Below are 46,928 nucleotides of genomic sequence, written 5' to 3' on the forward strand. Positions count from 1 at the left end.
TGCCGGAAGCCTATCGCAAACGACTGAGAACCAGTAACAGCATAGAACGACTCAACGAAGAGCTACGTCGTAGGGAACGCGTTATACGGATATTCCCCAATGATGACAGTCTTATCCGACTGATGGGAGCAGTTCTGATGGAGCACCATGAAAAATGGTTGACCGGCAAAAAGTATTTCATAATGGATCGCTACTTTGATGAGAGAGAAACAGCAAGAAAAGAAGCGTTAGCAGAACGAGCAGCATACCTGCATGTTGTCACCTGATTCATGCAGATACCGGAAGACAATTTACACCAACTTTTTGGACTTGACTGTAAGTTTAATGTTTTTAATATTGGTTCTGATCATGACGAATTATCTATAAAAGAGTTAGCAGAAAAATATCTGTTTATTGGTAAAAACAAATTTAATTACTCTGGCTCTATTAATTATGCAATTCATTCTGACAAAGAGTATTTGATTGATAACCCTAACAGACGTTGCCCTGATATCAGTAAAGCAAGAAGAATATTAAATTATAATCCTGCTGTGCGTTTAGAAGAAGGATTAACCAGATATCTTGAATACTTAAATTCTGCCGATAGAGAGGAATATGAGTGGTAATAAAAAGATTGTTGGCGTATTCGATGATAAAGGAGTTTCTATGGAACATAATGTTTTCGTTTTTGGATTAGGTTTTGTGGGCTTAACAACGGCACTGTCTTTAGCTGATAGGGGTCATAAAGTATATGGATATGATGCTGATGAAAGTAAAAGAAATTTGATAAGTACATTGCAAATTCCATTTCATGAACCAGGGTTAAAAGAAGCATTAGAAAGGAATTTGGGTAGATCTTTCTTTTGTCCAAACGATACAACTGACTTAGTAAAGGCAGACTCCATTTTTATTTGTGTAGGTACTCCGAGTGATGATGAAGGCAATGCGGATTTAAGTGCAATTTTTTCTGTTATTGATGAAATAAGTGCACAAGATTTCGACAATAATTTTCGTGTTGTTGTTATTAAATCAACTGTGCCACCTTCATCCACAGCAGTTCAGATTAGTGAGTATATGCATGAAAAAGGTATACTTGGCAAAGATAATTTTGGTCTAGCTAATAATCCAGAATTCTTACGTGAAGGACACTGTTGGTATGATGCAAATAATGTTGATAGAATTGTTTGTGGTGTATGTGACAGTAGATCAGAAAATTTATTAAGATCACTTTATTCTGTATTTAATACAGAACTTCATTTTGTTTCCCTGAATACTGCAGAATTTATTAAATATCTATCCAATACTTTGCTGGCAACTATGATAAGTTATGCAAATGAAATGTCAATTGTTGCGGATCATATAGGTGATGTTGAAATAAAAAAAGCTTTTGAAATAATTCATACGGACGGCAGATGGAGAACTAATCAAATGAAATCTTATGTTTACCCGGGATGTGGTTTTGGAGGTTATTGTCTTCCCAAGGATATAAAAGCTTTATCAATGACTGCAAAAAATAAGGGTTATAACCCACAAATACTTAACAGTGTAATAGAAGTAAATGAGAACATTATAGACTATCATGTAAAAAAGATTATTGCAGAATTATCGAAAAACAAAAAAATAGGTATAATTGGACTAGCATTTAAACCTGGTTCGGACGATGTAAGAAGTAGTAAATCTGCAGTATTGATAAACAAAATAATTGATGCTGGTTATACTGAAGTATTTGCTCATGATCCTATTAGCATTGAAAATTTTAGAGCAACATATAATAATTTGTCTGGTGTGCAATACATACACTCTCTGGAAGATATATGCAAAATCGTTGATGTTCTTGTTATTGCAACTGCATGGCCAGAATATTTAGGTGTAAAAAAAATAGTGTCTGAAAATGTTAGAGTTATTGATTTAAGATATGCAATAGATTGATTTAGGTGAAAATATGAAGATTAGTGTGATAATGCTCAGTCATAACCGTGAAGAGTTTGTTGCAGAAGCAATAAGATCAGTTCTTAAGCAAACTTATAAAGATTTTGAATTCATCATTATTGATAATGGATCAAAAGATGATACGATAAGAATAGTTAAGACCTTTTCTGAACAAGATTCACGAATAAAAGCAAGATATTTAGAAAAAAATATGGGCATTAGTTATGGCAGAAATATAGGTTTAGACATGGCATCAGGAGAGTATGTTGCATTTATAGATGACGATGATATTGCTTATCCAGAGATGCTTTTCTTTTTAAATTCTCTTGTAGAACAAAATAATTCAGATATTGCATTTTGTGGATCAGAGCAGCTTGTTAACGGTCATATAAAGGATTATTATGTTTTCAAAGAAAACTTTCTTTTTTCACCAGAAGACGCTGTTATTGAATTATTAAAGCGAGAAAAACTTAATACCGCAATGCCTACAAAAATAATAAGAAGAGCTTTGTTTGAACAATTCAGATTTGAAAATGATGCAAAATATGATGATATAAGAGTAGGATATAAATATTTTGCAAATGCAAATTCTATTTCTGCACTTGGCATACCTCAATATTGTTTTAGAAAACATAATCGTAATAATTCTGCCTTTACAATGGATGATAAGCTCATTACTCCTTCGCTATTGAGAGAATATTTTGACGCATTCAGGCAAAGATCAATATATTTAGAACAGACAATGCCTTCAATCAGTGATTTTGTTTATTATTGCGAATTATCATTTATGCTATCTATGTACAATAAAATAGTAAAAAATGACTTGAATGAGTGCCATAATGAAAAAAGATATATTGAACAAGTAATTTATAATTCAAAAAGTGATTTGATCACATCACGATATATAAAAGATTTTGAAATTAAATGGATTAATGATTATTTTGAGATAAGGTGATAAAAGAAGGTCGATAAAATGAATATACTTGTTTTAGGCGGGACAGGAGCTATAGGCTCTCATTTAGTAAAAATACTCAATGAAACTTCCAATAATGTTGTTGTTACTTCGCGAAAAGATAGATCCGGTAACGATACAATTCAGTATGTTAAAGGGGATGCAAAAAATTTATCTTTTTTAACTTCTTTACTTGAAAAAAAGTGGGACATTATTGTTGATTTTATGAATTATAAGACAATTGAATTTGCAGAACGTATTGATTTAATCCTTAACTCTGCAAAACAATACTTTTTTTTGAGTTCTGCCAGAGTTTATGATAACTTCAAGCCAATTAATGAAAAATCCTCCAGACTTTTAAATTCAAGTCATGATAGTATATTTTTATCTTCAGATGAATATGCTCTGGCAAAGGCTCGGCAAGAGAATATTTTATTTTCTTCGCCAAATAAAAATTGGGTTATTATCAGACCATATATAACTTATAGTGAAAAAAGGTTACAATTAGGCAATCTAGAGAAGGAAGAATGGTTATACAGAGCATTAAAGCGTAGAACAATAGTTTTTTCTTCAGATATGATGAAAAAAATGACCACAATGACATATGGACAGGATGTGGCCAGAAGTATATATAAATTGTTTGGCAATACCAAAATTCAAGGCAATACCATTCAAATATCTAATGTTATGACTTGCAACTGGCAAGAAATTCTTGATATATATCTTGATGTCTTTGAAGAATGTATGGGTTTTAGACCAAATGTATTATTACAGAATACGCCAGATTATTTAAAATGGAATCGTAACAAATATCAAATTATATATGACAGAATGTTTGATAGAACTTTTGATAATGCTAAATTGAAACAGTATATAGATGTTGATACTTTTAAAAATTGGAAATGTGGACTAAAGGAATGTCTGAGTAATTTTTTATTAAATCCAGAATTTTATAGAATTGATTGGAAAAAAGAAGCAATTAAAGATGCGTATGCCAATGAAAAAACGAAATTAAAAGAAATATCTGGATATAAAAATAAATTTGAATATTTAAAGTATAGATATTTTAGATCTGCTGACAGATAATTTGCTAAAAGGCAAATGTAGAAGGAAAAGAAAATGAAAGAATATAATTATACCAATGAAAAAAATATTTTGATGCTTATTGCTTTATTGAAAAAAAGCAATATCAAAAAAGTTATTGTGTCGCCTGGTGCTACGAATGTTACTTTTGTAAGAAGTATTCAAAGTGATCCTCATTTTGAATTATATTCTTGTGTAGATGAGCGCTCAGCAGCATATATGGCCTGTGGTTTAGCCTATGAGGCTGGAGAACCAGTTGTTTTGAGTTGTACCGGTGCAACAGCCTCGAGAAATTATTTGCCAGGTTTAACAGAGGCTTTTTACCGTAAATTACCTGTCATTGCTATAACTTCTACCCAAGACATAGAAAAAGTGGGACATCTTGTTCCTCAAGTTATTGATCGCAGTATAATGCCTAAGGATGTAGTAAAAATTAGCGTAAATCTGCCTTTTATAAAAGATTCAATTGATTTTTGGAATTGTGAAATTAATATAAATAGAACACTTTTTGAATTAAAAAGGAATGGTGGAGGCCCCGTTCACATAAATTTGGCTACCAGATATTCTTGTGAATATGATACAAAAAATTTACCTGATGTTCGTTTGATTCAGAGAATAACCTTGTTTGACAGATATCCTGAAATGCCTAAAGGTAAAATTGCTGTACTAGTAGGCTCACACAAGAGGATGTCTGCAGAAGAGACTCAAGTTATTGATGATTTTTGTATGTTTAACAATGCTGTTGTACTCTGTGATCATACGAGCAGTTATAAAGGAAATTATAGGGTTTTACACTCTATAAGCTCCTCCCAACGAAAAAAGAAAAATTTGAATTTGCGCCCGGATCTTATTATTCACATAGGAGAGGTAACTGGTGATTATTCATTGAATAGTATTGTTGGTGCAGCTGTTTGGAGAGTAAATATTGATGGTGAAATAAAAGATACTTTTGGCAAATTACAATATGTTTTTGAAATGCCGGAAAAAAATTTTTTTGAACACTACTCAAAAGGAAAAAATGATAAAAAAGAGCAATACTATCTTGAATGGTGTGAATATATTTCTTTGTTAAACAGTGTTATTCCAGATATTCCTTTTTCAAATTTATGGATTGCAAAAAAATTACATTCAAAAATTGAATATAAGGCAACAATTCATTTTGCCATTCTAAACAGTTTACGTTCGTGGAATTTTTTTGAGTTGAATAAAAAAGTTGAAAGTATCTCTAATGTTGGTGGATTTGGCATAGATGGCTGTATTTCTACTTTGATTGGAGCATCTTTATCGGATGAAAATAAAATTTATTATGTAATAACAGGAGATTTAGCATTCTTTTATGACATGAATTCTATAGGCAACCGCCATATAACTAGTAATGTTAGGATATTACTAGTTAATAATGGAATTGGCACTGAGTTTAAAAACTATAATCACTTAGCGTCTCGTTTCGATGAGATAACAGATCCATTTATAGCAGCCAAGGGACATTTCGGTAATAAATCTGAAAATTTAGTAAAAAATTATTGCGAAAATTTAGGATATACTTATATGTGTGCGAAAAGCAAATCTGATTTTGAAGAAGTGTATAGTCAGTTTATTTGTGAAGCGTTGACGGATAAACCAATTATTTTTGAAGTTTTTACTGATAGTGAAGAGGAAAGTAAGGCCTTGGAGTTGATTACAAATATAGTCTTTTAGCATTTTCAGATAAAAGCCTTTATGATTAAAGGGTTCAGTGCAATAGAATAATAGGATGTAGGAAAGAAAAAATGAAAAAAATTTTGATTTATGGACACGGAGGCTCATACAATCATGGTGCTGAAGCGATTGTGAAATGTACGATCGATTTTTTTCGTGAACAGTTTCCAGACAGTGAATTTTTGTTATCATCTCATTTTAAAAATCAGGACATTGAATTTGAAGTTGCAGCCGATCTTATTTTGGCCAGAAATGAACATTTTGTTTTTTTAGATAAAAAATCAAATTTGCCAGGTTATTACAACAATGATATATATGCTGATACACTAAATTCAATTGAGGAAAATATGATTTGTTTGTCTTCTGGAGGCGATAATTATTGCTATAACAATTGGCATAGATGGGAAACGATTCACAAAACTGCTTTGAAGAAAAAAGCAATAAGTATTTTATGGAGTTGTTCAATAGATTCTCATTTGATTACCAAAGAAATGATTGAAGTTTTAAAAGAACATCACCTAATAACTGCGAGAGAGTCTATAACTTATAATGCATTAAAAAGTTTAGGTTTAAATAATGTTGTTCAGTGTTCAGATATTGCTTTTAATTTGAAACCTAGCAAAGTAAGTATTCCTGAAGGTTTTTTGATTGATCAAACTTTTGCTATAAATATCAGTCCATTATTGGTTCGTAGGGAATTGATTCAAGGCTGTGTATTGAAAGAAATAGACAAAGTAATAGATTGGTTGCTAAATAATACAAAATTTAGTATAGCTCTTATACCACATGTTGTTATGCCAATGGATAACGACTATTCAGTATTAGAAAAAATCAAGCATAAATATAAGGATAAGAGAGTTTGTCTAATATCAGATAAATATAGTGCTTCAGAGTATAAATATTTGATATCTAAATGCAAAGCGGGAATTTTTGCAAGAACACATGCGGCAATTGCAGCGTATTCAAGTGGGGTGCCTGCTTTGGCCTTGGGTTATTCTGCAAAGGCCAAAGGAATTGCCAGAGACTTATTGACAGAAAAATATGTGATGCCTGTAGAAAAAATTCAAAACAATGGTGGTATGCTAGAATTCACTAAAATGTTATTAGAAAACAATGATAAAATCAGAGATAACCTAGCAAATATGTTGCCTGAATATATTGCCAAATCAAGGATAAATATCTTTGATTATATAAGCATTTGAAGAGGAGAAAGTATATGCAATCACATTTTGAAGTAATACAACAAATTTTACCACTTCTCGAGACAATGGAAAAAGCACTTGATCATGCTTGCGAGAAAATTGATGAATCTCAACATGAAGCTGCGATTTGTATGATTGAAGACATAATTGAAGGTGCCGGAAGCATAAATAGCGCTTTGTTGCCTATAATTAATGATCTTGAAGAAAAGGGAAATGATTTATCAGACGTAAAAGAGATTACAAATGATTTAGTTTCGGCTTTGCAAATGGCAGTAAAATATTATGGAGAGCAGAATTTAAATGATCTAGGTTTGCAAATTAAAAATGTAATTAAAATTTCGTTTGACAGCTGGAAGATTATACTAGAGGTTAACCTTAGGAGTTTGATTATTTCTTAACAAATATTCTTATTCGCAAAGGAGAATTATGCAAGGGAAAAATGTAAATATTAATGATTTATATGATTTCAACAAATTAAAAAAATTTATCGAAGATTGCTCTTTAGAAGAACTGATACTTTTTTCTTATGAGTATAATAAAATTAAATTAAAGTTGCCAGAGGCATCTGCAGAAAACATCAAAAAATATGCATATAAAACAGGGGCAGGACTTTTTTGCAATGATTTAACTGGTCCGGCTTTTGTTTTAAATACCATATATGATCTTAAAACAAATATCAAAGAATACGATTTGCTTTACAATATGCTTCAGGATAATATTTCTAAAAAAACATTAATTTCATATATGTTGTTCAGAATATTTGTAGATAAAAAATACATTAAAGATTGTTATATTGGATCTACTCAATATTTTGACTTAGTACTTTTTCCTACAGAAAAAGATGAAGTTTTTGTAGACGGAGGATGTTTCGACGGTAAAGATAGCGAAAATTTTATTAAATTGTATGGTCATGATTATAAAACTATTTATACTTACGAACCTTCAGTGGAAAATTACAATAACGTTGTTGAAAGACTTGCAAATCAATCACGTGTAATTAATAGAAATTTCGGTATTTCAGACAAAACTGAATCAAAATTTTTTACTAGCTATATGCCGGAGTCAGCTAATAGAGTGCACGATAACTGGGGAGACATAGAAATAAAAGTTACAACAATAGATGATGATATCAAAGAAAAAATAACTTTTCTTAAATTAGACATTGAGGGCTATGAAAAACAGGGGATTGAAGGAGCAAAAGAGCATATAAAAAATGACAATCCCAAAATGGCTTTATGTCTTTATCATACAGTTGAGGATATATGGAAAATTCCTCGAATGATATCAGAAATTAGTTCTGACTATTATTATAATATTAGACAACATGATAAGGATCAACCTTGGGAACTGGTTCTGTACTGTACACCTAAACGTTTGGCAAATAAGGATAGTAATCTTACTGAAATCAAATGGGCTGATATTGATAAGCTGATAAAAAGCATAGATAAAACTTTTTCTATGATAAAGCAACAAATAGCAATGCCAAAAACCAACTATAGTGTTTTATCGAGCTTTACAAAAAGCATAATGTCGGGGCTGAGTGCTGCAAATAATAATTTTAAATTAGTGGATGAAGACGATGCGCATAAAGCTGCAGTTAGATATCGAGATGTTGAAGATAAATTACTACAATTAAAAATATTATTTGCACAAAATAAACACGATAGTGCTGATATATTGCTTGAAGAAATAATGTCATTGTATTCAGAATGGAAGCAGGCAACAAAAAAATCATGCAATAGGTAGTACTAATTATTTATTGCAGGATAATCACTAAGTTCATTATTGTAAATAAAATGTCTGGTTTGTAACATAACCGGACATTTTTGTTTAACAAATTAAAGATATTTTCAGAAGCGACGATAATATAATCAGGTGATAAACTGATATCATTTTGATACAGTGATATAATGAAAAAAGAAGTATAATCAAATTGAATATAAAACAAGGAGTGAACAAAATGTCAGTTAACAATATGAGCTCTATGCTCAGAATAAGTGGTATTTCTTCCGGTCTGGATACAGCATCGATGGTACAAAGCCTGATGAAGATAGAACAACTTCGTGTTGATCAGGTTATGCGACAAAAAATTAAAATGGAATGGGCAAAAGAAGCCAGAACTGATGTTAATAAAAAACTGACTGATTTAAGAAATTCTTATGCCAGCGTTCTTTCCCCGACTAATCTTAATTCGCCAAGTGCGTTTAAGGCAAATAAGGTGGAGATGATCACAAATTCCAATGCTGTCAGCATTACGGTAAATAGTGATGCCAATGTGGGATCGTACACAATTAACAGTATAAGTCAGCTTGCTTCGGCTGCTACTGCTGAAAGTGACGGTAGAGTTAGTGCGTCAGCTCTTAACAGAAATACAGCATTGAAAGATCTGGCATTGGATACTGCTTTAGAGTTTGATGAAAATGATGAAATTTCTTTCAAGATTAATGATGAGACTTTTACTTTCAAGAATACAGATTCGCTGGGCAAAATGATGACTACCATTAATAACAGTGAAGCTGGGGTGACCATGACCTACAGTGCAATCAGTGGTGGTTTTAAGCTCGAATCCAAAACCATTGGTGCCGGATCTGAAATGACATTGGAAAATATAAGCGGAAATGCTTTTGGTAATAGTGCTGGAGAGGTCAATGCATTTGGTATTACCGCAGAGTCAATTCAGGCAGGCAAAAATGCAATTCTTAGTATTAATGGCTATGATGTTGAACAAACAAGTAATCGTTTTACTCTAGATGGGATAACTTTTAATCTCATAGCCGAAACTGACACTCCGGTAATGTTTAAGATCAGCCAAGATATTGACAGTGTTGTCGACAAAATAAAATCTTTCGTTGAAGACTATAATAAAGTAATAGACGAGCTTTCAGGGAAGCTTAGTGAAAAAATAAATTATAATTATGAGCCTCTGACTGATGAACAGAAAGAGGCAATGACTGAGAAGGAAATTGAAAAATGGGAAGATCTGGCTAAAAGTGGCTTGATGAGAAATGATAGACAGTTAAATAATATGCTTTCTACAATGCGCAGTGCTATTTATGAGTCGGTAGAAGGCGTTGGCAAAAGTTTATTTGACGTTGGAATAAAAACAGGCAGTTGGATGGAAGGCGGTAAGCTGGTAATTGACGAGAACAAACTTAGAACAGCTCTATCCAATAATCCTGATGAAGTAGCTGCTATTTTTACCCAGACATCAACATCATCTAATCCTGCTACTAAGCGTGCTGAGACGGGCTTTATGCCCAAAATAGCTGCTGCTATTAGTGAATACACTTCAAGTTATAACTCTATTAAGGCAACTGAGGATATAGGTAAGGTTGCTTCACGTATTGCTCAATTACAAGAAGCCATGTATGCCAAGGAGGAAACCTATTGGGCAAGATTTACTTCGATGGAAACGGCCTTGGGTACATTAAACTCACAAAGTAGCTGGCTGACACAACAGCTGGCTCTATGGTGATAACTGGATTTATAAATATTTAATTATGCTTTAATAGTTTTCACCATACGATTAATTTGCTTTTTACAATTAAGGAGTGTCTAATTATATGTATACAAATCAGGCTTATAATCAGTATCGAAACCAAAGTGTTCTGACTGCAGGTCCAGGCGAATTGGTTCTGATGTTATATGACGGATGTCTTAAGCAAATTAGGATGGCAAGACTTGCCATTTCAGAAGATATGAACGAAGCAAGACATACGGCTTTGGTAAAGGCTCAGAGTATCATTACGGAATTAATGGCCACATTAGATTTCGATTATGAGATTTCCAGTTCACTATATTCTTTGTACGACTATTTCCAGAGTGAGTTGGTCGCCGCTAATATTGAAAAGAAGCCTGAACATTTGGACAATGTAGAATCAATGATGAGCGATCTGAGGAATACTTGGGAACAAGTTATAAAGCAGCAAAAAACAGGAAGTAATGAAGCAAGTGTTTAATAGTTGAGAGGAGGGACTCGGTTATGACTGTCAATATGCAAAATCAGCTAAAAGTTTTGCACGAGCTGATTGATCAGATTAATCGCAGGTTAGATATGATACTGGGTCTCACTGAGGCTATGAGTGAGGCTCTGGAAAAAGATGATATTGAAAGCTTTGAAGAATTAATTGCCAAGCGCCAGGATCTTATGGATAATATAGACGATCTCAATAGAGAGGTTCGAAAGATAAGATTAGCTATGGATATTAATCTTGAAAATAGTAATCAGTCAGCCCCTCTTGATACTCTTTTGACCAAGAGACAACAGTTGCTTGCTGACATACAGCAGAAAGATTCTGTGAACAGGGAAGCAGCTTTGTTAAGAAATGAACAGTATAAAGCGGTTCTACGAGAAGTAAAGAAACAGCGTGATGTTCAACAGTATGATAGAGATAGTTTAACTCAGGAAAGCCATTTCATTGATACTAAGGGCTGATTTCCTGACCAGGAGAGGAGGGGAACAACTATGCCTAGAATTGATGCAATAGCAAGTATAAGCAGTGATACAGTCATTCAACCGTCGGCCGAGCGCAATCGTAAGGGCTCACAGCATAATGAAGTTTTCTCCCGTCAGGTACAGGAACAAAGTCAGGATGTATGGCAGGAATATATGGGAGAATTGCAAGAACGCATTTTTTCCCAAGGCTCAAGACTTGCTGAAAAGATGGATCTGAGTGAATTATATAAATATCGGAATTTAATTACCGAATTTTTCCACGAAACAGTTGATCATGGTTTTTCTTTCGATTCTGAGTCTTCTTTTAATGCCAGAAGCAGAAATAAAGTTTTTTCCACGGTGAAGACTGTAAATGAGGAAATAGATAAAATTGCGAGGCAGCTTGTCAGTGATCAGCAAAACCAGCTAGATATACTGGAAAGAATAGATACAATAAGAGGGCTAATTCTTGATATGTTCATTTAAATTTGTAGAAAAAAAACGGCTTTTATGAGATAATGCCGATGCTGTATAAAAAAAAATCAGCTAAGGCATATCTTTTTTGTTTTTTTAGTAAAGTTATTATGAGTTTTCGACGATAGCACTATATGACCGGCTTTCCGGCAATGCAGATTATAATTAATGGGGGCATAAAAATGAAAACAGTTTTAATAGTAGACGATGCCGCATTTATGCGGGTTACCATCAAGAATATGTTGGAAAAAAACGGATATTCTGTTGTTGGTGAGGCAGAAAATGGCAAGGTTGCTGTTGTCAAATATAATGAGTTAAAACCAGATATTGTTACTCTGGATATAGCTATGCCTGAAATGGATGGACTTGCTGCACTTAAAGCGATTATGCAGATTAACAGTGATGCAAAAATTGTTATGATGACCGCTATGGGACAGCAGGGAATGGTAAAAGAGGCTGTTATGTCTGGTGCGAAAGGATTTATCGTAAAACCATTTAAGGAAGAAACCGTTATCGCCGCTCTGGCAAAATTGTAAGCAGGTGAAATCATGGCAAATATGAATGCAGATCCGTTGCTCGAGGCTTTCTTATACGAGAGTAATAGCCTACTGGAAAAAGCAGAACTAATTCTAGTTGATTGTGAAGCACGTCGGCAGTTCGATGAAGAAGCAATAAATGAGATATTTCGCGTTATGCATACTATCAAAGGCTCTTCGGCTATGATGGAGTATGGAATGCTGTCTAAAACAGCACATAAGGTCGAAGATCTCTTTTTCTATATCCGGGACAAAGATCCAGATCTGGATTTTTTAAGGCTTAGTGATATTGTTCTGGCTGTCCTTGATGCAATGAAAGCAGAAATTGAGAGAATTGAAGCTGGCGAAGATGCTTCAATGGATGCCAGCGATACCGTCAATCAAATTGAAAAGTATCTGGACGATTTGAAAAATGAAGCTGCAGGAATTTCTGCTTCTACAGATGAAGTAATTGATGTATCTGCAGAAAATGATGCGACAAAAAGCATTCAAAATGAACAAACTGCAAACTTGTCGTCTGTTAATGAGTCAAAGACTGAAGATACAAAAATTATCCCCCCCATATTTTCTAACGGTCTTGTTCAAATAAGCTATGCAAGAGGTATTACAAATACTGCTGAAAGTGTTGCTGAAAACGAATTGGATTATGATTATCAGGTCTGGATGAGTTTTGACGAAAATTGCCAGATGGAAAATCTTAGAGCTTTCACAGCAGTAACCAGATTAGAAGAAGTTGCTCGAATTTTGAGTCAGGATCCTATTGATCTTGATGCCGATGATATTGCAACCCCCTATATACATGATAACGGTTTTACAGTATGGCTTGATACTCGTATGGGGCCTGAAGAACTTGTACAGTATCTTGAATCAAATGTTTTGTATGTAAAAACTGTAGAAGTATATGAGCCTGTCGAAAAACAGATCAAGGCACAAGCTCCAGATATTTCAGATGGGGCAAGTTTAGTGTCAGATATTTCTTCAAAGTCATTATCAGCTGAAGAACGAGATATGATGCCTGATCAAGATATGGACGAACAGACTAAAAAGCTTATGGGACAGGAACCAGGGACAGAAACAAAGACTGCAGATGGCAGTATTGCCTCTTCAGATGTTGTCAGTTCTACTCCGAACGGCAATTTATCTACCAGCGGTGGCGATAGTAAAGTTGCAGGTGTCAGAAGTCTTGCCAAGCAGAATTTTATTAGTGTCAATGTAAGTAAGCTGGATACTCTGATGAATATAGTTGGTGAACTTGTTATATCAGAAATGATGGTCATTAATCATCCTGAGATTAGCAAACTTACAGAAAATTTAAAAGGCTTTGAAAAAGCTACTAATCAGCTTAAAAAAATAACCTCGGAGTTGCAGGATATCGTTATGTCAATCAGGATGGTTCCGATTGGCGGTACTTTCCAGAGTATGCAGAGAATAGTACGTGATATGAGCCGCAAGTTAAATAAGCAGGTTATGCTTAAAATCAGTGGGGAAGAAACTGAAGTTGATAAGAATGTAATTGACTCAATATCCGATCCTTTGATGCATCTTATTCGCAATTCTCTTGATCATGGACTTGAATCCGCTGAAGTGAGAGCAAAAACGGGAAAACCAGAAGTGGGGACAATTTTCCTTGAGGCTCGTACAGAGGGTGGAGATGTTTGGCTGACGATCAGAGATGATGGACGGGGAATGAATCGTGAAAATATCATTGCTAAGGCAAGAGCAAATGGTTTAATAGACAATGACGGCAAAGATTTAAGTGACAGAGAAGTTTGGAATTTTGTGCTTCAACCTGGTTTTTCTACAAAGGAAGAGGTTACAGAATTTTCTGGCCGTGGCGTAGGTATGGACGTTGTCACCAAAAATCTTGAAAAAATCGGCGGTAAGCTTTCTATAGATAGTGAACCAGGCAAAGGAACAGCTTTTCAGATAAAAATCCCTCTGACTTTGGCCATTATAGATGGTATGGAAATAACGGTCAGTGACAAAAGATATACAATACCTATCACCCTTATTCGTGAAGCTTTCAGGATGCGTAATGAAAAATTGATTGTTGACTCAGATGGTAACGAGTTAATTATGATTCGTGGTAAAAGTCATGAGGTTATCAGGCTGCACAGAACTTTTGGGATAGATGATGCTGTCACTGAGCTAAGTGAAGGTATTTTACTGGTTGTTGAGCATGAAAGCCGGTCGGTTTGTATTTTTGCAGATCAGCTTGTAGGCGAACATCAGGTAGTTGTTAAGCCGGTACCTATTTATCTTGGGCATATTGAAGGGGTTACAGGCTGTACAATTTTGGGAGATGGAACAATCAGTCTGATTCTGGATATAAACGGTCTTGTTGATCGTAAACGCAAAGAAGGAGGTAAATAATATGCAGGAAGATAAAAGTATGGAAAGACTGATGGATGAGGATAGTATGCAGGGTAAATTTCTGACCTTTAATTTGGGTGAGGAAACTTATGGCATTGAAATAAGATATGTAACTGAGATAATTGGCATGCAGTCAATAACTGAGGTTCCTGATATGCCTTCCTATCTGCGTGGAATTATTAATCTGCGCGGCAAAATTATTCCTGTACTCGATATGAGAGCGCGCTTCAAAAAACCTTTACAGGAGTACCACGATAGAACTTGTATAATTGTTGTTGATATCAGAGAAGTATCTGTGGGGTTAATCGTTGATAATGTTTCAGAGGTTCTGAATATTGATGATGCTAATATTGAACTTCCGCCTGATGGTCGAACTGGTTTTAGCAATCGCTTTATCAACGGAATTGGAAAGGTAGGGGAAGATGTCAAGTTGCTCATAGACTGTGAAAGAATCCTTACACGTGAAGAATACGGAGCATTGCTTGATAGTTAGAAATAATACTTTAAGTTATAAAATAGGTTTATATGATTCGAGTTATAAGCCACCTTTAACCCGAATCAATTAAATAATATACTGCTTAGTCATTAGGAAGAATGTTTTTTTGAAATCAAGGGGAGGACCACCATGTCGCGACATAAGTTTTCTATTAAATTTAAAAGCATAAAATCAAGATTAATGACAATGATAGCTCTTTTGGTTGCTTTATCCTGTTTGAGCTTAACCGCTGTAAGTTACTTACTTGCAAGAAATGCTATGTATACGCAGATTGACTCATCATTGTCTGCTCAAACCCATCAAACAAGTAGGATTATTGAAGAAAGAATTGCTGGATACTGGGCAGGTCTTGAGGCTGTAACTTCTAACGATGAATTCAGAGATCTGACAGCAAATTGGGGACGCGTAAGACAATTAATTAACCAGTTCGCCCATCAAAGTGGGCATTTGTATTCGTATGTGGCAGATGCCGATGGTGTAGGCTTTACGTCTGACGGAACCAGAATTTATATAGGTGATCGTGAATATTTTGATATTGCAATGACGGGTCGGAATGTTGTATCGGATCCTCTTATAAGCAAGGCTAATGGTCAATTAAATGTGTTTTTTGTTGTGCCTATTTTCGACAATGTAGGTAATGTTGTCGGTGTATTAGGTGCTGCCAGAACTGCTGCAGAGCTTAGTGTGATTGTATCCGACATCACTATAGGTGATACTGGCTATGCATATTTGCTTAATCAGCGTGGCGATATAATCGGTCATTTGCAGCAAGAACTAGTTACTAATGGACAGAATAATATTGAATCAGGACCATCTGAATTCGCTTCAGCACAAATGATAGCCATGGAAGAACGTATGGTTAAGCAAGAAACTTTTAATACAGAATATACTTTTAACAATACTGTATATACAGCTTCTGCACGTCCCATTACTACTACCGGTTGGTCTCTTGCTGTGGTAGCACCAAAAAATGAGCTTTTCGGTAGCGTAGATACTCTGGGTGTTGTTTCTATAATTCTGGCATTTGTTTTTATAGCAATCAGTCTCATTATAACTTTCCTTATTGCTAAAAGTGTTAGTGCCCCGATTGAAGTTACTGCGCGTGACATTTCTGCTCTTGGAGAAGGAAATACTGAACGAGACGTGGCTGATCATTTCCTGACCAGAGAAGATGAGATTGGTCGTCTGGCGCAGGCTACTCAAAGTATAACTGATAGTTTGCGCGAAAAAACAAAAGCGATGAAACAGATAGCCGCTGGAAATCTTGATGTGAAAATTGATTCAAGATCAGATAAGGACGAACTGTCAAGAAGTGTTTTGCGTGTTGTTAACCGTTTGAACACTCTTGTACAGGAAACCAATGGTCTTACTGCTGAGGCAGCGAAAGGCAATTTACAGGTGCGTGGTAATGCACAAAGATTTGAAGGTGCATATAAAAATATAATTTCCGGTGTTAATGAAACACTTGATGCAATTACAATACCGCTTGCAGAGGCTGACGAAGTCTTAAGCAGAATTTCCAAGAGTGACGTTACAGTCGGTATGACAGGTGAGTATAAAGGCGACTTTGAAAAACTTGCTGCTCAGATTAATCTGGTAAGAAAAGTATTCACATATGTTCAAAATTCTTGTATAGCAGTTGCTGAGGGAGATTTTTCCTCATTGCCTAATCTGTATGAAAAATTAGCGGTTGCTGATGAGAATAATAAACTTCTGCCTTCAATTGTAAATATGATGGAGAATGTTTCCAATATGGGTAAAGCTGCCAGTTCGATTGCAGGAGCAGCAAAAGAAGGACGTCTTGATTATCAGGTAGAGGTATCAGGTTATAAGGGCGTATATGCTGACGTAGTGACAACACTTAATGATGCTTTGAAAGCAATGGCAGCGCCATTAAAAGAAATCAAAGGTGTTCTATCTTCAATGGCAGATGGCGATCTTACAGACAGAATGGAAGGCGCCTATGAAGGCGAATATCAGGTGATCAGTGAGTCGATCAATAAAACGATTGACTCAATGAATGCAATTCTGGTTGATATTGCGAAGACTGCAGACGAGGTTGCTGCTGGTTCTATTCAGATTTCTAACGGTAGTATTACTTTATCTCAGGGTGCTACTGAGCAGGCTAGTTCGGTAGAAGAATTATCTGCTTCCATAACTGAAGTGACAAGTGCTACAAAATCCAATGCCTCACATGCACGTTCCGCCAGTGATTTATCTATGCAAGCCAGAGATGCTGCCTTGCAGGGAAATGGACAAATGGAACAAATGCAAATGGCTATGAAGGATATTGATACAGCTTCAGCAAATATAGGCAAAATTATTAAAGTTATTGATGATATAGCTTTCCAGACTAATATTCTGGCTTTAAATGCTGCTGTTGAAGCTGCCAGAGCAGGACAACATGGAAGAGGTTTTGCCGTTGTCGCTGAAGAGGTCAGAAATCTGGCTATGCGTAGTGCTGAGGCTGCTAAGGAAACAACTTCTTATATTGAAAGTACTCTTAAGAAAGTAAAAACTGGTAATAAGATTGCAGATGATACTGCTGAATCATTGAAACAGATTGTTAATAGTATTGATGAAACTGCCAAGCTGGTTGGTGACATAGCAAATGCATCCAATGAACAAGCAGGTGGCTTGAATCAAATTATGCAGGGCATAGATCAGGTATCGAATGTTGTGCAAAATAATAGTGCTACATCAGAAGAAAGTGCAGCCGCCAGCGAAGCATTGAAAAATCAGGCTAATTCACTCAATGAAGCAATTAGTCAATTTAGGCTTGATATTGAAAACGCTGGAAAGCAAATTGTTTCGAAGTCAGAGTACCAGGATAATTTGTCTGAAGATTTTAAAGATTCAGACAATATTTTAGGAGATAAGATTGAAAATAATGATAATATCTCTGAAGATGCGGAAACAGAAGCCCGTTTGAATGATGATTCAGAAGTTCCGGTTGAGGATAAGATAAATTCAAATTCAGAAGAATCTGATAAAACTGGTACGACATTTGTAAATGGGCAAAAATATGATCCGGGTTTTTCTGAGTCAGGAACAAAAGCTGTAACAGCTGAGTCTTTTGGATTAGATGAATAGTATAGTATACTTCGAATAGGTGCCGGGTCTTTTGGACTCGGCAAATATTTGTTGAGAGGGATAAAAATGCAGTTAAATCCGGTAGAATTTGATACTTTGGTAAAATATATCAAAGATAATGTAGGCATACACATGGGTAAAGAAAAAAAAGTTCTTCTTGAAGGACGACTTAACATGGTCGTTCGTCAGAGAGGATATAAGAAGTATGCAGATTATCTTGAAGCATTGAAAAAAGATCATAGTGGTGATATGCACAGAGAATTTGTTGAACGCATTACCACAAATCATACCTTTTTTATGAGAGAAAAAGATCATTTTGATTTTATAAAACAAAAAATGTTACCGGATATGAAAACCTGGGTTAAAAATAAAGAAATAAGAGGCTGGAGTGCCGGTTGTTCATCAGGAGAAGAACCATACACTTTAGCAATGACTTTTTCCGATGCTCTGGGAATGGACAAACACAACTGGCGTATCCAGCTTTTGGCGACAGATATTTCAAATAGAATTCTGCTAAAAGCTTCGGCTGGTATTTATGAAGAGGAACAAGTTGCAGATGTACCTCCAGAGTGGAAAAGAAGATATTTTCATAATCCAGATGAAAACAGGCAGTATCAAGTTAATCACCAGATTAAAGATATGATTCTTTTTCGTAGTTTTAATTTGATGAATACTTTTCCCTTTAAGAAAAAATTTCATTTTATTTTCTGTAGAAATGTTATGATATATTTTGACGAACCGACGCGTCAGATTTTGGTAAAAAAGTATTTTGAGGCTTTAGAGCCAGGAGGTTACTTTTTTATCAGTCATTCTGAGACATTAGGGCGTAATTTACAAGGGTTTGAATATATAAGCCCTTCTATTTATCGTAAACCGGTGCTGGCGTAAGGAGAAAATGAAATGCTAAAAAATAAAATTAAGGTCGTAGTAATAGATGATTCGGCTTTCTTTAGGCAGGCTATGAAGACTCATCTTGGTCAGGATGCAGCTTTGGAAGTTGTTGGCGAAGCTCCTGATGCTGATTCTGCTATACATGTTATTGAAAGAACTGATCCTGATGTTATTACACTAGATGTTGAAATGCCCGGGATGAGTGGCATAGAGTTTTTGAAAAAAGTTATGCCTCGTTTTGATATCCCGGTAGTTGTTGTTAGTTCAGCAAATAATATAGTCTTTGATGCCCTAAGTGCAGGTGCGGTTGATTTTGTTGCTAAACCTGATGCTAAAATGGGTATGGGCTATGGTGTGTTTATCAATGACCTTAAGATCAAAATAAAAATATCTTCTACCGCTAATAGAAAAGCTGCAGGCAAGGTTTCTGCAATTAATAGGGCGGGAATAGCTGGTCAAAAAATTATTTCTTCGCAAGGAAGTACTACCAGTTCTGCTTCTGCAAATGTAATTGCTATGGGAGCTTCAACTGGTGGAACTGAAGCTTTGTATGAAATTATTAAGGCTTTGCCTGTTGATATGCCAGGTATTGTAGTAGTTCAGCATATGCCTCCTGTTTTCACACAAATGTATGCACAAAGGTTAAATCAGTCCTGTGCACTTGAAGTAAAAGAAGCCCAGGATCATGACGTTCTTATACCGGGAAGGGTATTGATTGCTCCCGGTGACTTCCATATGAGGCTTCGCAAAAATGGCGATAGTTATTACGTAAGTTGTCAAAAAGGAGAACGCGTAAGTGGACATTGTCCTTCTGTGGATGTTTTATTTGATTCTGTTGCTGCTTCAGCCGGCAAATCATCTCTTGGTGTAATTCTCACAGGGATGGGTGCTGACGGGGCTAAAGGCCTTTTAGCAATGCATCAGAAGGGAGCCAGAACTATAGGTCAGAATGAACAATCTTGTGTTGTTTATGGCATGCCTAAGGTCGCATATGAGCTGGGTGCAGTTGATCGACAAATGCCCGTAGCAGCTATTGCGGATGCACTCATAAAAATGACAAAAAAATAAAACTTTTGAAAGGATTTCAGATGCAGTCAGATACCAGCTTTGAAGCAGAGAAAATAGAACATATTGATTCTTTTGACAACAAAATATCTGATTTCGAGCAGGTCGAGCAGGCACTGCGCGAAAGCCATCGGGCATTGCGTAGTTCAAGACAAGAAACAAAAGATATGATTGAGCGTTATCTTCTTTTAACAGAGGCTGCTCAAGATGCTTTGTGGGACTGGGAAGCATCCACTAATAGCTTCTTTGTTTCTGACAGACTATATGAGATGCTTGGTTATTCAAAAGAGGAGTATGATCTTTGTAGTAAGGATTTACTTGACCTAATTCACCCGGACGATATAAATAGTGGTACTGATGGACAGCTTTTTTTCGAGTGTATTGATAACGGAGTAGGTAGTTTTTGCAATGAACAAAGGTTATTGATGCGATCAGGAGAATATAAATGGTTTGTTGTTAGAGGAAAGACTATTTTTGATGAGGACGGCAACATTGTTCGCAGAGCAGGTTCGCTGACGGATATTACTGAGCGAAAGCTTTATGAAGCAGAGATTCGGCAACTAGCATATTATGACAGCTTGACAGGACTTCCTAACCGAACTTATGTAATGCATGAGCTTTTGCCAGCTGTAAAAAAAAGAATTCCTGATTCAGAATATAGAGCTCTGCTTTTTATCGATGTTGATAATTTTTAATATATCAATGATCATCATGGACACGATGTAGGTGATAATCTGTTACTTGCTGTTACAAGAAGGTTGAAATTGCTTACAGGACCGGAAACAGTTCTAGCCAGGACGGGTGGAGATGAATTTGTTCTTTTTCAGTCTGCTGGAAAATCCCTGGCTCATGTTGACGGATTAGCTGAATCAATTATTCAGATATTTGCTGAACCTTTTGATTATGATTCAAATTATTATTATATTACGGCAAGTGTAGGTATTGCTGTATATCCTGATGATGGTGAAACAATAGATACACTTATCAAACATGCCGAGCTGGCAATGTATCAGGCTAAGGACGCCGGCAAAAATGCATGTAGGTTGTTTGATCGGAACATGGTGGATAAAATGAGTGAAAGAGTGGTTATGGATAAACACCTCAGAGATGCAATTCGCAATCATGAATTTTATCTTCATTATCAACCTCAATTTGATGTTAAAACTGGCTGCATAAAAGGCTTTGAGGCATTACTGCGTTGGGAAAGTCCAATTTATGGTTCTGTTTCCCCAAACCGGTTCATTCCTGTTGCAGAAGACAGCGGCTTGATTATAGAAATAGGACAATGGGTTTTGGATGAGGTTTTTGCTTTTGCGGCAAGTATACAGCATTTAGGATTATGTGTTTCCTGTAATATTTCAGCAATTCAATTGCAGCAAAGTTTTTTTGTTGATGAAGTGATTGCACTTTTTGAGCATTATCAGTTAAATCGAGGCAGTGTTGCTCTGGAGATAACTGAAAGCTGCCTGCTTGATTCGTTTGAACAAAGCAAACAAAAATTAGAATATCTTCAAAAACAGGGTCTTCTTATTTTTCTGGATGATTTTGGTACTGGTTATTCTTCGCTTACTTATCTCAAAAATCTGCCAATAAATATGGTTAAGATTGATAAGTCTTTTATTGATGAAATCGTTGAAAATGTAACGGATAGAAGAATAGTACAGGCAATTGTATCTCTGGCAATGGAAATAGGGCTGGATGTTGTGGTCGAAGGTGTTGAAACTAAATCGCAGTATAATTATATTTCTGAAAGTAGTTGCCAATATGTTCAGGGCTATCTTATTAGTCGCCCTGTTCCTGAAAAAGAGGCACTTGCTTTACTTGATCAAAACTTTGATTATCTGATTTGAACAAAATTTTTATTATAGGAATAGATTATCTGAGAAGTTGATATTTTAGATAATCTCTTTTGTGCGTCTGTATTTTGTGGAATTTTCTATTATATTACACAATAAATATATCCTTTTAGTGTCATTGATTTGTCAAAGCAAAAGGTTTTTTATGGATTATAAAAATAGCAAATGATAGAATAATCATGTATGGACATTTTAAATAAAACTAAATGAGGGATGGTACGGTATGTCTGAAACTGGACAGAATAAGCGGCAAAATAATAAAAAGACAGAAAATAGCAAAAGTATATTTAGTAGAATAAGATCTTATATTTCAAAGGAAAGAATAAGATCTTTTCTGATAATTGCTTGCCTGGCAGCTATTTTTATTACTACCTGGATGGCATGGCCTTCATTTTATCAGATTGATAGAGAAGGTATAGATGGTACTGTTGATTATCTACCATATAGATTAAAAGAGGAGGACAAAATAGTTCAGCAGTTTATTCCGCTACAGGAAGGATTGCAGTCCTTTACCTTATCTTTTGATTTATCACAGGATTGGAGAAATCCTGATGATGCTCAAATAAATATAGATATTTATTGTCTGGATTCAGAAAAAAATATTGTGAGTAATAATGTAGATAAATCTTCAGCTGCGATTTTAGATATAGAAAATCTATCCGCTGCTGAACCTTTATATTCACTTTCTTTGTCAGGATCCGATATAAACAGGTATACTCAAACCGAGTTAGACATTGATCTGGGAAAAGATTGCCACAATAAAGAGCATGTAATGATTCTAACTGCTGTTAAAATACCCGAAAATCAAAATATGTATATTCATACTACTAATGCACAACTAAGGCCAATGCAGATTAATGACAGGCAGACTGGTCTGGCACTAACTATGACTCTTATCTATAATCAGTTTGACTGGGATATTTTTGTAATAGCATTGGCATTGATGCTGGTTGTTTTAGTTCTTCTCTTTATACCTGTTTCGTTTATAAATAATATTTTTAATAAGTACAATATTATTCCGATACTGCTGGCACCGGCGGTACTACAGATTATGATTGAATTTTTTAATTCTCTAAATCATGATTTCTGGCTGCAACCTCAAGTTTTCTGGTTGGCTTATTTGGTATTATTGCTGATTGAGCTTGTTTTTATAGGGATAACAGGAAGCTGCAGATTAGGGATTTATTTTAACCTTGCTGTATTTGCAGGATTGGCAATAGGTAATCATGTCAAGCTTTTTTTCAGAGGAGATCCTTTTGTGGCTGGTGATTTAAGAATTCTTACAGAAGCAGCACAGACCGTTAACAATCTTAAATTCGAAGCCAGCAGTAGATTTTTATTAGGCTGGCTAATGCTGCTGATTTATGTGATTTTATTTTCAGTCATAGAAAAGAAAAAACGTAAACCTGTTTGGCGCATTAGTTTAACTGTATTACCACTAGTCGTTTTATTTTTACTAATCAACACTCTAATTATGAATTCCGATCGCATGGATAAATTTTTGAAAATTTCAAGATACCCTTGGAATAATATGATGAATTACAAATTAAACGGCTTTACTATCCCTTTCATGCAAAGTATACATCACTTAATAATTGAAACTCCTGAAAATGATGCTCCTGTAAGCCAATATGCTTATGAGCTCCCAGAGTCAGTGCTATCCAATGAGGCAGATCCAGAAAGACCTCATGTAATAGCAATAATGAGTGAATCGTATGCAGATTTTAATAACATACGGGAAATAGAGACATCTGAACCGGTTACTCCTTTTTTTGATTCGTTGGCTGCTCGTTCAAATACGATAACAGGCAATCTGTTGGTTTCTGTATTTGGAGGCGGAACTTGTAACACAGAGTTCGAGTTTTTAACTGGTAGCAGCATGCTGTTCATGAATGACGGCATAATACCTTATACGTCCTACTTTGATAGACCGACACATAGTTTGCCTGAAATTTTTAAAAAACAGGGATATCAAACTCTTGCAATCCATCCTTATTACAGGACTTTTTGGGATCGTCATAAGGTTTACCCTAATATTGGATTTGATAAATTTATTGCACTTGAAGATTTTCCAGAAGGCGGTTATGTCAGGCAGTTTAAAGGCGATCAGGCAGCCTTTGATCAGATTATACTTGCTCTAGAAAATAGCAAGCCCGATGAAAGGCAATTTATTTTTACAGTCACTATGCAAAATCATTTTCCGTATTATGGAGAAGAAGAGATTTTGGCAGATCTTAATTACAATATAAAAATACCTGGAATGATAGACGTGGAAGCCGTAGAACTTTTTTTGAGTATAATGCGTGAATCAGACGATGCCTTAAGTAATTTGATGGCTTACCTTGAGAATATTGATGAACCGGTTTTGCTTGTGTTTTTTGGTGATCATCTACCAGGTAATAATAATGTTTTTAACACTTTTTTTGAATCACTATTTGAAAAACCAATTACTGATTTAAGTCCGGCAGAAACGCAAAAAATGTATGAAACACCATACTTGATATGGGCAAACTATGATCTGCCTGATTTGGATAAAGAACTGACCAGTCCTAATTTTTTTGGAACAACAGTGATAGATTTGGCTGGAATAGAGTCTACGCCTTATTTTGATCTTGTTGCAGCTTTGCAAACTGATATTAAAGCAATGAGCAATAAATTTATAATTATGCAAAATGGCAGAAGAGTTAATAGAGAACAAATTCCTACAAATCTGACTCGACAACTTGATCGATATTGGAGATACGAGTATGATAATATCATTGCAAATAAGGAGGTAGAGTTAGATGAATAAATCTTATCACATTAATACAAAATGCGTTCAAAGTGGCTACACGCCAGAAAATGGTGATCCTAGAGTTGTGCCAATCTATCAGAGCACTACATTTACATATGATTCTGCAGAGATTATGGGAAAGCTTTTTGATCTGGAAATGGCAGGTGCTTTTTATACCAGATTAGGCAATCCTACCGCTTCTGCTGTTGAGGAAAAGATTGCAGAGCTGGAAGGTGGAGTTGGTGCAATGCTTACATCTTCCGGCCAAGCTGCTTCTATGATTTCTGTTTTGAACATTTGTCGAAGTGGAGATCATGTAATAAGTTCTTCTTCAATCTATGGAGGTACTTATAATCTTTTTCATAAGACTATGAGAGAAATGGGCATAGAATTTACCTTTGTAAATCCTGATGCTTCTGAGGAAGAGATAAATTCTGCTTTTAGAGGTAATACAAGGCTGGTTTTTGCAGAAACTCTTGCCAATCCGGCACTTGTTGTGCTGGACATAGAGAAATTTGCAAAAATTGCACATTCTCATAATGTACCTTTAATTATTGACAATACTTTCCCTACACCTGTAAATTGTCGTCCAATAGATTTTGGTGCTGATATTGTCATTCACTCAACTACAAAATATATGGATGGTCATGCTTGTGCTGTTGGTGGTGTTATCGTAGATAGTGGCAATTTTGATTGGAATAATGGCAAATATCCTGAACTAACACAACCCGATGAATCGTATCATGGTGTTATTTATACTGAACGTTTTGGTTCAGCTGCCTATATAGTAAAAGCCAGAACGCATCTGATGCGCGATATTGGAGCAGTCATCAGTCCTAATAATGCTTTTTTGCTTAATCTTGGGCTTGAGACTTTGTTCCTGCGCATGGAAAGGCACTGCAGCAATGCTCAAAAGATAGCGGAATTCCTTGAACAGAATGACAATGTTGACTGGGTGAATTACCCAGGACTTAAAAGTCATGCTGGATATGACCTGGCTCGTAAATATATGCCCTCCGGTAGTTGTGGTGTTATTTCGTTTGGTATAAAAGGTGGACGTGATCAGGCAGTTAGATTTATGGAATCCCTTAAGCTTGCCAGAATAGTTATACATGTTGCCGATGCACGTACATGTATATTGCACCCTGCTAGCACTACTCATCGTCAGCTTACGGATCAACAGCTTGATGAGGCCGGTATTTCCCCTGAGCTCCTAAGACTTTCCGTTGGAATAGAGCATATTAATGACATAATTGCAGATATTGAACAGGCATTCAATCAAATCGTTTAATTGTAGAAAGTTGTAGTTTATAAAAAACAGCTTGCAATACTAGCTAAACTGTATTGCAAGCTGTTTTTACATGAAAGATATAGTAAATAAGCGTATTGTCAAATATTAAACAATTCTTTTACCTCATCAAGAGTCATTTTGGAAAGCAGATTCTGGCCAGGCTTAATGATTGAATCCATAAGATCTTTTTTCTCTTGTTGCAGTTGCATAATTCTCTCTTCAATAGAGTTTTTTGAATAAAGTTTTAATACCTGAACGACATTTTCCTGACCAATTCTATATGCCCGATCGGTAGCCTGATCCTCCACGGCCGGATTCCACCAGGGATCATAGTGAATAACTGTATCTGCTCCAGTTAGATTTAATCCGGTGCCACCGGCACGTAATGATATTAGGAAAAGATTTTTTTCACCATTATTGAATCGGTTTACCATTTTTAAACGATCCTCAGCGGGAACATGACCATCAATATAAAATGGTTCTTCATTTCCAGAAGCAGTCCAGTGACTGGAAATTAAATCCAACATATTTGTAAATTGTGAAAACAGTAGAACTCTATGTCCGGAACAGATACTTTCTTGCAACAATTCATTAAGCAGATCAAGCTTGCCGCTTCCACCTGTATATCCTGGAATAAATAATCCCGGATGACAACAAATTTGACGAAGACGCGTCAGCAGAGCAAGAATAAAAATCTGACTGCGATTATATCCATTACTTTTTATTTCTGTTTCAAGATCACGACCGGCTTGACGAAGGAAATCTTCGTAAATTTTTCTTTGTTCAACAGTCATATCGCAAACTGTCAATGTTTCAATTTTATCCGGCAATTCTCTCAGAACATCTTTTTTCATCCTGCGTAAAACAAATGGCTTAATCTGGTCATGCAGCATGTTAAGCCTATTTATATCTTTTTCTTTCTGTATAGGAAGCTCATATCTTTCCTGAAAATTTTTGTGCCCAAGGAGATAACCAGGCAGTATAAAATCAAAAATAGACCAAAGTTCTGACAGATTATTTTCTATGGGGGTACCTGTGAGTGCAAAGGAGCAATCACTTTTTATCTGCTTGACTGATTTAGCATTTAGAGTATCTGGATTTTTTATGTTTTGAGCTTCATCCAAAAAACAACTGGCAAAATTCATTTCGCATAAATCTTCTATATCACGACGCAATAATGCATATGATGTTATTATACACGCCTGTTTGCTCAAGTCTGAAAGCCTTTGTGATCTTTGTGCTCTATTACCATCCATAATCATTACAGGCAGATCAGGAACAAAACGGTTAAACTCGCTTTGCCAGTTATAGATTAGACTTGTTGGCGCAATGATAAGGGTAGGTCGACGAGTTCTCCTATACAGCCACACAATAAAAGCGATAGTCTGTATAGTTTTTCCAAGTCCCATATCATCAGCTAGAATTCCACCTAATCTATAGTTATGCAAAGTACAAAGCCACTGAAAACCATGGCGCTGATAAGGACGCAACGCTGTCTTAATACCCGATGGCAAGCGAAAGCTTAGCCGTCCGGGGTCGCTCAAGTGAGCAACCATATCATGCACTGCCTCATCTATCCGGAGAAGTTTACTGCTTGTTTTTGCAAGCGCTAATGCACGATAGCGAGGCAGAGTGGTTTTCCCTTCTTTGATTAAAGCTTGATCAATTCCCCATTGATCAAGCAGCTCATAAATACTGATAAGGGAAGTACGATCTGTATTATCAACTTTACGGAAATTACCCTGTTTATTCTGATACCATGATCTATTATCAATAAGTGCCTGATAGTAGGAAGAGTGTTCTCCTGCCTCCAAATTATCCCAGTTAGCTGTAATTATTAAGGATCCTGTCTCATCTTCTAGGCATAGGTCAAATTTTATTGAAGGTTCAGTTAATACTTTTACTTGTTTTAAACTTGCAGACTCATTTATGCTTGCATGATTTTTTAGGGATACTCGACCTTTATCCAGATACTCGTATATTTTCTGATTATTATCCAGGCGTAACTGACTGCCTTGAGGCAAAAAACCTAAATTTTGCATCATACTTTCAAAGTCTTTTTCTTTTACATAGTCACGTATAATGAGCTGATCAACAGATGCTTCCTGATTATAAGGTGATATTGATGCTTTTCCGTATCTGTAGGTTATGTCTGCTTTAATGCCATTTGATGTGAGATCCAGTTCGGCATCAATTTGTAGTTTTTCGTTGATTAATCTGCTTGATACATTTTCATCTGTTTTCAAATTACAAAAGGAATCTATCAGTGGCATTAATTGACCAATGAGATCGCCTGCTTCTGAAGGTGTTAATAAAACCTGTTTTACACCAGGGGATTGATAAATTGAAAGCAATGGCTCAATCATACCTATATGTTCCCGTGGAGGCAGATAAAAAATATCGTCTACCAAAAAGATATTTCGTGAGGCAGTCATCTGCTGCATTTTTTCGCCGCAAAATATTTTCAACTGAATATAATCCTCATTAGTTTCTGATGACAAGAAAAGATTGATCGGAAGATCCCCTTGTACAACCTTTATTTTTTTCTTTTCTTCAGATTTGATTATTTGCCAAAATGCTTTACTTAAATCTTTAGATATCTGCAGAAATTTAGCAAAGCGGCTGGCATTAAGAATAAGACAACGGTCTTTTCCCGCTGTATGAGATGTTGCGAAAACTGCCTTATAATCATTTTCAAAAGCATCGATAATTAAGTCTATTAACAACGTATCTTCTTTTGTGAAAGCATGTTTGAGAGGATTATATGTCCATGAAGGATCAATTTCTAAAGGGAGGTTTAAAGCCAAGGCTTCTGCAAATTGTTCCACATTACTGATTGGATATAATTTTTTGTCTCCTATTGCAAATGTAAGCCAAGGCATTGCAGTAGAGTTTGAAGGGCAATGAAGCAAAACATATAGTTGCAGAATTGTTTTTGGTCGCTTCTGATTTAATTGAACAACCCTATCAAGTTGATGCTTAAATTCACGGGATCTTGCCCGTATTTTTCTCTGGTTTTCAGAAATTATTGCTTTTGAGGTTATCTGACCAGAATTGACGTCATTTTTTTTATTGTCAATTAAATTTATGTTTGATGGTATTTTGTTAATATCCTTTTTGGCTAAATTTTTTGATAAAGATGTTTGGGTCTTTTGATTTTTTGATATATCGTCAGTCGATGTGATTTTACGAGATTTGCTCCTTGATTTAATATTAGATCCACTAAAATGATCGGAACAATAAAGCAAAACAGCAACAATATGGCGGCAAAATCCCCAATAAGAGGCGAAAGCGCTACAAGTGCATGTAGCATCATGCAACTCTCCTCCAGAAGTTAGAATTACTCTTACTTGATATGTCTGAGAACCACTGACCTGAGCCTGAACAATATTTCTATCCTGGTCATAATCTATTTGAACAACCTGGTTGTTTTTGTAATAGCTGCGGCCTTTCATATACGTTGGACCGTTAGTGCTTCGTTCACGGATAGTATCTATTTTGACATTAAACATTATTGGTGCCTCATTTTCTGCAAAGATATACAGCTAGCTATTGTATCATATGGCATGTAAAGGTAAAACCTTTTATGCAGATAATTATTTTCAAAAATGTTCTGTGAAGTTATAGAAAAAGTTAGAAAAAAGCAAAAATAACGAGAAAAACAGAGGAATAGTCTTCTAATTTAAATTTGTTCTTGACATAACCGCAAGACCTGATTAGAATAAAGAAGCGTTTGACTTCAGAATCTGTTTATAAAGTATATTTGTGATTGTTCAAATAATCAATTATTCATTCTTTTGCAGCAGTTATCTGGGTAAATTGAATTTTAATTATAGAATTAGTATGGAGGGAAGCAAAGATGAGTACTTATGTAGCAAAGGCTGCTGAGATTCAAAGAAAATGGTACATTGTCGACGCTGAGGGCATGGTTTTAGGCCGTATGGCTACAGAAATAGCCAGAGTTCTCAGAGGTAAGCATAAACCAGAGTATACACCTTTTGTGGATACCGGTGACAACGTCATTGTAATTAATGCAGACAAGGTTGTTTTTACAGGCAATAAGCTGGATCAGAAAATGTATCGTTATCATACACAGTATCCAGGTGGTCTTAAAGAAAGAACTTGCCGCAATATGATGCAGCGTAATCCTGAGAGGGTAATTGAGCTGGCTGTAAAAGGTATGTTGCCTAAAAATGCACTAGGCCGTGCAATGTATAAAAAGTTAAAAGTTTATGCAGGGTCTGAACATGGGCATGAAGCACAAAAACCTGAGAAACTTACGTTCTGATTGAAGGGAGGAGATACCTGATATGGCTACTAAAAAAGCTGCTAAATCATTTTTCTATGGAACAGGCCGTCGCAAGAATGCAGTTGCCTGTGTGCGTGTCTATCCCGGCAAGGGAGAGATAACAGTAAACGGTAAATCACTTGACGAGTATTTTGGTATGGATACTCTTAAGCTGATAGTTAGACAACCACTGGTTTCTACTGATACACTTGGTAATTTTGATATCATATGTAAAGTTGTTGGTGGTGGTCTTTCTGGGCAAGCCGGAGCAATCCGTCATGGTATTGCCAGAGCACTGGTAAAAGCTGATGAAGAAGCATACAAGGCAATATTGAAAAAAGCTGGCTTCTTGACTCGCGATTCCAGAATGAAAGAAAGAAAGAAATACGGACTCAAAAAAGCCAGAAAAGCGTCACAGTTCTCAAAACGTTAATCTGCTTTACTGGGTGCAATATTTACCGATATTACACAAATGGTATACAAACCGGATCAGGGCTTGCTGCCTTGACCCGGTTTTTTCAAAGAGGAGGCTGCTTCAGGATGACTGTAATTATCAAACATGCTAGCATTTTGAATCCAGATGGTGTTTTTATTCCAGATTCTTATCTGGTGTTTAATCAGGGCATTATTCAATATTTAGGACAGGAAAAACCATCACCCAATATTATGGAGCACTCTAAGATAATAGATGGGCGAAACTGTTGGGTTATGCCTGGAATGATAGATTCTCACTGTCACATAGGCTTGTTTGATGACGGACTTGTTCAAGAAGGTGATGATGGCAATGAAGATACCGATCCGATTACTCCACAGATGCAGGCCATAGATGGAATATTCCACGAAGATCGTTGTTTCAGCGAGGCCTTGTCTGCAGGTATAACTACTGTAATGACAGGTCCCGGTAGCGCGAATGTTCTTTCTGGCAGATTTGCTTTATTAAAAACTTATGGTAGAAGAGTGGATGAAATGATTATAAAACGCCATAGTGCTATGAAGGCTGCTCTCGGAGAGAACCCCAAAAGATGTCATGGACAAAATAAAGACAGAATGCCTGCTACCAGAATGGCGACTGCCGCTGTATTAAGAGATTCACTGAATAAAGCTCTCTGGTATGCCAGAAAAAAACAGTTAAAACCAAGAGACATCGAGCCAGATTTGCGTTGGGAGTCTATGCTCCCCGTTCTGCGTGGAGAAATGATTATGAAATTTCATGCCCACAGAACGGATGATATACTGACTGCAGTTAGAATTGCCGATGAATTTGGATTAAGGTACACAATCGATCATTGCACAGAAGGGTGGATAATAGCTGACCTGCTTAAAGAAATCTGGTTAAAAGGACAGGAAGATAAATTAGCCGGGACGGGCAGAGCAGGCCGTGGTAAGCTGGAAGGCATAATAGCTGGACCTTTGTTGACAGATAGAAGTAAACCTGAGCTGAAAAGAGCTGAACTAAAAAATCCGGCTGTTCTGGCCAATACAGGGATACCGGTTGCTATAATGACAGATCATCCTGTTATACCTGTACAGTATCTTTCTGTTAGTGCGGCATTAGCAGTCAGGGAAGGTATGCCGGAAAATCTGGCTTTAAAATCAATAACTTCTGTTGCTGCAATGCTTTGTGATGCCGGAGACATTAAAGGACAAATTGCATCTGGTTATCAGGCTGATATTATTATGATGGATGGGCATCCTTTTGATTTTAGAAGTCATGTAAAGCAGGTTTGGATTAATGGGGAAACAATGCTATGAATAATAGTTTTGGATGGGAATGGATTAGCGAAAGCGTAGAACAGACTGAAAGCTTCGGCTTTTTTCTAGCCAGACAGGCTCAACCAAATGACGTAATTAGTCTGGATGGTGATCTTGGAGCAGGCAAAACTGCGCTCACAAGAGGGATTGCTGCCGGAATGGGACTAAGAGGCTATGTGACTTCACCAACTTTTACAATATTAATAGAGCACCAACCAAATGAAAAAGGTATGGCTTTGTATCACTTTGACGCATATAGATTAGAAAATGCAACAAGCTTTTATGAATGCGGATTTGATGAATATCTTAGTATGGATGGATTATCTGTTATTGAATGGGGAAATATTATTGAAGAAGCTCTGCCGGCGCAAACTCTATTCATAAGTTTATTGCAAACAACACCTGATAAACCACAGCAGCGGCTCATCCGTCTTAATTGGCCTGGGAATGCTGTAAGGCTGCAGAAGATAATAAATGAATTCAAAATGGATCTGTTTACTGAAAAGCATGTTTAGATAACAGGAGGAAAAAATGTTAATTTTAGCTGTTGATACATCAGGCAAAAGTATATCTTTGTCAATATGCGATAATCAAAAATTAATAGCCGAAATGACTTTGCAGCAAGGATATAACCATTCAGTAACACAAATTCCATTGCTCGAGTCAATTTTAAAGCAATGCAAATTAACTATTAAGGAAATTGATTTATTTGCCTGTACAGAAGGCCCTGGTTCTTTTACCGGTATTCGCATAGGTATTAGTAGCATAAAGGCAATAGCTTATGCCTGTAAAAAACCTGCTATAGGTGTATCATCACTTGAAGCACTTATTGAACCATGGAAACAGTTAAATGATTTTTATATCTGTCCTGCTATTGATGCTCGCAGAGGTCGAATTTTTGCAGGTCTTTGGCAAATTTCTTCGGATAAAATTTCTATTTTAGAGCCTAAGAATTATTTGGCTGAAGATCTAGCACAGATGATAAAACAAAAAATCCAGCAAAAAGAAAATTCTAATCTTTTGATAACAGGTGATGGGAGATTAGTTCTTAAGGAATATTTGTCTGGTATTTCTGCAAAAATAACATCTGAGTCTGGTAATTGCATAAGAGCATATGATGTGGCACAAATAGCGTGGCAAAAATATCAAGATGGCTGTAGCGGTTTGCCACAAGAGTTAATTCCTGAATACCTTTCTCCATCACAGGCAGAGCGAATGAGAGATAATAAATGAGAAAATCAACAAGAAAAATTATTTGTGCAGATTCCCAAAAAGAATTATTGCTGCGTTTTGCCAACATAAACGATAGTGAACAGCTTGCCCAATTGGATCAATACTGTTTTGCGATTCCTTGGTCTAAACAATCTTTTTTTTCTGATCTGAAAAATGATGAGAATAATGTTTATCTTGTAATAGAGGAACAAAAAGAAATAATTGCTTATGGCGGTTTTCACAAAATTATTGATGAAGCAGAAGTTATGAACATAGCTGTTTCACCTGCATGGAGAAAAAAGGGACTAGCATCTTTAATACTATTTGAGATGATAGAAGCAGCAAAAAAAATGAAGTTAAATAAAATATCATTAGAAGTAAGATCGAAAAATCTTGCTGCTCAAAAGCTTTATTTGAAATTTGGTTTTGAAAAAATTGGTCTTAGAAATGCTTATTATGCTGATGATAAAGATGATGCCATCATTATGCTAAAAAATATTAACTAAATGTTTTCAAGAATTGTGCATTCTGACGTTAAAGAAAGTCTATTTTGCTGCATATTGACAAAAAGCAGACCTTAACACTATACTAGGTTTATTCTATACTAATTACAATCTGTTTTATTATCTGCATAATTTATATATTGATGGTTGTGCAGGTAAATAACTTTTCCGTTTAATCAGGGAGGATTAAAGATGGTTACAAAGACTGTGACTTTTAACTGTGAAGAAGCTTTGCACATGAAGGCAGTGGCAGTATTGATTCAGAAAGCTTCTACCTTCCGCTCCAGCATATGGTTATCAAAAGGTGACCGCAGAGCTAATGCAAAGAGTTTGTTAGGAGTAATGTCACTGGGAATAGAAAATCAAACCGATTTAACGGTTTCTGCAGAAGGTAATGATGAAGCAGAAGCTCTTGAGTCAATTGTAAATTATCTTGAAAGACCTGAATTTTAATATTGGCGATGAAGAGGAATTGATCTTGTTTGAGAATCCTATTGATGCCAGAGTAGATTTAGTACCACAGAGCCCGGGTGTCTATCTAATGAAAGATGCTGCGGGTTCTATTATATACGTTGGTAAAGCTGTGCAGCTGAGAAATCGATTGCGCAGTTATTTTTCGCCCGAACCTCAAGGAAATGCTAAAGTTCTCACTATGATCAGTCATATTGCAGATTTCAGTTATCTTGTCTGCGAAAATGAGCTGGAAGCACTAATTCTAGAAGCAAATCTTATCAAGCAATATCAGCCCCGCTACAATGTACTGTTAAGAGATGACAAGGGGTACCCTTATATAAGAATCACAATGAACGAGACTTACCCACGTCTTTTAAAAGCTTTTCGTATAGGAGCAGATAGAAAAAACGGAGCACGCTATTTCGGCCCTTATCTGGCAGGTGATCTTTACCGGGCTCTTGATGCACTTAGGCATATTTTCCCGACTAAAACATGTAAAAGGGTTCTGCCGCGTGATATAGGCAAAGAAAGACCCTGTCTTAACTATTATATTGGACGTTGTGTTGGACCTTGCCGAGGAGACGTACCAGTTGAGAGATATCGCACAGTAATGGAAGATATCTGTAAGTTTCTTGAGGGTAAATATCACGGCATTCTTGATGATATGACTAAAAAAATGAAAATATCCGCAGAAAATATGGATTATGAACAGGCTGCTGTTTATAGAGATCGTATTCAGGCGCTGGAGAAACTGATGGAAAGGCAAAAGGCTGTCTCTTCAGAGGAAGTTGATTATGATGTTCTGGGTATAGCTAGAAATGGTACAGAAATATGTCTGCAGAAACTTGAAGTGCGTGAGGGTAGAATAGTTGCTGCAGCGTCTTTTTTTCTCCCAGAAGATAATCTGGAAGAAAGAGAACTTGTAGAGATTTTTATTCAGCAACATTATCCGGATGCTGCTCTTATTCCATCGGAAATTCTTGTTCCAGCTATATTGTCAACTGAAAGTAACTTGCATCTTTATCTGCAAAAGTTGAAATCCGGAAACTGTCGCTTACATATGCCACAACGTGGCAAAAAAAGGCGACTTCTGGATATGGCAGCTGAAAATGCCAGAGAATCATTAAAAAGGCATACTTTGCTTGGTGGTCATGGACAAACTGCTCTTCAGGAATCATTAAAGCTTCTTTCAGACAAAGCGGCAAAAGGACGCGCTTTACATAGGATTGAAGCCTACGATATTTCCAATCTAGGCAAAAGTGATATGGCTGGAAGCATGGTTGTTTTCACAGAAGGCAAACCTGCCAGACAGCAGTATAGACATTATAAAATAGATTTACAAAAAGTTCAGGATGATTATCAGGCAATGCGGGAAATGCTGAGCAGAAGATTATCAAGATTAAGTGATGAATCCTTCGGAGCAAAACCAGATCTTATTTTACTTGATGGTGGGTCAGCACATGTAAATATGGCTCAAAAACTTCTTGAGGAGATGAATATTGATTTGCCAGTAGCAGGTATGGTCAAAGATAATCGACATAAAACACGTGGTCTTGCATTGCCAGGCAGAGAAGTTATAGAGCTAAGCCAATCTTACAAGCTTTCAAGACAATTAAGTTTTGAAAACAGTAAACAATTGCTGAAATCTCAAAAAACTAAGAACGAATTATACAAAGAAACAGAGGATGACTATCAGTTAGAAGATGAACAGCTTTGGAGAATAGCTGAAACAGCAAGCCAGACAAATTCTGACGAACAAGCTTCGGTTATAGGTTTGTTGCGTCTGCTTACAGCTATTCAAGATGAAGCGCATCGTTTTGCAATGCGTTATCAACGTAAACTTTCGCAGAAAAGACATACAAGATTTAAACTGGAAACGATAAAGGGAGTAGGTTCTGCAAAACGAAAACTGTTATTACAGCATTTTGGCAGTATTAAAAATGTTAGTGAAGCGTCTTTGTCTGAACTTAAAAAAGTTCAGGGACTTGGTATGAATGCCGCCCAAGCTGTTTTTGAACATTTCAATAAGAATGAGGAGAATAAATGAATGAGTCTTTTTGTTATAGCTGATCCTCATCTGTCGTTAGGTGTAAATAAACCGATGGATATATTTGGCAGCAACTGGCAGGATCATGATTCTCAGCTTCGCCTTAACTGGTTAAATTTAGTAGAAGATCAGGATACTGTTGTTATACCAGGAGATATTTCCTGGGGAATGCACTTACATGAGGCTTTGCCGGATTTGAAATTTTTGAATGATTTACCTGGGAAAAAAATACTTTCACGTGGCAATCATGATTACTGGTGGAATTCGCTTCGTAAAATGGAATTATTTTGCCAGCAGCATGAACTTCACTCAATAGAGTTTTTGCGAAATAATGCTGTTGAAGTGGGAGAATACATTGTTTGTGGAACCCGTGGCTGGATTTTGCCAGATGATAGTGAGTTTAATAAAGCTGATGAAAAAATACTACAAAGAGAAGCAGGAAGATTAAAATTATCACTGGAGTCAGCTATGAAAATACGTAAGCCAGAACATAAACTTGTCGTATGTTTGCATTATCCACCGTTAACAAAATTACTTGAAAATTCAGCTATTAGCGACTTAATGCATGATTTCCCGGTTGATATTTGCTGTTTTGGACATCTGCATGCTGCAATGACTCCTCTTTCTTTGAAAGGAGATATTATAGACGGGATAGCCTACTGGCTTGTTTCAGCAGATCAAATTGGCTTTAAACCGTTGCGGCTGTAGGTTTTTAAGTGTGTTTTGCGGTTGCATGAGCAGCGATCATGGTATATAATCAAATGCGCGATCGAAATAGTATTAAAGAGGTAAGTACATGGCTTATAGTATGATCGGATTTGGTCGGGGTGAGGCATATATCGATGAGCGACGTATAGTCGTTGAGATGAGATCTGTAAATAACAGATATTGTGATATACAAATAAGGCAACCTCGTTTGTTGGCATCTTTGGAAAACAGAGTTCGAAAAGAAGTAAGTAGCAAACTTGCTCGTGGAAAAGTTGATCTTTTTATAACATATGAAGACAACAGAACAGATGCTTTTTCTGTTCGTGTAGATAAAGGGTTGGCACAAGCCTATGTTAATGCATTTAGAGAAATTGCAGAGCATTCGTCTATTTCTGACGGCATAAGTGCAACTACAATAGGAAGATTCAATGATGTTCTGAAAGTTGAAGCCAATCAGATAGATGAAGAAACCATCTGGTCTCTCTTATATTCGGCATTGCAGCAGGCTCTTGATCGCATTTGCGAAATGAGATCCCAAGAAGGTGAAAAACTGGTAAAGGATATCTTTCAGAAATTAGAAGATCTTGAAAAAATACGTGATCAGATAGTTTTGAGAGCACCTTTGGTTCCGGAGGATTATCGTCAGAGATTAACACAGAGAGTAAAAGATCTTCTTGATGATGAGGCTATAAATTTTTATGATGAGCAAAGACTGTCGGCGGAAGTAGCAATTTATGCAGATAAATGCGCTATAGATGAAGAACTTGTCAGATTGGAAAGCCACTTTACTCAATTAAGACAGATGTTAACGGAAAAAGTTCCTATAGGTAAAAAATTAGATTTTCTAATGCAGGAGATCAATCGGGAAGTAAATACAATTGGTTCAAAAGCCAATGATCTTTCATTGACGAATCTGGTTGTGTCTATGAAAAGTGAATTAGAAAAAATTCGTGAACAGGTTCAAAACATTGAGTAGAACAGCTTGTGTTTTGAGTTAATGATAACATTCAGACACAGCAATGGTAAATTTTTTTGAAAGCAAATATACGGGAGTAAATAAATGGCGAGAGCAGTTTTTTTGAAAATAGGTTTTGGTAATCTGGTATCGGCAGGGCGTATTATAGCTCTTATCGGTTCTGAATCATCACCTGTTAAACGTCTCGTTCAGGATGCTCGTGACAGAGGAATGCTTATAGATGCAACTTCAGGAAGAAAAACCCGTGCAGTTCTTATTATGGATAGTGAGCATCTGATTTTGTCGGCATTGACTGTTGATGACCTTGAGCTGGCAATGCAGGAGGTTGATAGTTGTGGGTCTGTTTAATTCAAAGGGATTAGTAATTTGTGTATCAGGACCATCCGGTGTTGGCAAAGGCACAATAATAAAAGAGCTTAAAAAAATATCGCCAGAAATCGTACACTCTATTTCTGTTACAACAAGGAATCCCCGACCGGGAGAAAAAGATGGCATAGATTATTATTTTCGTAAACCTGAGGAATTTGAGCAGATGATGAAGCAAGGAGATATTCTGGAGCATGATTGCTATTGCGGTAATTATTATGGAACTCCCAGAAGTCAACTGATAGAAGCTACTGAAAAAGGCTATGATGTTGTTATGGATGTAACTGTCCCGGGATCCCTTGCTGTAATGAAAAATTTTCCCGATGCAATTACTTTGTTTTTACTTCCACCATCTTTTTCTGAATTGCGCAGAAGACTTACTTGCCGTGGCACAGAAGACAAAGAGATAGTGGAGCGCAGACTGCAAAAAGCCAGAGATGAGATTGAAAAAACCAGTCTATTTAAATATGTTGTTGTAAATGATCAAATTGAAAGAACTGCCGATAAGATTTTATCAATAGCGGAAGCAGAGCGCTGCCGTTATGAAAAAATCAAAGGTATTGAAAAATATATTTTAAGCAGATAACGGCTTATGCCGATTAAAAGGAGGATTTTCTGATGCTGGTGCAACCACCGATGGAACAATTATTGCCTAAAGTTGATAATCGCTATATCTTAGCGGTTCTGGTAGCCAAAAGAGCCAGACAACTTGTAAATGGAGCACAACCGCTGAATCAATCCACGTCGCCTAATCTTGTAACAGTTGCATGTGAAGAGTTAGGTGCAAATAAGGTAGCTTGCGTACGCGGTCAAGTGAAAGCATATATACCTTTGCGTCCAGAAATAGAGGCTGCCAGACTGGCTGCTCAGGCTGCTGCTGAACAAGCAAGCACAGCGGATGCGATAAAAGAGGAATTGGATAAGGTAACTGCCGTCAGTGATAATCAACCTTTGGGTGCAGATGATGCAGCTTTAATTGGTGAAGCTTTAATGAATCTGCAGCCACTAGGAACTGAAAACGTTGAAAAAGAAGTTTATACATCTGAAGGGGAGAATCATTCCGTGGCAGATTCTGAAGCAGATGAACAGTTAAATCAGTACAGCAGTACTGCAAACATCAATGCTGATTATGCTGGATCAAGCTCAAATGATGATTTACCTTTTAAACTTGCTCCCCCAGTAGAAGCTACACAATTAATAAATAATCAGACAATAGATAATTCGGAGGAAGAAGCATGAAACCAGGCGAGAAATCCATGGAAAAAGTAGTTGCCCTAGCCAAGAACCGTGGTTTTGTTTTTCCAGGTTCTGAAATATATGGTGGACTTGCTAATTCCTGGGATTATGGTCCTTTAGGCGTAGAGTTAAAGAATAATGTAAAAGCTGCCTGGTGGCAGAAGTTTGTACGTGAGAATCAATACAACACAGGTGTTGATTGTGCTATTCTGATGAATCCTCAGACCTGGGTTGCTTCAGGGCATGTTGGTGGATTCAGCGATCCTCTCATAGACTGTAAACAGTGTAAGAGTCGTCACCGTGCAGATCAGTTAATTGAGAATTTCAGTACTGAACAAGGATTAGAGGTCGAGGGCTTAGATGGTTGGGAAACCCAACAGCTTGTAGAATACATAAAAGATAAAAATGTACCTTGCCCCTCTTGTGGTGGACATAATTTTACTGATGTTAGAAAGTTTAACTTGATGTTCAAGACTTTCCAGGGTGTTACGGAGGACAGTAAGGCAGAGCTGTATCTGCGACCCGAAACTGCCCAGGGTATTTTTGTTAATTTTAAAAATGTGCAAAGAACAACAAGAAAGAAAATTCCTTTTGGCATCTGTCAGATCGGAAAATCATTTCGTAACGAAATAACACCAGGAAATTTTACTTTCCGTACACGTGAATTTGAGCAGATGGAGCTTGAATTTTTTTGTGAACCAGGTACAGATTTGGAATGGTTTGAGTATTGGAGAACCTTTTGTTATCAGTGGCTCCTTGATCTTGGTCTAAAAGATGAGGAATTAAGAACCAGAGATCACAATCCGGAGGAATTAGCTTTTTATTCTAAAGCAACCACAGATTTTGAATTTCTCTTTCCTTTTGGCTGGGGTGAATTATGGGGGATTGCTGATCGTACTGATTATGATCTTAAGCAACATATGGAATATTCCAAAGAAGATCTTTCCTATTTTGACCCGACAGCTAATAAAAAGTATGTACCTTATGTTGTTGAACCATCTTTAGGAGCTGATCGTGTCACCCTTGCATTTTTATGTGCCGCTTATGATGAAGAGGAAATTACTCCCGGCGATGTGCGCACAGTTTTGAGATTTTCTCCTGTTCTTGCGCCGGTTAAAATTGCTGTGTTGCCGTTATCTGCGAAACTCTCTGATGAAGCTGTAAAGGTATATCATCAATTAAGCAAAAAATATAACTGCGAATTTGATGATCGCCAGTCAATAGGTAAGCGTTATCGCAGACAAGATGAGATAGGCACTCCATACTGCCTGACTTTTGACTTTGATTCACTGGAAGACAAGTGCGTTACTATTCGTGAAAGAGACAGCATGAAACAGATCAGATTGCCTATAGAAGAACTTGATCAGTACTTTGAAGGCAAATTTGAATTTTAATCTATCTGATAAAGGTACCATTCCCAAACAGGGATTTACACACAAGGAGGAATTGCGAATGACCAAGTATGTTTACATGTTTTCAGAGGGGAACGCTTCAATGCGTAATCTGCTCGGTGGCAAAGGAGCCAATCTTGCAGAAATGACAGGTTTAGGACTGCCTGTTCCAAGAGGGTTTACCATCACAACCGAAGCTTGTACTCGTTATTACGATGACAATCAATCTATTGCTCCGGAGATTGAAGAAGAGATTTTCAAGACATTAGCTAAGACAGAAGAGATGATTGGTAAAAAGTTTGGAGATCCTGTAGATCCGTATCTGGTTTCTGTACGTTCAGGATCACGTGCTTCTATGCCCGGAATGATGGATACAATTCTAAATCTCGGCCTAAATGATGTCGTGGTTGAAGGTCTTGCGAAACTGACAAATAACCCACGTTTTGCATATGACAGCTATCGTCGTTTTATTGCGATGTTTGGCGATGTTGTTATGGAAGTTGGTAAAAACCTGTTTGAAGAAGAGCTTGATGCAGTTAAAGAAGCAAAAAATGCTAAACTTGATACTGATCTTGATGCTGAAGCAATGAAAGAAGTTGTTGACCGCTATAAAAAACTTTATGCCCGTGTTAAAGGTGAAGACTTCCCTCAAGATCCACGCGAACAGCTAATGGCTGCTGTAAAAGCTGTTTTCCGTTCATGGAATAATGAACGTGCTATTGTTTACCGCCGTATGAATGATATTCCTGGAAGCTGGGGAACAGCTGTTAATATTCAGGAAATGGTTTACGGAAATATGGGCGATACTTCAGGAACCGGTGTTGCGTTTACTCGAAATCCCTCTACTGGTGAAAATAAATTATATGGCGAATTCCTAATGAATGCTCAAGGTGAAGATGTTGTTGCCGGTATCCGTACACCACAGACGATTGACCAGCTTCGCGATGTTATGCCTGAAGTATACAATCAGTTTACACAAATCGCAGAAAAACTGGAAAATCATTATCGCGATATGCAGGATATGGAATTTACAATTGAGCGTGGAAGCTTGTTTATGCTACAGACCAGAAATGGTAAACGTACAGCCGCTGCTGCAATGAAGATAGCTGTCGATCTTGTTTCTGAAGGAATGATAAGCAAAGAAGAGGCTCTGGCAAAAATAGATCCTAAACAACTTGATGCATTGTTGCATCCTACATTCGTTCCCTCAGCTTTGAAAGCTGCAAAATCAATAGGTAAGGGGTTACCAGCTTCTCCAGGAGCAGCTACCGGCCAAATTTACTTTGATGCATCTACGGCAACTGCTGCCAGCGATAGAGGTGAAAAAGTAATACTTGTTCGTGTTGAGACATCTCCTGAAGATATACAAGGGATGAATGTTTCGCAGGGTATTTTGACAGGACGTGGCGGAATGACATCACATGCTGCAGTTGTTGCACGTGGCATGGGTAAATGTTGTGTATCTGGTTGTTCAGAACTTTCTATTCGTGAAAAAGAAGGCTATTTTACAACATCTGATGGTGCTCGTTTTGATGAAGGTGACTGGATTTCTCTTGATGGATCTACTGGTCAGATTTATGCAGGCTCAATCGAAACACAAGAAGCAAGTTTGTCAGGAGATTTTGACACAATAATGAAATGGTCTGACGAACTAAGAACCTTAAAAATCAGAGCGAATGCAGATACTGTTCGTGATGCCGAAATGGCTCTAAAGCTTGGAGCAGAAGGTATAGGATTATGCCGTACAGAGCATATGTTTTTTGAGGCAGACAGAATATTTGCTTTCCGTCAGATGATCGTTGCCAAAACTGAAGAAGCAAGACGTGCCGCTTTGGATAAATTGTTGCCCATGCAAAAGGAAGACTTTGTAGGTCTTTTTGAAACAATGCAAGGATATCCGGTAACCATACGTTTCCTGGATCCACCATTGCATGAGTTCCTGCCACATGAAGATTCAGAAATTGAGGAGCTGGCAAAAGAATTGAAAATTTCAGCTTCAGAGCTTAAGAGCCTTATTACTGATCTTCATGAATTAAATCCAATGATGGGTCACCGTGGTTGCCGTCTGGCTGTAACATACCCAGAAATTGCTGAAATGCAGACTCGTGCTGTTATTGAAGCTGCAATTGAAATTAACAAAAAAGGTCACAATGTAATACCTGAAATCATGATTCCACTTATATGTGACGTTGAAGAATTAAAATTTGTTAAAAACATTGTGGTAAAAACAGCAGACAAGATTATAGCTGAAAGTAATGTAACTCTGGAGTACCATGTTGGAACCATGATAGAAATTCCTCGTGCCGCTTTAACCGCAGATCAAATTGCAGAAGAAGCAGAATTCTTTAGCTTTGGTACAAATGATCTGACTCAGATGACATACGGTTTGTCTAGAGATGATGCCGGTAAAATTCTTGATTCATACTATCAAACAAAGATTTTTGAAAGTGATCCGACTGCAAGACTTGACTTAACAGGTGTAGGCAAGTTGATGCGTATAGCTAGCAACGACGGTCGTTCTGTAAAGAAGGATCTAAAGCTTGGTATCTGTGGTGAACACGGTGGAGATCCTTCATCAATTGCATTCTGTCATGAATTAGGATTCAATTATGTTTCATGTTCTCCGTTCCGCGTACCCATAGCTCGTTTGGCCGCTGCTCAGGCAGCCATATCAGATGGCGAACTTGTAGGACAAAAATAAAGAATAGATATTCTGAAAAATATTTTTTGACTTAGCGGAAAAATTAAAAGAAAAAGAGACTATCTCAAGGTAATTGGTATGAGATAGTCTCTTTTATCTTATATTAGCTTATTACTAGAAGAAACTTGTGCTAAATTTGAATTTCAATCCATAAACTAGCTTAATAGAGTCAACTTACTCTTAGTGGACGATTAATTTTCTAAACTCACCGGGAGTCATTTTTTCTATACGCTTGAATATATAGCAAAAATAGCTGACATCTTCAAAACCATTGTTGTGAGCAATATCTCTTATTGACATATCAGGATCGCTTACAAGCAATTCCTTGCTTCTTTTAATTCTGACCAGATTAATGAACTCGAAAATTCTTGTTTTCATGATTTTACGGAATAAAGTACACAGATGCTGTGGAGTTACATCAAGTAAATCGGACAACTGTTTAAGTGTAATTGATTCGCTGTAATGCTCGTCTATATAATTAAGAACCGGTTTTATTCTGTCATATCTTGTGCTAAGACTGCTATGGCTTGCCAGAACCTGAACTTTAGAAAAAGCAACCAAAAACTCATAAACAATAACTGTTTGAATGTATTCCTTCATAGGCTCATCCGACTGTTCAGACTGAGCGATTTTTAAAATTAATTGACGCAAGATATCTCCATCAGTAACAGCATACATTGAAGATTCATTTATCTGGAGAGTTTCAGCAACCAGATTTTTTGCTCCTTCTCCAACAAGTGCTATCCAGTCAATAATCCAATCTCCCTCATCTGGATATATTTCATGTGGTTCTTCAGGGAAAATCCACATTCCCTGATCAACACCTAACAGAAATTCTTTATCACCAAGAACAACCTTTCCAGATCCCTTTTTTGTCTGTAGCCACAACAATGCCGGAAAACCCTTGCTTCTTACAAGGTGTTTTTGATCAATGTCAAAACCTACCCCATATACTCGATAGGGAAATTTTGCTTCTTTTTCATTTAGAACAGAAAAAACCATATTATTCATGTTTTATCCCTCACTCATTATTTTTTTAAAAATAGCACACAACATATTTCACAGCTTAATATCTTTGTTATATTCATATCTTCCAATATATTTTGTGATTTGTCAATATTGTTTATTAATGATTATCTAAAAAATATCAAATAATAAAAAATGTAAAAAAAGTGTTTAAAAATATACACGGGAGTTTGACACTTCCACCAGATAAAAACCAATAGCAGCACCGAGCAAAGCCCGCAACAGCGGGTTTTTTCATGTAAAAAACTGTCAAATTTAACACAGTTCTCCTTGCGTAATGTATCGTAATGTGTTATAATACAAGCAAAGGAGGGCCTAGTCATGCGCTTAAATACAGTGAAATCTCCTAATGCAACCTCATATTATGTAATCAAGGACATTAAGAAAAACGGCAAACGTTCAACTCGAATTGTTGAGAAGCTTGGTACACATGAGGAAATTCTTGCTAAATGTGGTAATCAAGAACCAGTAGAATGGGCTAATGCATATATTGAAGAGCTTAACCGCAAGGAAAAAGAGGGGCAGTTCGAGTATGTAGCCAAATACTCCAGTGCCAGACAGCTAACAAAAGATCAACAGCATTGTTTCAAGGGCGGTTATCTATTTCTACAATCTTTATACCATCAATTGGGGCTTGGTAAGATTTGTCAAAAGATTGAAAAAGATTACAAGATCACATACAGCTTGAGTGACGTACTTAACATGCTGCTAACAACCAGAATTTTATTTCCATCCTCCAAAAGATCTGCCTTAACCTGTGCTCAGGATTATCTGGAAAAGCCAAATGCAGCATTGCACCAGATCTATCGCGCGCTGGAAGTTTTTGCCAACAACAACGACTATCTTCAAGCTGAACTGTATAAGAACAGCAAAAAACTCGTCAAACGTAATGACAAAATCCTGTACTACGATTGCACCAACTATTATTTTGAAATAGAAGAGGAAGAAGGACTTAAGGAATACGGTATGGGAAAAGAGCACAGACCCAACCCTATTGTGCAGATGGGGTTATTCATGGATGCTGACGGTCTGCCACTAGCGTTCCGACTATTTAATGGCAGCGACAACGAACAACCGTCACTAAAACCACTGGAAGAAAAGATTCTGCAGGATTTCAAACTGTCAAAATTCATTGTGTGCACCGATGCCGGTTTAGCTTCGCACGAAAACAGGCTGTTCAACAACGAGGATGAACGAGCATATATTGTGACACAATCTTTGAAGATTCTGAAAAAGCATCTGCAGGACTGGGCTTTAGATCCAAAAGGCTGGCAACTTAAACACTCAACCAAACTCTATGACCTGAGTCAAATTAATCCTAATGATCCGTCTGAGATGGATAATCTTTACTACAAGAGCCGTTGGATTAAAGAGAAAGGGTTAGAACAGCAGATAATTGTCACATTTTCACCCAAATATATGCTATACCAGCAAGCTGTTAGGGACAAACAAGTCGAACGTGCCAAGGAAAAAGTTGCCAAACCAACATCTATGAATAAAAAGGGTGCAAATGATCCTTGTCGGTTTGTTAAGAGATTGACCGTAACTCAGGAGGGTGAGTTGGCCAAAAAAGATGTTTACTATCTGGATGAAGAATCAATTGCAAAAGAAACTCGATTTGACGGCTTTTACGCTGTTTGCACTAATCTTGACGATGACCCGTTAAGTGTTATTGCGGTAAACAAGGGCAGATGGGAAATTGAAGCCTGTTTTCGAATTATGAAAAGTGAACTAAAGGCCAGACCTGTCTATCTAAAACGAGATGATCGTATTCTGGCTCACTTCCTGACCTGTTTTATAGCACTGCTGGTCTACCGAATCTTGACTAAGAAGATCCAATTGCGTCTGTCTGATGACAAGGCCAGCGGTGAAATGATTGTGAAAACACTTAGTGGAATGAATTTTCTGTTAAAGGATAACGATGGATATATTCCCACTTATACTCGAACTGACATAACAGATGCCCTACATGATGAGTTCGGATTCAGGACTGATTTAGAGTTTGTGCCCAAAAAAGAGATGCAAAAAATCGTCAAAAAGACAAAAAGTTAAAAGTAGACATTACGCACTTTTATATACAATGCTAAATGCCGAAAACGTCTGTAATACAGCCGTTTACGGCATTTCTCTTGCTTTCAACTGT

At 36.7% G+C, this 46,928-nt stretch carries 38 protein-coding genes and 2 pseudogenes; 38 read left to right on the forward strand and 2 right to left on the reverse strand.

Going from position 1 to position 46,928, the window contains the following annotated elements; translation table 11 throughout:
- The 22 genes and pseudogenes from AC0KSB_RS07175 to AC0KSB_RS07280 all read left to right on the forward strand — a co-directional run.
- The coding region (locus AC0KSB_RS07175) for a transposase (RefSeq protein WP_472307316.1) at window positions 1-266 on the forward strand (266 nt) is incomplete at its 5' end.
- A 3-nt stretch (window positions 267-269) separates the two neighbouring features.
- Window positions 270-605 (forward strand): hypothetical protein, encoded by a 336-nt coding sequence (locus AC0KSB_RS07180; RefSeq protein WP_472307757.1) that lies wholly within the window; start codon window positions 270-272, stop codon window positions 603-605.
- On the forward strand, window positions 595-1,908 hold the full coding sequence (locus AC0KSB_RS07185; protein ID WP_472307759.1) for a UDP-glucose dehydrogenase family protein: 1,314 nt from the start codon (window positions 595-597) through the stop codon (window positions 1,906-1,908). The genes AC0KSB_RS07180 and AC0KSB_RS07185 overlap by 11 nt, the downstream gene beginning before the upstream one ends.
- 13 nt (window positions 1,909-1,921) lie before the next feature.
- A complete protein-coding gene (locus tag AC0KSB_RS07190) occupies window positions 1,922-2,863 on the forward strand; it encodes a glycosyltransferase family 2 protein (protein ID WP_472307761.1) in 942 nt (313 codons plus the stop codon).
- An 18-nt stretch (window positions 2,864-2,881) separates the two neighbouring features.
- The gene (locus tag AC0KSB_RS07195; RefSeq protein ID WP_472307763.1) at window positions 2,882-3,946 is read left to right on the forward strand and encodes an NAD-dependent epimerase/dehydratase family protein; all 1,065 of its coding nucleotides are present in this window, start codon (window positions 2,882-2,884) and stop codon (window positions 3,944-3,946) included.
- 33 nt (window positions 3,947-3,979) lie between these two features.
- Window positions 3,980-5,641 (forward strand): thiamine pyrophosphate-binding protein, encoded by a 1,662-nt coding sequence (locus AC0KSB_RS07200; RefSeq protein ID WP_472307765.1) that lies wholly within the window; start codon window positions 3,980-3,982, stop codon window positions 5,639-5,641.
- A 71-nt stretch (window positions 5,642-5,712) separates the two neighbouring features.
- Window positions 5,713-6,843, forward strand: a complete 1,131-nt coding sequence (locus AC0KSB_RS07205; protein WP_472307767.1) for a polysaccharide pyruvyl transferase family protein — start codon at window positions 5,713-5,715, stop codon at window positions 6,841-6,843.
- Window positions 6,844-6,857: 14 nt separating this feature from the next.
- On the forward strand, window positions 6,858-7,241 hold the full coding sequence (locus tag AC0KSB_RS07210) for a DUF8042 domain-containing protein (protein WP_472307769.1): 384 nt from the start codon (window positions 6,858-6,860) through the stop codon (window positions 7,239-7,241).
- Window positions 7,242-7,269: 28 nt separating this feature from the next.
- Complete coding sequence (locus tag AC0KSB_RS07215; RefSeq protein ID WP_472307771.1) at window positions 7,270-8,589, forward strand: FkbM family methyltransferase; 1,320 nt, start codon at window positions 7,270-7,272, stop codon at window positions 8,587-8,589.
- A 214-nt stretch (window positions 8,590-8,803) separates the two neighbouring features.
- Window positions 8,804-10,318 carry a flagellar filament capping protein FliD gene (fliD, locus tag AC0KSB_RS07220; protein WP_472307773.1) on the forward strand — a complete coding sequence of 505 codons (1,515 nt, stop codon included), beginning with the start codon at window positions 8,804-8,806 and terminating at the stop codon, window positions 10,316-10,318.
- A gap of 88 nt (window positions 10,319-10,406) precedes the next feature.
- The gene (fliS, locus tag AC0KSB_RS07225) at window positions 10,407-10,802 is read left to right on the forward strand and encodes a flagellar export chaperone FliS (RefSeq protein ID WP_472307775.1); all 396 of its coding nucleotides are present in this window, start codon (window positions 10,407-10,409) and stop codon (window positions 10,800-10,802) included.
- A 23-nt stretch (window positions 10,803-10,825) separates the two neighbouring features.
- Window positions 10,826-11,278, forward strand: a complete 453-nt coding sequence (locus AC0KSB_RS07230; RefSeq protein ID WP_472307777.1) for a hypothetical protein — start codon at window positions 10,826-10,828, stop codon at window positions 11,276-11,278.
- Between the two features lie 30 nt (window positions 11,279-11,308).
- On the forward strand, window positions 11,309-11,764 hold the full coding sequence (locus tag AC0KSB_RS07235) for a YaaR family protein (protein WP_472307779.1): 456 nt from the start codon (window positions 11,309-11,311) through the stop codon (window positions 11,762-11,764).
- A gap of 170 nt (window positions 11,765-11,934) precedes the next feature.
- The gene (locus AC0KSB_RS07240) at window positions 11,935-12,288 is read left to right on the forward strand and encodes a response regulator (protein WP_472307781.1); all 354 of its coding nucleotides are present in this window, start codon (window positions 11,935-11,937) and stop codon (window positions 12,286-12,288) included.
- A 12-nt stretch (window positions 12,289-12,300) separates the two neighbouring features.
- Window positions 12,301-14,661 (forward strand): chemotaxis protein CheW, encoded by a 2,361-nt coding sequence (locus AC0KSB_RS07245; RefSeq protein WP_472307783.1) that lies wholly within the window; start codon window positions 12,301-12,303, stop codon window positions 14,659-14,661.
- 1 nt (window position 14,662) lies between these two features.
- Window positions 14,663-15,154, forward strand: a complete 492-nt coding sequence (locus tag AC0KSB_RS07250; protein ID WP_472307785.1) for a chemotaxis protein CheW — start codon at window positions 14,663-14,665, stop codon at window positions 15,152-15,154.
- A gap of 132 nt (window positions 15,155-15,286) precedes the next feature.
- A pseudogene (locus tag AC0KSB_RS07255) lies at window positions 15,287-17,912 on the forward strand (methyl-accepting chemotaxis protein); the annotation flags it as partial.
- 404 nt (window positions 17,913-18,316) lie between these two features.
- Entirely contained in the window at window positions 18,317-19,138 is an 822-nt protein-coding gene (locus tag AC0KSB_RS07260; protein ID WP_472307787.1) for a CheR family methyltransferase, read from the forward strand.
- A gap of 12 nt (window positions 19,139-19,150) precedes the next feature.
- Window positions 19,151-20,209: a protein-glutamate methylesterase/protein-glutamine glutaminase gene (locus AC0KSB_RS07265; protein WP_472307788.1), complete on the forward strand. Its 1,059-nt coding sequence runs from the start codon at window positions 19,151-19,153 to the stop codon at window positions 20,207-20,209.
- A 164-nt stretch (window positions 20,210-20,373) separates the two neighbouring features.
- Window positions 20,374-22,056, forward strand: a pseudogene (locus AC0KSB_RS07270) (putative bifunctional diguanylate cyclase/phosphodiesterase).
- A gap of 229 nt (window positions 22,057-22,285) precedes the next feature.
- Window positions 22,286-24,853 (forward strand): LTA synthase family protein, encoded by a 2,568-nt coding sequence (locus AC0KSB_RS07275; RefSeq protein WP_472307790.1) that lies wholly within the window; start codon window positions 22,286-22,288, stop codon window positions 24,851-24,853.
- A complete protein-coding gene (locus AC0KSB_RS07280; protein WP_472307792.1) occupies window positions 24,846-26,126 on the forward strand; it encodes an O-acetylhomoserine aminocarboxypropyltransferase/cysteine synthase family protein in 1,281 nt (426 codons plus the stop codon). Before AC0KSB_RS07275 ends, AC0KSB_RS07280 begins: the two co-directional genes overlap by 8 nt.
- Window positions 26,127-26,224: 98 nt before the next feature.
- Here AC0KSB_RS07280 and AC0KSB_RS07285 read toward each other — a convergent pair whose 3' ends face one another.
- Window positions 26,225-29,638 carry an SNF2-related protein gene (locus tag AC0KSB_RS07285; protein WP_472307794.1) on the reverse strand — a complete coding sequence of 1,138 codons (3,414 nt, stop codon included), beginning with the start codon at window positions 29,636-29,638 and terminating at the stop codon, window positions 26,225-26,227.
- 347 nt (window positions 29,639-29,985) lie between these two features.
- On the opposite strand from AC0KSB_RS07285, the gene rplM reads away from it, so the two are divergent.
- The 15 genes from rplM to ppdK all read left to right on the forward strand — a co-directional run bounded on the left by rplM (window position 29,986) and on the right by ppdK (window position 43,759).
- Entirely contained in the window at window positions 29,986-30,414 is a 429-nt protein-coding gene (gene rplM, locus AC0KSB_RS07290; RefSeq protein ID WP_472307796.1) for a 50S ribosomal protein L13, read from the forward strand.
- 22 nt (window positions 30,415-30,436) lie between these two features.
- Window positions 30,437-30,847: a 30S ribosomal protein S9 gene (rpsI, locus tag AC0KSB_RS07295; protein ID WP_472307798.1), complete on the forward strand. Its 411-nt coding sequence runs from the start codon at window positions 30,437-30,439 to the stop codon at window positions 30,845-30,847.
- A 107-nt stretch (window positions 30,848-30,954) separates the two neighbouring features.
- Window positions 30,955-32,166: an amidohydrolase gene (locus AC0KSB_RS07300; protein WP_472307800.1), complete on the forward strand. Its 1,212-nt coding sequence runs from the start codon at window positions 30,955-30,957 to the stop codon at window positions 32,164-32,166.
- On the forward strand, window positions 32,163-32,681 hold the full coding sequence (gene tsaE / locus AC0KSB_RS07305; RefSeq protein ID WP_472307802.1) for a tRNA (adenosine(37)-N6)-threonylcarbamoyltransferase complex ATPase subunit type 1 TsaE: 519 nt from the start codon (window positions 32,163-32,165) through the stop codon (window positions 32,679-32,681). The genes AC0KSB_RS07300 and tsaE overlap by 4 nt, the downstream gene beginning before the upstream one ends.
- Window positions 32,682-32,697: 16 nt before the next feature.
- On the forward strand, window positions 32,698-33,399 hold the full coding sequence (tsaB, locus tag AC0KSB_RS07310; RefSeq protein WP_472307804.1) for a tRNA (adenosine(37)-N6)-threonylcarbamoyltransferase complex dimerization subunit type 1 TsaB: 702 nt from the start codon (window positions 32,698-32,700) through the stop codon (window positions 33,397-33,399).
- Window positions 33,396-33,884, forward strand: coding sequence for a ribosomal protein S18-alanine N-acetyltransferase (gene rimI / locus AC0KSB_RS07315; RefSeq protein ID WP_472307806.1), 489 nt, complete (start codon window positions 33,396-33,398; stop codon window positions 33,882-33,884). Before tsaB ends, rimI begins: the two co-directional genes overlap by 4 nt.
- A gap of 189 nt (window positions 33,885-34,073) precedes the next feature.
- Entirely contained in the window at window positions 34,074-34,334 is a 261-nt protein-coding gene (locus AC0KSB_RS07320; protein ID WP_472307808.1) for an HPr family phosphocarrier protein, read from the forward strand.
- Window positions 34,335-34,359: 25 nt separating this feature from the next.
- Complete coding sequence (gene uvrC, locus AC0KSB_RS07325) at window positions 34,360-36,381, forward strand: excinuclease ABC subunit UvrC (protein ID WP_472307810.1); 2,022 nt, start codon at window positions 34,360-34,362, stop codon at window positions 36,379-36,381.
- Window positions 36,382-37,089 carry a metallophosphoesterase gene (locus tag AC0KSB_RS07330; protein ID WP_472307812.1) on the forward strand — a complete coding sequence of 236 codons (708 nt, stop codon included), beginning with the start codon at window positions 36,382-36,384 and terminating at the stop codon, window positions 37,087-37,089.
- An 88-nt stretch (window positions 37,090-37,177) separates the two neighbouring features.
- Window positions 37,178-38,065, forward strand: coding sequence for a YicC/YloC family endoribonuclease (locus AC0KSB_RS07335; protein WP_472307814.1), 888 nt, complete (start codon window positions 37,178-37,180; stop codon window positions 38,063-38,065).
- A gap of 84 nt (window positions 38,066-38,149) precedes the next feature.
- Window positions 38,150-38,413 carry an extracellular matrix/biofilm biosynthesis regulator RemA family protein gene (locus AC0KSB_RS07340; RefSeq protein ID WP_472307816.1) on the forward strand — a complete coding sequence of 88 codons (264 nt, stop codon included), beginning with the start codon at window positions 38,150-38,152 and terminating at the stop codon, window positions 38,411-38,413.
- Window positions 38,400-39,017: a guanylate kinase gene (gmk, locus tag AC0KSB_RS07345; protein ID WP_472307818.1), complete on the forward strand. Its 618-nt coding sequence runs from the start codon at window positions 38,400-38,402 to the stop codon at window positions 39,015-39,017. The genes AC0KSB_RS07340 and gmk overlap by 14 nt, the downstream gene beginning before the upstream one ends.
- 32 nt (window positions 39,018-39,049) lie before the next feature.
- Window positions 39,050-39,670 (forward strand): DNA-directed RNA polymerase subunit omega, encoded by a 621-nt coding sequence (gene rpoZ, locus AC0KSB_RS07350; RefSeq protein WP_472307820.1) that lies wholly within the window; start codon window positions 39,050-39,052, stop codon window positions 39,668-39,670.
- The gene (locus tag AC0KSB_RS07355) at window positions 39,667-41,061 is read left to right on the forward strand and encodes a glycine--tRNA ligase (RefSeq protein ID WP_472307822.1); all 1,395 of its coding nucleotides are present in this window, start codon (window positions 39,667-39,669) and stop codon (window positions 41,059-41,061) included. Before rpoZ ends, AC0KSB_RS07355 begins: the two co-directional genes overlap by 4 nt.
- A gap of 58 nt (window positions 41,062-41,119) precedes the next feature.
- Window positions 41,120-43,759, forward strand: coding sequence for a pyruvate, phosphate dikinase (gene ppdK / locus AC0KSB_RS07360; RefSeq protein ID WP_472307824.1), 2,640 nt, complete (start codon window positions 41,120-41,122; stop codon window positions 43,757-43,759).
- 180 nt (window positions 43,760-43,939) lie between these two features.
- Here ppdK and AC0KSB_RS07365 read toward each other — a convergent pair whose 3' ends face one another.
- Window positions 43,940-44,770 carry an AraC family transcriptional regulator gene (locus AC0KSB_RS07365; protein ID WP_472307826.1) on the reverse strand — a complete coding sequence of 277 codons (831 nt, stop codon included), beginning with the start codon at window positions 44,768-44,770 and terminating at the stop codon, window positions 43,940-43,942.
- Window positions 44,771-45,106: 336 nt separating this feature from the next.
- On the opposite strand from AC0KSB_RS07365, the gene AC0KSB_RS07370 reads away from it, so the two are divergent.
- Window positions 45,107-46,837, forward strand: a complete 1,731-nt coding sequence (locus AC0KSB_RS07370; protein WP_472307828.1) for an IS1634 family transposase — start codon at window positions 45,107-45,109, stop codon at window positions 46,835-46,837.
- Window positions 46,838-46,928: the final 91 nt, after the last annotated feature.

This window comes from Ercella succinigenes (assembly GCF_900002895.1).

Coding starts and splice junctions, on each gene's coding strand:
- AC0KSB_RS07320 (WP_472307808.1), top strand. CDS start 34,074: ATGGTTACAAAGACTGTGACTTTTAACTGTGAAGAAGCTTTGCACATG.
- AC0KSB_RS07215 (WP_472307771.1), top strand. CDS start 7,270: ATGCAAGGGAAAAATGTAAATATTAATGATTTATATGATTTCAACAAA.
- rpoZ (WP_472307820.1), top strand. CDS start 39,050: ATGCTGGTGCAACCACCGATGGAACAATTATTGCCTAAAGTTGATAAT.
- AC0KSB_RS07180 (WP_472307757.1), top strand. CDS start 270: ATGCAGATACCGGAAGACAATTTACACCAACTTTTTGGACTTGACTGT.
- AC0KSB_RS07205 (WP_472307767.1), top strand. CDS start 5,713: ATGAAAAAAATTTTGATTTATGGACACGGAGGCTCATACAATCATGGT.
- fliD (WP_472307773.1), top strand. CDS start 8,804: ATGTCAGTTAACAATATGAGCTCTATGCTCAGAATAAGTGGTATTTCT.
- AC0KSB_RS07355 (WP_472307822.1), top strand. CDS start 39,667: ATGAAACCAGGCGAGAAATCCATGGAAAAAGTAGTTGCCCTAGCCAAG.
- AC0KSB_RS07245 (WP_472307783.1), top strand. CDS start 12,301: ATGGCAAATATGAATGCAGATCCGTTGCTCGAGGCTTTCTTATACGAG.
- fliS (WP_472307775.1), top strand. CDS start 10,407: ATGTATACAAATCAGGCTTATAATCAGTATCGAAACCAAAGTGTTCTG.
- AC0KSB_RS07365 (WP_472307826.1), bottom strand. CDS start 44,770: ATGAATAATATGGTTTTTTCTGTTCTAAATGAAAAAGAAGCAAAATTT.
- AC0KSB_RS07370 (WP_472307828.1), top strand. CDS start 45,107: ATGCGCTTAAATACAGTGAAATCTCCTAATGCAACCTCATATTATGTA.
- AC0KSB_RS07260 (WP_472307787.1), top strand. CDS start 18,317: ATGCAGTTAAATCCGGTAGAATTTGATACTTTGGTAAAATATATCAAA.
- rplM (WP_472307796.1), top strand. CDS start 29,986: ATGAGTACTTATGTAGCAAAGGCTGCTGAGATTCAAAGAAAATGGTAC.
- tsaB (WP_472307804.1), top strand. CDS start 32,698: ATGTTAATTTTAGCTGTTGATACATCAGGCAAAAGTATATCTTTGTCA.
- AC0KSB_RS07190 (WP_472307761.1), top strand. CDS start 1,922: ATGAAGATTAGTGTGATAATGCTCAGTCATAACCGTGAAGAGTTTGTT.
- AC0KSB_RS07335 (WP_472307814.1), top strand. CDS start 37,178: ATGGCTTATAGTATGATCGGATTTGGTCGGGGTGAGGCATATATCGAT.
- rimI (WP_472307806.1), top strand. CDS start 33,396: ATGAGAAAATCAACAAGAAAAATTATTTGTGCAGATTCCCAAAAAGAA.
- AC0KSB_RS07250 (WP_472307785.1), top strand. CDS start 14,663: ATGCAGGAAGATAAAAGTATGGAAAGACTGATGGATGAGGATAGTATG.
- tsaE (WP_472307802.1), top strand. CDS start 32,163: ATGAATAATAGTTTTGGATGGGAATGGATTAGCGAAAGCGTAGAACAG.
- AC0KSB_RS07265 (WP_472307788.1), top strand. CDS start 19,151: ATGCTAAAAAATAAAATTAAGGTCGTAGTAATAGATGATTCGGCTTTC.
- AC0KSB_RS07185 (WP_472307759.1), top strand. CDS start 595: ATGAGTGGTAATAAAAAGATTGTTGGCGTATTCGATGATAAAGGAGTT.
- AC0KSB_RS07330 (WP_472307812.1), top strand. CDS start 36,382: ATGAGTCTTTTTGTTATAGCTGATCCTCATCTGTCGTTAGGTGTAAAT.
- AC0KSB_RS07200 (WP_472307765.1), top strand. CDS start 3,980: ATGAAAGAATATAATTATACCAATGAAAAAAATATTTTGATGCTTATT.
- AC0KSB_RS07280 (WP_472307792.1), top strand. CDS start 24,846: ATGAATAAATCTTATCACATTAATACAAAATGCGTTCAAAGTGGCTAC.
- AC0KSB_RS07235 (WP_472307779.1), top strand. CDS start 11,309: ATGCCTAGAATTGATGCAATAGCAAGTATAAGCAGTGATACAGTCATT.
- AC0KSB_RS07210 (WP_472307769.1), top strand. CDS start 6,858: ATGCAATCACATTTTGAAGTAATACAACAAATTTTACCACTTCTCGAG.
- AC0KSB_RS07275 (WP_472307790.1), top strand. CDS start 22,286: ATGTCTGAAACTGGACAGAATAAGCGGCAAAATAATAAAAAGACAGAA.
- AC0KSB_RS07285 (WP_472307794.1), bottom strand. CDS start 29,638: ATGTTTAATGTCAAAATAGATACTATCCGTGAACGAAGCACTAACGGT.
- AC0KSB_RS07230 (WP_472307777.1), top strand. CDS start 10,826: ATGACTGTCAATATGCAAAATCAGCTAAAAGTTTTGCACGAGCTGATT.
- ppdK (WP_472307824.1), top strand. CDS start 41,120: ATGACCAAGTATGTTTACATGTTTTCAGAGGGGAACGCTTCAATGCGT.
- AC0KSB_RS07300 (WP_472307800.1), top strand. CDS start 30,955: ATGACTGTAATTATCAAACATGCTAGCATTTTGAATCCAGATGGTGTT.
- AC0KSB_RS07195 (WP_472307763.1), top strand. CDS start 2,882: ATGAATATACTTGTTTTAGGCGGGACAGGAGCTATAGGCTCTCATTTA.
- AC0KSB_RS07240 (WP_472307781.1), top strand. CDS start 11,935: ATGAAAACAGTTTTAATAGTAGACGATGCCGCATTTATGCGGGTTACC.
- rpsI (WP_472307798.1), top strand. CDS start 30,437: ATGGCTACTAAAAAAGCTGCTAAATCATTTTTCTATGGAACAGGCCGT.
- AC0KSB_RS07340 (WP_472307816.1), top strand. CDS start 38,150: ATGGCGAGAGCAGTTTTTTTGAAAATAGGTTTTGGTAATCTGGTATCG.